Below are 55,905 nucleotides of genomic sequence, written 5' to 3'. Positions count from 1 at the left end.
TCTCGAGGGCGTGCGCATCGACACCACCGGTCAGGACCTTGCCGGAGCTCGGAATGACGGTGTTGTAGGCGCGAGCCAGACGGGTGATGGAGTCGAGCAGGATGACCACGTCCTTCTTGTGCTCGACCAGGCGCTTGGCCTTTTCGATCACCATTTCGGCGACCTGCACGTGACGGGTTGGTGGCTCGTCGAAGGTGGAAGCAACCACTTCGCCGCGCACGGTACGCTGCATTTCGGTGACTTCTTCCGGACGCTCATCGATCAGCAGAACGATCAGATGGACTTCAGGGTTGTTGCGCGTGATGTTCGACGCGATGTTCTGCAGCATGATGGTCTTGCCCGCTTTTGGCGGAGCAACGATCAGACCGCGCTGACCTTTACCGATCGGAGCACACAGATCGATAACGCGACCGGTGAGGTCTTCGGTGGAACCGTTACCGGCTTCCATCTTCATGCGAATGGTCGGGAACAGCGGCGTCAGGTTTTCAAACAGAATCTTGTTCTTCGCGTTTTCCGGACGGTCGAAGTTGATGGTGTCGACCTTGAGCAGTGCGAAGTAACGCTCGCCTTCCTTCGGCGGACGGATCTTGCCGACAATGGTGTCGCCCGTGCGCAGGTTGAAGCGGCGGATCTGGCTCGGCGAGACGTAAATGTCGTCTGGGCCGGCAAGGTAGGAGGCGTCTGCAGAACGGAGGAAGCCGAAGCCATCCTGGAGGATCTCCAGCACGCCGTCACCCGAGATTTCCTCGCCGCTTTTCGCATGCTTCTTCAGCAGGGAGAAAATCACGTCCTGCTTGCGCGAACGGGCCATATTTTCAATACCCATCTGTTCGGCCATTTCGAGCAGATCGGTAATAGGCTTTTGCTTGAGTTCAGTCAGGTTCATATAGGAATGACGTAATCATGTATGGAGGGGGAAATTAAGCTTTTGGCTTAATGAGGCCGCGCCGCAGAGAAGGCGACAGGATCGCGTGCAAATCGAAAGGAGACGGTCGGCGACGGCTAGCAGGGGGCAACGGAGAAGCCGTTGCGGGGCCGAATGTACCACTTGATTTTCTGAGCGTCTAGTACGACGCCCGAAAAAAACCCCGCGATTTGCGGGGCTATATCGTCATCAGATGTTGGCGTCGAGGAACGCCTGCAGCTGCGACTTGGACAGTGCGCCTACCTTGGTCGCCGCGACTTCGCCGTCCTTGAACAGCATCAGGGTCGGGATACCACGAACGCCGTGCTTGGCCGGTGTTTCCTGGTTGTCGTCAATGTTCAGCTTGGCAATGGTCAGCTTGCCTTCGTAAGTGTCGGCGATCTCATCCAGAACCGGGGCAATCATCTTGCATGGGCCACACCATTCAGCCCAGTAATCGACCAGTACAGGGCCTTCGGCCTTGAGGACGTCGGTGTCGAAGCTCTTGTCAGTGACGTGTTTGATCAGGTCGTTACTCATGAGATTTCTCCGAGGTCATAGGCAAAAAAACGTGGGCCATCATAACTGTGTCACGCGGTGACAGGAAGTCGAGGTTCATTGTCTCTAGCTATGACCCGGCGCGGTTGCCTTAATTGCAGATGTTTAGCCGGAAGGTGCGACGAACACGATGCCGGTGCGCAACGCAGCGCCGCGGATGTGCTCCTGCATGGCTTTCTGCGCCGGGCCAGACGCGTTTCGCGCCAGCGACCGCAGGATCTTGCGATGCTCCTGCCAGGTTTCCATGGCCCTGCCCGCGCGAATAAAAGGCAGCTTTTGGCTCTCCAGAAAAATATCGGCGCTGGTGGTGATAATCCCCAGAATCGCCTGATTGCCACTGGCGATGAGGATGCGCCGGTGGAAATCGAAGTCCAGCCGCGCCGCGCAGTCAAAATCCCCTGCCTTGAGTTCAAGGCGCATGGCTTCGACGTTGTCCTCCAGTACATCGCGCTCATCGGCCGTCAGCGTGACCGCTGCAAGCCCGGCGGCAAACCCTTCCAGCGCATAGCGCAGCTGAAAAGTCTCAGCAGGTGATGCGTGCGCTGCATACGGCCAGGAAAATCCGTCCGTGCTCCGTTGTGGTTCAGAAACCGCCTGTACGAATACGCCTTTGCCGGGCTGCACACTGACCAACCCCAAGGCGCTCAATGATGACAGTGCCTCACGCAACGAAGCCCGACTGACGCCCAGCCGAATCGCCAGATCCCGCTGAGACGGCAGGCTGTCGCCGGGCACATAGCCCTGCTCGGCGATCAGTTTGCGTATCGCCTGGAAGGCGGCTTCAGGCACAGCTACAGGGCTCGGATGCATGGCGATCAAGGTGTGGAAACCGTAGGAAAAATCCCTTGTATCCCCATCGGAGGCATCCGGCAAGTGACGCCCAAGCGAGGGGCGCCGGGCCTTTCGAGCGCGCCAAAGCGGGGCGACTCCCTCACTCACTGTTCAGACCAGTTAGACCGGATCAAGCCTGCGGCCCGCATTCCATGGTTGCAAACCATCGGCTGGCATGGGCTGTGCACTGGTGCTTGGCCACGACCCGGGCTTCGCCTGCACATTGATCGATTCGGAGACACCACATGACCCAGCGTTACAGCGCCCTGCTCGCCGCCCTGTTTGCCAGCCTCATGCTCGGCCAGGCCCCCGCCCACGCTAATGGTCTGGATGATGTAACCGCTCGCGGCACGTTGAAAGTCGCGGTTCCGCAAGACTTCCCGCCCTTCGGTTCGGTCGGCCCCGACATGAAGCCGCGCGGCCTGGACATCGACACCGCACAGCTCATCGCCAATCAGTTGAAGGTCAAGCTTGAGCTGACGCCGGTCAACAGCACCAACCGCGTGCCGTACCTGACCACCGGCAAGGTTGACCTGGTCATCTCCAGCCTCGGCAAAAACCCGGACCGCGAAAAGGTCATCGACTTCTCCCGCGCCTATGCTCCCTTCTACCTCGCCGTGTTCGGCCCGCCTGAAGACGCGATCAAAACCGTAGACGACCTGAAAGGCAAAACCATCAGCGTGACCCGTGGCGCCATCGAGGACATCGAGCTGACCGCCGTTGCGCCGAAGGAAGCCACGATCAAACGCTTCGAAGACAACAACTCGACCATCGCGGCTTACCTGGCCAAGCAGACCGACCTGATCGCCAGCGGCAACGTGGTGATGGTCGCCATCAGCGAGAAGAACCCCAAGCGCATTCCGGAGCTGAAAGTGAAGCTCAAGGACTCGCCGGTCTACGTGGGTGTGAACAAAGGTCAGCCCGAGTTGCTCGCCAAAGTGAACGAGATTCTCGAAGCGGCGAAGAAAGACGGCACGCTGGAAAAGAACGCGCAGACCTGGCTCAAGCAGCCATTGCCTGCCGACCTCTGATCATCGACTGCCGAGGCGCTAAAATGGCTTATCAGTTCGACTTTATCCCGGTCCTGCAAAACACTGACCTGCTCCTGCGCGGCGCACTGTTCACGCTGGAGCTGACCGCCATCGGCACGCTGCTCGGTGTCAGCGTCGGCATTGTCGGGGCGATTGTCAGGGCGTGGAAAATCCAGCCGTTCTCGGCCATTTTCGGTGTCTATGTAGAGCTGATCCGCAACACGCCGTTTCTGGTGCAGTTGTTTTTCATCTTCTTCGGGCTGCCGTCACTGGGCCTGCAGATATCGGAGTGGCAGGCCGCCGTGCTGGCGATGGTCATCAACCTTGGCGCCTATTCGACGGAGATCATCCGTGCGGGCGTGCAGGCGATTCCGCGCGGCCAGATCGAGGCGTCGGCCGCGCTGGCGATGACTCGCTTCGAGACGTTTCGCCATGTCGTGCTGGTCCCGGCGCTGGGCAAGGTGTGGCCGGCGCTGAGCAGCCAGATCATCATCGTCATGCTCGGTTCCGCGGTCTGTTCGCAGATCGCCACCGAGGAGCTGAGTTTCGCCGCGAACTTCATTCAGTCGCGCAACTTCCGCTCGTTTGAGACGTACATCATTACCACGCTGATCTACCTGTGCATGGCGCTGCTGGTGCGTCAGTTGCTGGCGTGGATCGGCAGACGCTATATCGCGAGGAGCCGCTGATGGATTTCACCCTTTGGGACGTCGTGCGCAACTTGCTGACCGGCCTGCAGTGGACACTGGCGCTGTCGCTGGTGGCGTTCATCGGCGGCGGCGTGATCGGTTTGCTGGTGATGACCCTGCGCATCTCCGAGAAGGCAATGCCACGCAGGCTCGCGCGCTGCTACATCGAGCTGTTTCAAGGCACGCCATTATTGATGCAGCTGTTCCTGGTGTTCTTCGGCGTGGCGCTGATGGGCATCGACATTTCACCCTGGTTCGCGGCGGCGCTGGCGCTGACGTTGTTCACCAGTGCGTACCTGGCTGAAATCTGGCGTGGCTGCGTGGAGTCGATTTCCAACGGCCAGTGGGAAGCTTCCGCAAGTCTGGCGCTGACCCCGTTCGAGCAACTGCGTTACGTGATTCTGCCTCAGGCGTTACGCATCGCGGTGGCGCCAACGGTGGGGTTCTCCGTGCAGGTGGTCAAAGGCACGGCAGTCACGTCGATCATCGGCTTCACCGAGCTGACCAAAACCGGCGGCATGCTCGCCAACGCCACGTTCCAGCCTTTCATGGTCTACGGCTTCGTTGCCCTGGGCTACTTCATGCTTTGCTATCCGTTGTCGCTCAGCGCGCGCTACCTGGAAAGGAGACTTCATGCCTCTGCTTAGAATTTCCGCCCTGCACAAGTATTACGGCGACCACCATGTGCTCAAGGGCATCGACCTCAGCGTCGAGGAAGGTCAGGTCGTGGCGATCATCGGGCGCAGCGGTTCGGGCAAAAGCACGCTGCTGCGCACCCTGAACGGCCTTGAGTCGATCAATGACGGGGTGATCGAGGTCGACGGCGAATACCTCGATGCCGCGCGGGCTGACCTGCGCAGCCTGAGACAGAAAGTCGGCATGGTCTTCCAGCAGTTCAACCTGTTTCCGCACCTGACGGTGGGCGAGAACGTAATGCTCGCGCCGCAGGTGGTGAAGAAGGTTTCCAAAACCGAAGCGAAAAAGCTGGCGAAGGAGATGCTCGACCGGGTGGGCCTGGGCGAGAAATTCGACGCCTTCCCTGACCGGCTGTCCGGTGGTCAGCAGCAGCGCGTGGCGATCGCGCGTGCGCTGGCGATGTCGCCCAAAGTGCTGCTGTGCGACGAAATCACCTCCGCGCTCGACCCGGAGCTGGTGAACGAAGTACTCGCAGTCGTTCGCGAGCTGGCCAAAGACGGCATGACGCTGATCATGGTGACCCACGAAATGCGCTTCGCCCGCGAGGTGGGCGACAAGCTGGTGTTCATGCATCAGGGCAAGGTGCATGAGGTAGGCGATCCTAAAATACTGATGGCCAACCCGAAAACGCCCGAGCTGGCGAATTTCATTGGGTCAGTTGAGCAGGCTTGAGCCCGAGTGCAGAATCGGCCATGGCTCAAACTGTAGGACCGCCTTTAGCCGGGAAGGCGTCAGGTGCCATGTCGCGAAACTGATGTCGCACACACTGGCCCCTTCCCGGCTGAAGCCGGTCCTACTAAGACACCGCGTGCATCCCGTGGGGGCTGGCTTCGGCTCAAATTGTAGGACCGGCTTTAGCCGGGAAGACGTCAGGTGTCACACCGCAACATTGACGGCGCACACACCGGCCTCTTCCCGGCTGAAGCCGGTCCTACTAATACGGCGCAAATACGTTGCCGGTTTGGCGACGGTGATGGATCGTGGCACGATGGCGGGGTTATCGACCGAGACCTTTTGACCATGCCGCTATCCACAGCCAAAAACCTCTCGCTGATCGCCGCGATCGACCTGGGCTCCAACAGCTTCCATATGGTTGTCGCCAAAGCCAATCAGGGCGAAATTCGCATCCTTGAGCGGCTCGGTGAGAAAGTGCAGCTGGCCGCGGGGATCGATGACGACCGCCGCCTCAGCGAAGAATCCATGCAGCGAGGGCTCGACTGCCTCAAGCGCTTCTCCCAACTGATCAACGGTATGCCGCCCGGCGCCGTGCGCATCGTCGGCACCAACGCCCTGCGCGAAGCCCGCAATCGCAACGAATTCATTCACCGCGCCGAAGAAATCCTCGGCCATCCGGTCGAGGTGATCTCCGGCCGTGAAGAAGCGCGCCTGATCTACCTGGGCGTGTCCCATACCCTGGCCGACACGCCCGGCAAACGCCTGGTCGCCGACATCGGCGGCGGCAGCACCGAGTTCATCATCGGCCAGCGCTTCGAGCCACTGTTGCGCGAAAGCCTGCAGATGGGCTGCGTCAGCTTCACTCAGCGTTATTTCAAGGACGGCAAGATCACCCCGGCGCGCTACGCCCAGGCTTACACTGCAGCGCGGCTGGAAATCATGAGCATCGAGCACGCGCTGCATCGCCTGACGTGGGATGAGGCCATCGGTTCTTCCGGCACCATCCGCGCCATCGGCCTGGCTCTGAAGGCCGGCGGCCACGGCAATGGCGAGGTCAACGCCGAAGGCCTGGCCTGGCTCAAGCGCAAGCTGATGAAGCTGGGCGAAGTGGACAAAATCGATTTCGAAGGCCTCAAGCCTGACCGTCGTGCGATCTTCCCCGCAGGGCTGGCGATTCTCGAAGCGATTTTCGACGCCCTCGACCTCAAACGCATGGATCACTGCGAAGGCGCGCTGCGTGAAGGCGTGCTTTACGACCTGCTTGGCCGTCATCACCACGAAGACGTGCGCGAACGCACCCTCAGCTCGCTGATGGAGCGCTACCACGTCGATCTCGAACAAGCCGCCCGTGTCGAGCGCAAGGCCCTGTCGGCACTGGAGCAAGTGGCGAAGGCGTGGGAGCTTGAGGACAATGCGTATCGCGAGTTACTGAGCTGGGCCGCCAAGGTGCATGAAGTGGGTCTGGACATCGCCCACTACCACTACCACAAGCATGGCGCATACCTGATCGAGCACTCGGACCTCGCCGGTTTCTCACGCGAAGACCAGCAAATGCTCGCGCTGCTGGTGCGCGGTCATCGTCGCAATATCCCCAAGGACAAGTTTGCCGAGTTCGGCAACGAAGGCGTGAAACTGATTCGTCTGTGCGCGCTGCTGCGTTTTGCGATCCTGTTTCACCACATTCGCGGTACTCAGGAAATGCCGCAACCCGTGCTGACCGCCAACGATAACCATCTGGACATCGTGTTCCCGGATGGCTGGCTGGAAAACAACCAGCTGACTCAGGCCGACTTCGCGCTCGAAGCGGAATGGCTGACCCGAGTCGGCATCATCCTCAACGTACGCTAAGGACCGGGTTGCTGAGTTTTTCCAACAGACTCGCCTGCACATTGCGGGCGTTCTGGTTGCCGGTCGGGGTGCTGCGAATGTAGCGCCCGTCCGGCTGCAGCAGCCAGCTATGGGTGTTGTCGGTCAGGTACCCTTCCAGCTCTTTCTTCACGCGCAGGATCAGCTTCTTGCCTTCCACCGGGAAGCAAGTCTCGACGCGTTTGTCGAGGTTGCGCTCCATCCAGTCGGCACTCGACAGGAACATCTGCTCGTCGCCGCCGTTGAGGAAGTAGAACACCCGCGTGTGCTCAAGGAAGCGACCGATGATCGAGCGCACCTGAATGTTGTGGGACACCCCCGGCACGCCAGGACGCAGGCAGCACATGCCGCGCACGACGAGGTCGATCTTGACCCCGGTCTGACTCGCCTTGTACAGCGCGCGAATGATCTTCGGGTCGGTCAGCGAGTTGAACTTGGCGATGATGTGCGCAGGCTTGCCCTCGGACGCGAACTGCGTCTCCCGGGCAATCATGTCCAGCATGCCTTTCTTCAGGGTGAACGGCGCGTGCAGCAGTTTCTTCATGCGCAGCGTCTTACCCATCCCGATCAACTGGCTGAACAGCTTGCCGACGTCTTCACACAAGGCATCGTCCGAGGTGAGCAGGCTGTAATCAGTATACAGACGCGCGTTACCAGCGTGGTAGTTGCCCGTACCCAAATGCGCGTAACGGACGATCTCGCCGGCTTCACGGCGCAGGATGAGCATCATCTTGGCGTGGGTCTTGTAACCGACCACGCCGTAGATCACTACGGCACCGGCCGCTTGCAGGCGGCTCGCCAGTTGAAGGTTCGACTCTTCGTCAAAACGCGCACGCAGCTCGATAACGGCGGTGACTTCCTTGCCGTTGCGCGCGGCATCGACCAGTGCATCGACGATTTCCGAGTTGGCACCGCTGCGGTAGAGCGTCTGACGCACGGCTAGCACGTGAGGGTCTTTCGCCGCCTGGCGCAGCAGATCGACGACCGGGGTGAAGGATTCGAACGGGTGCAACAGCAGGATGTCCTGCTTGCTGATCACGTTGAAAATGTTTTCGCTGTTCTGCAGCAGCTTCGGAATCGCCGGGGTGAACGGCATGTACTGAAGCTCGGGATGACTGTCCAGGCCAGTGATGCTGAACAGCCGCGTCAGGTTTACCGGGCCATTGACCTGATACAGCTCCGTCTCGCTCAGGTTGAACTGCTTGAGCAGGTAGTCCGAGAGCAGTTTCGGGCAGGTATCTGCCACTTCCAGACGCACTGCATCGCCGTAACGACGGGAGAACAGCTCGCCACGCAGCGCGCGGGCAAGGTCTTCCACGTCCTCTGAATCGAGGGCCAGGTCAGCGTTACGGGTCAGACGGAACTGGTAGCAGCCCTTCACCTTCATGCCCTGGAACAGGTCATCGGCGTGGGCGTGGATCATCGACGACAGGAAGACATAGTTGTCCCCCGGGCCACCCACGTCTTCCGGCACCTTGATGATACGCGGCAACAGGCGCGGTGCCGGGATGATCGCCAGACCCGAGTCGCGGCCGAAGGCGTCAATGCCTTCCAGCTCGACGATGAAGTTCAGCGACTTGTTCACCAGCAGCGGGAATGGGTGCGTTGGGTCCAGACCGATCGGCGTGATGATCGGCGCGATCTCGTCACGGAAATAACGGCGCACCCAGGCTTTGATCTTGGCGTTCCAGTTGCGACGGCGGATGAAGCGCACCTGATGCTTTTCCAGCTCCGGCAACAGGATGTCGTTGAGAATGGCGTACTGGCGATCCACGTGGCCGTGCACCAGTTCGCTGATACGGGCCAGCGCCTGATGAGGCTGCAGGCCGTCAGCGCCGGCCTGTTCGCGAGCGAAGGTGATTTGCTTCTTGAGCCCGGCGACGCGGATTTCGAAGAATTCGTCGAGGTTGCTGGAGAAGATCAGCAGGAACTTGAGCCGCTCAAGCAACGGATAGGACTCGTCCAGCGCCTGTTCCAACACGCGAATGTTGAACTGCAGCTGCGACAGCTCGCGATGGATATAAAGACTGCTGTCATCCAGATTGGGCACCGCGATGGCATGCGGGGCCGGATGAGGCGGTTCCAGCGCGGGGACCACTTCAATGGTCGGCTCGACCACCGGAGTGACTTCCTGATTGACGGGCTGAGGGTCAAGCCCGACTGCGGCTTCGGTAGATCCTTCGGTGCTCATGAATAATCCTGTAAGGCAAATGGCCTTGTAACAGTTGGGCCGCGCATACGGCCGATGTCGGAATACCGCTTGCGCCACAACAGTGGTGACGTACAGCGTGGAACAACGGTCACGCCCAGGGGGCAGCGGTTCTGACGATAGTTGCAGCCTGATCGATATCGCGGGGGGTGGCGACCGGCGTCAGGCTCAATGCTGTGAGCGGTTTGACTCTCCACGCTACGGATTTCTCCGTACGGTGCAAGCCCTGAACTGCAAACATTCGCGTGGCGCCCGGTAGAGGGCAACGTGCAAGGAAGGGATCCGCGCCCATCCAGGCGGGCAAGCGTGACATTTATAAGCGGCGATTATGACACTCACGTGACAGGCGTAATTGCGACGTAACGTGTACGACACAAACCCTCTCTCCGCGCGAACAATCGCTCCCGAACGTAGGAAACTTTAACGCGGTGACACATTTGCATACTTTCCTGAATGCCTTGGGCGCGTTAGGCTGCGCGTTCATTTCGCCAGCACCCAAATGATGCTCCAGCATTTTTTACAAGAATTTGGCTACTTCGCCCTTTTCCTCGGGACCTTTTTTGAAGGCGAGACCATTCTGGTGCTTGCCGGCTTTCTTGCGTTCCGCGGATACATGGATATCAATCTGGTCGTGGTGGTTGCCTTCTTCGGCAGCTACGCAGGCGACCAGCTCTGGTATTTCATGGGACGCAAGCATGGCCGCAAGCTTCTGGCGCGCAAGCCTCGCTGGCAGTTAATGGGCGATCGTGCGCTGGAGCATATCCGGCGCCACCCCGACATCTGGGTGCTGAGCTTCCGCTTTGTGTATGGCTTGCGTACGGTCATGCCGGTCGCTATCGGGCTGTCCGGCTATCCACCGGGGCGCTACCTGTTGCTCAACGGCATCGGCGCAGCGGTATGGGCAGCCGCGCTGGGCGCAGCGGCGTACAAGTTCGGCTCCGTGCTCGAAGGCCTGCTGGGCAACGTCAAGAAGTACGAGCTGTGGGTGTTGGGCGCATTGCTGGTGATCGGTGTGCTGCTGTGGATCCGCCGGCGCATCAAAAACGCACGTATCGCTCGCGAAGAAAAGCTGGCCGTCGCGGCCAACGCCCAAGTCCATGTGGACGCCCGGAACACCCCTGACGAGTAAATCCTCGGCGCATGCCTACGGAGCTGGAGACATTCGCTGACGGCGTTGTCCTAGGCTCATGGCTTGCGACAATCAGCGCAATGCTGACCTGCGTAACCGGCTATGGGCCGGAGCGCCCGAGAGAGGAACACGCGAATGACCAAAAAAGTGGCCGTTATTCTTTCTGGCTGTGGCGTTTACGACGGCGCGGAAATCCACGAAAGCGTGCTGACGTTGCTGCGCCTCGATCAGCGCGGCGCCGCAGTGAAGTGCTTTGCACCCAATATCCCTCAGCACCACGTCATCAATCATCTGACCGGCGAAGAGATGCCCGAGTCGCGCAACGTGCTGGTTGAATCAGCCCGCATTGCCCGGGGTGCCATCGAAGACATCCGCGAAGCCGACGTCACTGAATTTGATGCCTTGATCATCCCCGGCGGCTTCGGTGCCGCGAAAAACCTGTCGGATTTCTCTACCCAGGGCGCTGGCTGCAAAGTCCAGGCTGAAGTGCTGGCGATGGCCGAAGCGTTCGCCGCCGCGGGCAAACCCATCGGGCTCATCTGCGTATCGCCGGCGCTGGCCGCCAAAATCTACGGGCCGGGCGTCACCTGCACGATTGGCAACGACGCCGACACTGCTGCAGCGATTACCCGCATGGGCGGCACCCACCAGGAGTGTGAGGTGACGGAAATCGTCGAAGACAAGGACCGCAAACTGGTGAGCACACCCGCTTACATGGTCGCCAAGTCCATTGGTGACGCGGCATCCGGGATCAACAAGCTGGTGGACCGGGTGCTGGAGCTGGTACAGGAAAACGAGGACCGCCTTCCAGACTGATGTTTAAAAAGGGGCCGGAGGCGGAGTGACTGCGCGCCAGCCCTACTGGCTATCGCCTGTGGGCGGCGAGGGATACTCGCGAGCCAGCCGCGTCAGGATACGGTCGAGGCAGTTGGCAAACGCCTGTTTCTCCCGCTCGCCGTAAGCGCCCTGCCCGCCACTGGCCTGGCCTTGCTCCCGCAGATCCGTGAAGAGGTTGCGCATCGCCAGGCGTTGCCCCATGTTCTGCGCATCGAACTCCCTGCCCCGTGGGTCAAGCGCCGCAACACCCTTCTTCACCAGCCGATCCGCCAATGGCACATCGCTGCAGATCACCAGCTCGCCCGGTACGGCGTGCTCGACCAGATAATCATCGGCGGCATCCGGGCCACTGGGCACAACGATCAGCTTCACCAAGGTCAGGCTCGGTTTGATCTGGCTCTGCCCCGCCACCAGCACGACCTCGAACTTGCGCTTAAGGGCAAACTTGACGACGAGGTCCTTGGCAGCCTTGGGGCAGGCGTCAGCATCGATCCAGACGCGCATACGCGACTCCGATTTCAGAAAGTGAATTTAGGCAGCGGCCGCGCGGCGCTTCTCGGCTATCCGGCTGCGGCCATACAGCACCCCAATCGCCAACAGCGCGATGGCTTGTGCGCCAAGGGAATAGGCATCGGCGTGAATGCCCAGCCAGTCGAACTCGAAGAACGGCACCGGACGCGTTCCGAAAATCCCGGCTTCCTGCAACGCCTTGACGCCATGGCCGGCGAACACCACCGACAGCGCGCACAGCAGCGCGGCATTGATACCGAAGAACAGCGTCAGCGGCAGCTTCGCAGAACCCCGCAGAATCACCCACGCCAAGCCGACCAGCAACACCAGCGCCGTGGCGCCCCCGGCCAATACGGCATTGTGGCCAGCGGGGCCTGCCTGCAGCCACAGGGTTTCGTAGAACAGAATGACTTCGAACAGCTCGCGGTAGACCGAGAAGAACGCCAACACCGCGAAACCGAAACGCCCACCGCCACCGACCAGGCTGCTCTTGATGTAGTCCTGCCAGGCGGCGGCATGACGTCGGTCGTGCATCCACACACCCAGCCACAGCACCATGACGCTGGCGAACAGCGCCGTCGCGCCCTCCAGCAGCTCGCGCTGCGAGCCACTGACGTCAATGACGTACGCTGCCAGCGCCCACGTACCCAGACCCGCCAGCAACGCCAGCCCCCAGCCGACGTTGACGCTGCGCACCGCCGATTGCTGCCCGGTGTTGCGCAGGAACGCGAGAATGGCGGCGAGCACGAGAATCGCTTCCAGCCCTTCGCGCAGCAGGATCAGCAGACCGGAGATGAAGCTCAATGAGGTGCTCAGGCCATCGCTGCCGAGCAGATCGGCGGACTCCTTGAGCTTGACCTTGGCATCCGCGAGTTTCTGCGCCGCTTGCGCTGCGGGCAAGCCGTCCTGAAGCGACTGCCGATAGGCCATGAGTGCTTTTTCGGTGTCCTTGCGCACGGTGGCATCGACGTTGTCGAGCGAGCTTTCGACCAGCTCGAAACCCTCCAGATACGCCGCGACCGACAGGTCATACGCTTGCTCGCGATCACCGGCCTGATACGCGGCAAGACTCTTGTCGAGGGTTGCGCTGGTGTAATCGAGGAGCTGAGCCGGGCCGCGTTGAATCTGAGGCGGCTGCGCGCGCTGGGCACGGAAGCTGGCAGCGGCCTGCGGTCCTTCGGCGGCACTGACCTCAGCGGGCGTTTGCCGCGCGAGATCAGCGAGGTTGTAGGGTTTTTCCTGCTTCGCAGAGGAATCCGCGCTGAAGCCTGCAAGGTAAGTGGTAACGTCCCAACGCTGCCGATCATCCAGCTGGTCCGCGAACGCTGGCATTTCAGTGCCGTCAATGCCCAGCCCGAGGGTGTTGTAGAGGTCGTAAAGACTCAGGCGGTCGAGCCGCGCCGGGTCCCGTAGATTGGCGGGTGGCGGCGAAAGACCAATCCCGGCCGGACCGTCGCCGGCGCCCGTATCGCCGTGGCACACCGAACAATACTGTGCATACAAGGGCGCGCCACGTGCAGGATCCGGGGTAATCACTGGCGCCTGGCTGACTTCGTAGGCCACTGCGAGCTTCGCGCCGAGCTGACGTGCCTGACGGGCCACTTGAGCGCCGTCCTGCTTCTGGTTGACCGCATTCAACAGCGCTGAGACACCCTGCTCCAGCGCAGCGCGCTCCGGCCTTGCCGGCAACCCGGCGATCGTGCCCTGCAGCGCCGCGAGAAACTCCACCTGCTCGCGGTATTCGGCGTCATCCACGACCTTGCCGTCCGCAACCGTCGCCGGGTAGTCCGCTCCGACGTAATCGAGCAAATGCAAAGCCTGAGCCGCGTCCTCGGCAGGCGCTGCGCAGGCACCGACGCTGAACAGGCTCAACAGCACGAGGCTCAGGCAGGGCAATAAGCGGGAGCGGAACATGGGGGTGGATCTCAAATAGGAATGCGAAGGGTTGCCATTGTTCATGTTAGGCGCCGAGGACTCAAGCGCTGCATTGATGGCAGTGACTCAACCGCAGGATTGGGTTTTAGCCGGGAAGAGGTCAGGTGTCACACCGCAAAATTGAGGGTGCTGCCAATGGCCTCTTCCCGGCTGAAGCCGGTCCAACAGATACATCGTGTGCATCCAGCGGGGCGGGCTTTTGCCAAATCAGGCCCGATGCAATGTGGCGAGAAATGCCGCGGCGCTGACGAACAACCCGGCAAAGGTGCGGTTCATCCGGCGTTGCTGTTTGGGGGTTTTGAGGGCGCGGAGCACTTTCGAAGCCAGGCCGGTGTAGCCCGCCATGACGATCAGGTCCACGCACACCATGGTCGCGGCAATGATCAGGTATTGCGGCAGCAGCGGCAGATGCGTGTCGATGAACTGCGGCAGGATCGCCAGAATAAACACCAGCGCCTTGGGGTTGCTGATGTTCACAAGAAAGCCTCGGCCCATGAGCACAAGGGGCTTGCCCACCGGGCGCACAGCCGACTCATCCGCCAGATTGCTTGGCAACGCACGCCATTGCCTGATGCCCAGATAGACCAGGTAGGCGACGCCAAACCATTTGATCAGCGTGAACGCCAAGGCTGAAGTGGCCAGCACCGCGCCAAGCCCGGCAGCAACCACGGCGATCTGCACGACGAGCGCGATCTGCAGGCCCAGAGCATTCCAGTAGCCGCGCCAGAACCCGTATTGCAGACCGCTGGACATCGACGCGATGGCGCCCGCGCCCGGAGACAGACTGATAACCCAGCAAGCGGCGAAAAACGCCAACCATGTTTCGAGCGACATCACGCACCTCAGGCAACGAAATCTTCGCCTAACCTAGTGTTTCCGGACCTGCAAAGGCCAGTTATTTCTGACTGTTGCGGCGACTTGGCCGACAGCTGTTCCGGTCGCCTGCGTTATACGACTAACGCAGGCCACACCATCAGGACAACGCTTCCAGCTCGGCCTGCATCGACTCCAGCAATTCCAGTGCTTCCATCCACGCTTCTTCCAGCTCGGATTCACGTGACTTGAGCTTGGCCTGATCCGCCAACAGGTCGCGCAGCTTGTCTTTGTTGGCCGCCTCGTAAATGCCGCTGTCGCCCAGGGCCACTTCGATCTTCGCCAGTTTCTCATGCAGCGTGCCGAGCTCTTTTTCAAGCTTGTCGGCCTCGCGCTTGTGCGGCGCGAGTTGCTGGCGCAATGCGGCGGCCTGCTGTCGCTGCGCTTTCTTGTCGGTCTTGTCGACGTTCACCGGCGTGTTACTGGTCGGCGCATTGCGCAGGCGATAGTCCACCAGCCACCGCGCGTAGTCGTCCAGATCGCCATCGAACTCCTGAACAAGGCCATCGGCGACGAGGAGGAAATTATCCGTCGTGCTCTTGAGCAAATGCCGATCGTGGGAGACCACCAGTACCGCGCCACTGAACTCCTGAAGCGCCATGGTCAAAGCCAGGCGCATTTCCAGATCCAGGTGGTTGGTCGGTTCGTCGAGCAGCAGCAGGTTGGGTTTGTCCCAGGCAATCAGGGCCAAGGCCAGCCGCGCTTTCTCGCCACCGGAGAAATTCAGCACCGGCTCGTCGAGGCGCGCACCGCGGAAGTCGAAACCGCCGAGGAAATCCCGCAAGGACTGTTCGCGCTCGGTGGGCGCGATACGCTGAAGGTGCAGCAGTGGACTGGCCTTGGCGTCCAGGGAGTCGAGCTGATGCTGGGCAAAGTAGCCGACCACCGTGTTTTCGCCACGCACCATGCGCCCGCTCAACGGCTCGAGTTCGCCCGCAAGGTTTTTGATCAGCGTGGATTTACCGGCGCCGTTCGGGCCCAGCAAACCGATGCGTGCGCCCGGCGTCAGTTGCAGCTTCACCTTTTGCAGGATGGCTTTGTCGCCATAGCCCAGTCGCGCGTCAGACAGATCCATCAGCGGGCTGGATATCTTGGTCGATTCGCGGAAGGTGAAGTCGAACGGAGAATCGACGTGGGCCGCCGACAGCTCTTCCATTCGCTCAAGGGCTTTGATCCGGCTCTGGGCCTGTTTGGCCTTGGTGGCCTGGGCCTTGAAGCGCGTGATGAATTTCTCCATGTGCGCGCGCTGGGCCTGTTGCTTGTCGTAGGCCTGCTGTTGCTGGGCCAGGCGCTCGGCACGGGCGCGTTCGAAAGCGCTGTAACCGCCGCGATAGAGCGTGATCTTTTTCTGCTCGACGTGGGCAACGTGATCGACCACCGCGTCCAGAAAATCGCGGTCGTGGGAGATCAGCAGCAGGGTGCCCTGGTAGCTTTTGAGCCAGTCTTCAAGCCAGAGAATGGCATCGAGATCCAAGTGGTTGGTCGGCTCATCGAGCAGCAGCAGGTCCGAAGGACACATCAACGCCTGCGCCAGGTTGAGACGCATCCGCCAGCCACCGGAGAAATCGCTGACCTGGCGCTCCATCTGCTGGTTGGTAAAGCCCAGACCTGCCAGCAGCTTGCGCGCCCGCGCATCGGCCGTGTAGCCATCGGCGCTGTCGAGCTCCGAATGCAGACGTGCTTGCGCGGCGCCGTCCTGAGCGGCCTCGGCAGCCGCGAGGTCATGCTGAACCTGACGCAGTCGCAGATCGCCGTCGAGGACGTATTCCACCGCCAGACGATCGAGGGTGTCGACCTCCTGACGCATGTGGGCGATGCGCCAATCGGCAGGCAGCAGGCAATCGCCATTGTCGGGGGTCAGTTCACCCCGAAGCAGCGCGAACAGGCTGGATTTACCGGCGCCGTTGGCGCCGATCAGACCGGCTTTCTGGCCGGCGTGCAGGGTCAGCTCGGCGTCTTCTAGCAGACGTTGCGGACCACGCTGTAAGGTAAGGCTTTGAAGTCTGATCATAATGGCGGCGGAGTCTACCAGCTTCGCCCAAAACAGGTAGATGACGATGCTCTCGGACCTATGGAGTTTCACCCTCGATTTCTATGCTCGCCCAGGCGTCGAGCAGGCGTGCCTGAAGCTGCAAGCCGATGGCGCCAATGTCTGCGCGCTGCTGTGCGGCGTCTGGATGGACCGGCGTGGTGTGCAGTTCCACCCGGAGCGGGCAGGACAAATCGGACAATTGGCCGACCCGTGGCACGAGAAGGTGGTGGGGCCATTGAGGGATGTTCGGACCCGCTGGAAGGCCGACGCGAAAGAAGACGAAGAGCTGACGGCGTTACGCGACAGACTTAAAACCCTTGAGCTTGACGCCGAGCGTGAGCTACTGGTGCGGCTGCAACGGCTGACCAAAGACTGGCCTGAGCGAGATGCTCAACCTACGGGTGTGTGGCTGGAAGCGCTGGCGGGAGGTGCTGCTCAAGCCAGTCCCGACGCGTTGCAGATTCTGCTTCGCGCCGGGACCGATATCGCTTAGGACGCGCTGTTCGAGGTCGAATCAGCGGCTGGAGCGCCTGGTGCAGGGGACACTGCCGGAGCAGCAGGCGCCGCGGCCGCTGGTTTGGCCGTTGCAGAGACAGCAGGCTTGGCGGACGGTTTTGCAGCAGTCCTCGCAGCGACTGGCTTGGCGCCCGCAGGCTTGGATGATGCTGTGCCGGCCGGTTTGGCAGCTGCTTTGCTGGCGGCAGGCTTGGCGGCGGCACTGGCGGCTGGTTTCGCAGCAGACGCTTTAGCCGGAGCAGGTTTGGCAGCGGCTTTCACGGCAGCCGGCTTGGCAGCGGTGGTCTTGGCGGCCACAGCGGTTTTAGCGGCTGGCTTGCTCGCAGCGCTGGCAGCTGGTTTGGCAGCTGGTGCCTTGGTCGCAGCAGGCTTGGCGGCGACAGTTTTCGCAGTCACCTTGGCAACGGTTTTTTCGGCGACGGCTTTGACGGCGGTTTTAGCAGCAGGCTTTGCCGGGGCCGCTTTGGGTGCAGGTTTTGCTGGCTTTGGAGGCATTTTCACAGGCGGTTTTGGCGCGACAGGCTTGGCATCAGGTCGAGCCGGGTCTCTTGCAGCGCGATCGTTCAGCGCTTTGCCAACGGCTTCCTTCACGCGGCCAATGCCTTGGGCCAGCTTCAGGCTTTCCTGAGCATCACGCTTGAGGTTGAGGATGTAGCTGCGGGTTTCGGTCTGACGATCTTTCAAAGCGTCGAGCAACGACTCGAGCTCGGCCACGCTGTCTTTGGCCTTGCCTTGGGCCTTGGCTTTACCGGCGGCGGCAGCGTCCTGCAGTTTGGTGCGCGACTTGTGCAGTTTTTCCTGCGCCTTGCCACGTTGCTTCTCGAGTTTGGCGAGCAGTTTTTCAGCGTCAGCCAATGCTTGAGAGCAGGCGGTTTCGAGATGTTCGAGCAGGCTGCCCGACAGCTGTTGAAGCAAATGCAACGGAGTGTTTACTGGCTTCTTGGTGGCCGACATGACTTACCTCCTGGCTGATTTGAGTGCGGCCATACTAGACCTCCGCCCGCACCGCCGCTAGGGCATCTTGACACTACAATCCCCGCTCTGTTGCAGGACGCCCAAAAACCCGGCAATACCCGTCACGCTCGGGCCTCAGCGCTGGCATAATCGCTCACTTCCCAGGCCGGAGAGCATTCATGTCGCGCTACCTGTTTATGTCGTTGTTCCTCTTGGTACCCCTTGCTCACGCGACCGATGCTCCGGCGTCCGACAACACCCACGATCTTTCCTACAGCCTCGGCGCAAGCCTGGGTGAGCGCCTGCGCCAGGAAGCACCCGATCTGCAGTTGCCCGCGCTGCTTGAAGGGCTGCAGTCGGCGTATCAGGGCAAGCCGTTGGCGATCAAGCAGGAACGCATGGAGCAGATTCTCAGCGACCACGATGCCGCCCTCGCACAGGCTGAAAACTCCGGCCAGACCGAACCGCAGACTGAAGCGGCATTGAAGGACGAGCGCAAGTTCATGGACGCCGAGAAGGCCAAGCCGGGGGTTCGCCAGCTCGCGGACGGCATCCTGATGACCGAGCTGACGCCGGGCAATGGCCCCAAACCCGACATCAATGGCCGGGTGCAAGTGAAGTACGTGGGCCGTCTGCCCGACGGCACGATCTTCGATCAGAGCCAGCAGCCACAATGGTTTCGTCTGGACAGCGTCATCGCCGGGTGGACCACCGCCCTCGCCGACATGCCAGTGGGTGCCAAATGGCGCCTGGTCATCCCTTCGGCCCAAGCGTATGGCGCAGAAGGCGCTGGCGATCTGATCGATCCTTACACGCCGCTGGTGTTCGAAATAGAGCTGCTGGGGGTGTCGCAGTAACGCCGGCAGTGGCCGAGGCTCGCCGCGACAGACCATAAAAAAAGGGTGCCCATGGCACCCTTTTTTACATCAGCGGCCCTCTCAGACCTCTTCCTCAACCTGTTCCTTGTGCGCGTTGTGCAGCACTTCGATCAGGCAGTCTTCCAGTTCAAAGCGCTCGTGCAGCAAACTGCCCAACTCCTTGAGTTTCTCGGCGACGCATTTGCCTTCGTCACAGAGATCGTTGAAGGCCAGCAGCTTCTCGGTGATGACGTCGAGCCGAGGATAAATCGTGTCAGCCAGGTCGAGGCCTCGCTGATTATTGAACGCCTTGGCTTCGTTGGTCAGCTGCTCGTAGATTTCGAAATGACCGGCCGACACGTAATCGACCAGGGTGCCGCAAAATTCTTGCAGGGGCGCGCGTTTTTCCAAAAACGCTCCCGGCTCTGCACTCAAGGCGTAATAAGCCGTGATCAGCTCGTTGCGCTCCAGCAACCAGCGGTCAATCAGCTTGTGAACCCCACCCCAGCGTTCCTGAGCGTTCTGACAACTTTCCAGCATGATGTTCTCTCTTCCCTTCAGGGGCATGCTGCTTCAGGCGCTTTTGGGGTACGTTCCGGGATTGTCGGAACCGGCCCGCAAAAGTGTCGACAGCAACATTGATCCGATGATGCGTGCGGCCCAGATTATGCCCGCATGACTAGCCCAGCAAGGTACGCAGGACACAAAGTTCATACAAGTGTTTAATCAGGAGTTCCCAGATCCATTGATCTGAATCGGCGGAACTCGATAAAAAGGTAGTACATCGCGAACAGGCACAAGCCAGAGAATGCCAGCAGGCTCCATTCAGGCAAGCTGATGCCGAACAGCGACCAGTTGATCTCGGAGCACCCTGCACTTCCCGCCAGCACCATCGCCATGACCTTCAGGTAGGGCTGTGTTTCCGTCAGGTATTTAAGGTTTTCAATGCATGCGGCCATGTTCTCGGGTGGCGAAGCCTGCAACCAGACCTGACGTGCCGCGACGCTCGCCCCCAAAGCGGAAGACAGTAAAAGAAAGCCGGCGTAGACACGCCAGCCAGATTTGCCCGGCGCGTGCAGCGCGGCGAGCAGGCACACACCCGCCGATATCGCCATGAGCACACGCTGAAGCAGACACATCGGGCACGGCGCCGCATCAACGACAGGGCCGAGATAAACCGTCGCTCCTACAATCGATGCGCAGGCCAGAAACGCCAGAGAGAACAGGGAGCGCGTACGAGCCAGCTGCATGGAAAATCCGTAACAAAAGACGAAGGCGGCTACGGTAGAGGAAAGCGCGAGTCGCTTTCAAGGCACCCAACGGAGGATATTTCTTTGTTGATGTAGGTAAATCCCGACGCCGTGTTTAAGACGTTATACCGGTAGCCCGGAGATCCTCCCAACAAGCCACACCAAGCACAGAAACGTCCTACACAAATCTGCGAATCAGACGCAGAAGAGGCCCGCTATCGGGCCTCTTCACGTTAACGTCTGACTTCAGTCTAAACGCGTGTCAGTGCTGGCAAAGGACGTGCGAGCAAACGCTCGTCCAGCAGACCCAGGCCTTCCTGAAACAGCTGATTGCTGCGATCGGTCTCGCCCAGCTGCGCAAGCAGACGGGCCAGTTCGGCACAGGCTTCAGGGTTTCGCTGCAACCTCAGACTCGACTCGAGATAGTCGCGGGCTTTACCCCACAAACTGCTTTGAAGGCACAGACGGCCCAGGGTCAACAGCAAGCCTGGATCATCAGTATGGCTTTTCAGCCAGCCTTCAGCGGTCTGCAGTTGCTTGCCAGGATCGGCGCCACGCACCAGTCCATACAACCGCGCGAGGTGGGTGTTGTAGTCGCGTTTCATGGCCGTGCGCAAGACTTCCTCAGCCTGCACATCGGCGCCCAGACGACGTAGTTGTTCGGCGTACGCCAATACCAGCGCGGGCTCTTGGCGCTGAGCCGAAGTCAGTTGCTGCCAGGCGTTTTCCAGCGACGGGAGACCCGTGGCGACGTTATCACCGTCGGATTCACGATGGGCCGCCAGCGAGAGATTTTCACCCCAGGCGCGTCGCTCCAATTCAGCCAGTTCTTGCGCCGGAAGCACCTTGTCTTTTCGCAACTCCGGCATCAGCCGAATCAACTCTGCCCACTCACCGCGTTCGCGGTACAGACGCTGCAACTGGCGCAATACCTGCGGGTTATGCGGATGGCGTTCTTGCATAGCCTGCAAGGTCACCAACGCTCCGTCGAGATCACCGCGGTCCACCTGCAGTTGCGCGTGGCTCAAGGCAATGGCGAGCTCGGCAGGCGGCTGACGCTCAAGCGCGCGCTCAAGCAAGTTGTCGCTTTCCTCGTAACGACCCTGCTCGTTCGCTGCCCGAGCGGCGCCGAGGTAATACAGCAGTGGCTGACGCTCCGCCTCGGCGGCACGATGCAAGTTGCGTTGCGCGCTGGCCCAGCGCCCTTCGGCGAGGTCCATCTGACCTTGCTCGATCGCGTTCTGAACGCGACGACTGCGATTGCGACGGGACCAGGGGTTGACCACCCCGCCGGAGGTCGTCAGCAACGTAATGACGACTCGCACCAGCCACAGAATGAACAGGACGGCGACGAGCAACGCCAGCGCTGCCCAGATGCTCGATTCGTAGCGGAAAGTGTCGTAGGAAATAAGCACGTAGCCCGCATGGCGGGAGATCGCGACGCCTATCAGCGCCGCCGCCACAACCAACACGAAGAGGATGACGTAAGCGCGCTTCATGGCTGCTTCCCAGGCTGCGCCTCATCAGTGCGTTTCTCCAGCGCACCGCCAACAGGCGTATGGCGCTGCTCGAGGTAGGCCTGAACCGCAGCCAGACTTTGTGTCAGATCAGGGGTGGCGACTGAAACCGGCTGTTTGCCCAACTCATCCAGACGCTGGCCGAGGGCTTTGCTCTGCTGGTTGTCGCGATTGAAATTGTCGTCCAGGACGCTGCGCGCCTCGGCCATGGCTTTTTCGTAGACCGGGCCCTGACCGTTGAGCGCCGCCCATTGCGCCTGCTCGATCGCCAGGCTCAATGCCAGACGGACTTGGGTCAGGCTCTGACCTGCCAGCAACGGCCGGATATTTTTGTCCGCATGAAAATCGATGCGCACGAACTGGGAGATCTTGTCCCACCACTTGGCCCAGTAGCTGTCCTCGCTGCCATCGGTCAAACCGAACAGCGAGTCGCCCTTGTCCTTGTATTCCGGCGCCAGCTCATTCAGCTGCGCGACTTGCTCACGCACTGCCGCTAGTTGCAGGAACAAACCCGTGCGATCCGGTTGATCGACGCTGCGCAGCGCAGTCAGGCTTTTGGCCAATTGCTCGCGGGCGGCGAATGCGCCGGGATCATCCTGCTCGCGCAGGATCTCGTCAGCGCCCTGCACCAGCGCCGCAGCACTGTTGACGTCTTGCAGCGCAGAGAGCCTCAGGCTCGCCAGGCGCAGCAAATGCTCCGCCTCGGCAAGACGCCAGTCCTTGCGGCTGGCACCGAGTACAGTTTCTACACGCTGGCTCAGGCGCTGCTGATCACCCTGCAACTGCGTGACGAGGCGACGGCGATCTTCCAGCTCTTCAGCCGGTGGCAGTTGTGCCAGGCGTACGGCGATTTGCTGTTCGCTCTGCTTGAGGGCTTGAGTCTGAGAGCCGATGTCCTGCAACTGCCCCAACTGCTCCTGGTGACCGGCCTGCATGGCGCGCAGTTGCCAAACGCTCCAGCCGCCAACGGCAACACCCGCTGCGCCCAGCAACAGCGCCAGTATGGCGAGCCCGTTGCTGCTTCGGCGATTCGACGGTTCTTTGTACGCTGGATCCGGCAGCGGCTCAGGTTTGGCCAGTACCGGTTCAACGTCATCTTTTGGCAAGACTGTTTCGCTCACGTGTCCATCCTTTGCATTTTGGGCGTCGCGTAATCCGACTGATCGACCATTACGCCTGTGAGGCAGGCGCGGTGTATCCGCGCAATGCTGCCAGCAAGGCCGGGGCGCTGGCGCCACGGCAGTCCACTACGTCAAGAGCCCCGGCAGCACGCGCCATTTCAGCGACCCGGGGGCTCGGTACAAACAAAGGCATCTGCGCAAGCGTAGGCCAGGCATCGCCCGCCAGCTCACGCAGATGCTCGAAACCCTGTCCACTGCTGACCACCAGCCCATTCAAGCGTTCCGCTCTAACCGTGTCGGGCAGCACGAAAGCCGGGTATTGCGGCAGGTGGCGACGATACAGCGGCAGGTAATCAACCATCACACCACGCTCCCGCAACCGCTCGGCCAACAGCTCGCGCCCTTCTTCGCCGCGCATGATCAGCACTTTGGGGTCGTAGCCCGAGACAGCTTGTTGAAACTGCGGCAGGTCGAGTAGCGCTTCGCTGTCGTCGCCGTGCTCGGGGAAGAACACGTGCAGACCATAGTCATCGAGGATTTGCGCGGTTGCAGCGCCGACGGTGAACCACTTCTGCATCGGCGGCTGCGGCCAGACTTCGTCAAGCATCGCCAGCCCAAGGCGCGCGGCCGGCTTGCTGACGACGATAACGGCGCAATACGCAGCCAGGTCGTAGATGATTGAACGGTTGGCTTCTGAAACTGGCAGAGGCTCGATCTCGAGCAACGGCAGGCTGGCGCCGTACACGCCGACCTCAGCCAGCGTCTGCGCGAGGGCCTGCGACTCTTCAGCAGGACGCGTGAGCAGCAAACGCCAGGCCTTCACTCGTCGTCTGCCTCGCCATACACAGCTTTGAGAATCTTCGCCGCGCCTTGGTCCAGCAGCGCTTCGGCGACTTGTACGCCCAGCGTCTGGGCATCGACTTGTGGCGCGCGCGCTTCGGCGTGGAGCAGCACTGTGCCGGAGGGATCGCCTACCAGACCGCGCAACCACAGTTGCTCGCCTTCCAGCACGGCATAACAGGCGATCGGCACCTGGCAACCACCGTTGAGGTGCTTGTTGAGCGCGCGCTCGGCGGTGACCCGCACGGCGGTGTCATCATGGTGCAACGGGGCAAGCAAGGCATGCACTTCGATATCGACGCTGCGGCATTCAATGCCCACCGCGCCCTGCCCGCCAGCTGGCAAGCTGTGGTCGATGCTGATGGGGGCCGTAATGCGCTCTTCGAAACCCAGGCGGATCAGGCCAGCAGCGGCAAGGATGATCGCGTCGTACTCACCTGCATCCAGCTTGGCGAGGCGTGTATTGACGTTGCCGCGCAGAAACCGGATTTGCAAGTCAGGCCGACGCGCCAGCAACTGAGCCTGCCGACGCAGGCTCGACGTCCCGACAACGGCGCCGGCGGGCAACTCATCGAGACTGGCATAGGTATTGGAAACGAAGGCGTCGCGCGGGTCTTCGCGTTCGCAGATACAGAACAGCCCGAGCCCTTGGGGGAAGTCCATCGGGACGTCTTTCATCGAGTGAACGGCTATGTCGGCTCTGTGCTCCATCAGGGCTGTTTCCAGTTCCTTGACGAACAAACCCTTGCCGCCGATCTTCGACAGCGGCGAATCCAGTAGCTTGTCGCCGCGACTGACCATCGGCACCAGTGTCACGATCAGGCCGGGATGCGCCTGCTCCAGACGCGCCTTGACGTACTCGGCTTGCCAGAGGGCCAGGGCGCTTTTGCGGGTGGCGATGCGGATTTCGCGAGAAGACATGAACCGGTCCGTACTGAGTGAATGCGGCGAATAATAACAGCTCGGCCAGATCGGGCCGAATGACTGTATTCAATCTGCGCGCATCATGATCTCAATCAACCTGCGTACGCCATGCGACGGCGTGTCGCCCGCATCCCGGCATGCTCCTCGCGGCACACGCTTACAACTGCTGCATCATCTTGCGCACACCGGCAACGTGCCGGCGGCTGACGATCAACGCATCGCCATTGAGCCCTTTCAGGAACAACTGAAAATGGCCCAGCGGCGTGCGCTGCAGGCGCTCAATGCGTTCCCGGGCAACCAGCGCGTTGCGGTGGATGCGTACGAAACGGTCGCCGAATTCGTCTTCCAGGGCTTTAAGCGGTTCATCCAGCAGCACTTCGCCGCCTTCGTGGCGCAGGGTCACGTACTTGTGATCAGCGATGAAATAGATCACCTCGGACAACGGGATCAGCTCAATGCCCTTTCGGGTACGTGCACTGATGTGGCTGCGCGGACCAGTGCCGCTTTCCGCAGCAGGCCGCGTCATCGCTGCCAGTTGCACACGGTTTGGCCGCTCGGCTTTGCGCAGCGCCTCCAGCAAGTGCTCGGGGCGAACCGGTTTGACCAGATACCCCACGGCGCTAACCTGGAAGGCCTCCAGCGCAAATTCATCGTGGGCCGTGCAGAACACGACGGCAGGCGGGGTGTCGCGCTCGCACAATTTTGCCGCCACCTGAAGTCCATCCAGGCCAGGCATGCGGATATCCAGCAACACCACGTCGGGTTTCAAATTTTCAATCAGCTGCAATGCTTCTTCGCCATTTGTGGCGCTGGGTTCCAGAACCTTGTAACCCTCGAGCTCACTTACCATACGGCTCAGGCGGTCTCGGGCTAGGGGTTCGTCATCAACGATCAGGACATTCATATAGCTCTGGCTTCCTGCGTGAGTCTCGCACAAGGATAGCGTAGACAGGTGAAGTGACGACCGTCTCGGCGCTCCACGCTCAGACTGGCGAGGGGGCCGAAAAGTGCCGTGAGTCGAGCGCCGATGTTTGCCAGGGCCTGCTGAGTGCCGCCTGGATTTTGTCGTAAGACGACCTCATCGTAAGGATTACTGACGCGCAATATAAATACTCCCCGTTCGTAGTCCGCCTCAACTCTGACCACGCCGCCTTCAACACGGGGCGCGATGCCGTAAATCAACGCGTTTTCCAATAATGGCTGCAAGGTTAGCTGGGGAATTGGCAAGTCGTCGGGAATTGCACTAACGGCCCAGTCCAACTGTAGACGCTCGCCAAGTCGATATTGCTCAATCGATAAATAGCGTTTCGCCAATTCAAGCTCTTCGCGCCATGTCGTGAGGCTGCCGGGCTTGCCCAGACTGGCCCGAAACAGGTCGGACAGATCAAGCACCGCTTGCTCCGCTTTGACCGGATCGCTGGTGACCAGGCTGGCAATGCTGTTGAGCGTATTAAACAGAAAGTGCGGACGGATACGCGCCTGCAAGGACTCGATCCTGGCCTGAAGCTCGGCCTGCTGCTGTTTGCGCCACTGACTCTGCAGGTAAAAGTACCGCAGCATCAGCGCGGACATGATCAAGGCGATCAAGGCGTAGCGCAGGTACCGTTCGACGACGCCATCGAACGAGGTGGGCGGATTCACCTGGTAGTAGTCAGTCACGGCGGTGCACATCAGCGTCACGGCCACCACCAGCAGACAACCGATGCAGCCGGCCACACCGGCACGCAGGCGCGCCAGCCAGGGCCGCAAGCCACACAGCAGCGCGGCGGACAACAGCACGATCCACTGCACGAAAAGAGAAATCAGCGCCAGCCGTACCCAGTCGAAATCCGGCTGCATGGGTTCGATGAGCACAAGCACGAAGACCAGCAACTCCGCCAGCACGACCAGCATCAGCAACGCCTGGGGCAGACACAGTTCCGGGAGGAAAAACTCTTTGCCGGGCGCACTGCTCTGCCCCGGTTGTTTGCGCTCGTTCTGCATGGCCGCCAGTCTCTTCGCTCATACCGTTGCGGGCAAGCCGCCGGGGATAAATAAACGGCAATGCTGTTATCATCGCCCGCGTCTTTAGAATCGGCCGGCGCCGGTTTTTCATCAGTTTCAGCCACCAGTACAGCAGCGAGCGAATCATGAGCACCGACAAGACCAACCAGTCCTGGGGCGGCCGCTTCAGTGAACCCGTCGACGCCTTCGTCGCACGCTTCACCGCCTCCGTCACCTTCGATCAGCGCCTTTATCGCCACGACATCATGGGCTCGGTTGCCCACGCCACGATGCTGGCCAAGGTCGGTGTGCTCACCGACGCCGAGCGCGACACCATCATCGACGGGCTGAAGAGCATTCAGGGCGAGATCGAAGCCGGCACGTTCGACTGGCGCGTGGACCTCGAAGACGTGCACATGAATATCGAAGCGCGCCTGACCGACCGCATCGGCGTCACCGGTAAAAAACTGCACACCGGGCGCAGCCGCAACGATCAGGTCGCCACTGACATCCGCCTGTGGTTGCGCGATGAAATCGACCTGATTCTGGCCGAGATCACCCGCTTGCAAGAAGGCCTGCTGGGCCTGGCCGAGCGCGAAGCCGAGACCATCATGCCGGGCTTCACTCACCTGCAGACCGCCCAACCGGTGACCTTCGGTCACCACATGCTGGCGTGGTTCGAAATGCTCAGCCGTGATTTCGAGCGTCTGGTGGATTGCCGCAAACGCACCAACCGCATGCCCCTGGGCAGCGCCGCGCTGGCCGGCACCACGTACCCGATCGACCGCGAGCTGACCTGCCAGCTGCTGGGTTTCGAAGCCGTCGGCGGCAACTCGCTGGACAGCGTCTCCGATCGCGACTTCGCCATCGAATTCTGCTCCGCCGCGAGTATCGCGATGATGCACCTGTCGCGCTTCTCCGAAGAGCTGGTGCTGTGGACCAGCGCGCAATTCCAGTTCATCGACCTGCCTGATCGCTTCTGCACCGGCAGCTCGATCATGCCGCAAAAGAAAAACCCGGATGTGCCCGAGCTGGTCCGTGGCAAAAGCGGCCGCGTATTCGGCGCTCTGATGGGCCTGCTGACCTTGATGAAGGGCCAGCCGCTGGCCTACAACAAGGACAATCAGGAAGACAAGGAGCCGCTGTTCGACGCTGCCGACACCTTGCGCGACTCGCTGCGTGCCTTCGCCGACATGATCCCGGCGATCAAGCCGAAGCACGCCATCATGCGCGAGGCCGCGCTGCGTGGCTTCTCCACGGCAACCGACCTGGCCGACTATCTGGTCCGCCGTGGCCTGCCGTTCCGTGATTGCCATGAGATCGTGGGTCACGCGGTAAAGCATGGCGTTGAGACCGGCAAGGATTTGGCCGAGATGACCCTGGACGAGCTGCGTCAGTTCAGCGACCAGATCGAACAGGATGTCTTCGCAGTGCTGACGCTCGAAGGTTCGGTCAATGCCCGCAACCACATCGGCGGCACGGCGCCGGAGCAGGTCAAGGCCGCGGTTGCGCGCGGCCGGCATTTGCTCGCCACCCGCTAAACCCATAAACGGCGTCGCCCGGTGCCGGCGATGCCATTCAATTGGCAGGACATCGAGAACGACATGAGCGACAACATTGAAATCGACGACGAAGAGTTCGCTGAAGCGACGCTGATTGAAGCCATCGAAAATCAGATCGAGAGCGACAACCCCCCGGCGGCCAAAGCCACCTACAACAAGCTGACTCTGGTGGGCATCGAGCGCGAAGAAATTCTGCAGATGATGGCCCACATTCTGGCGCTGGAGATCGACGGGATCCTGGCCGAAGATCGTCCGTTCAATACCGTCTGGTACGAAGCGGCCCTGCGCGCACTGCCCGACATGCCGCCGGGCGTGCGACTGGCGGAAGACGAGTAAAACCCGCCCAACATGCCGGTCGCTCAACCGACCTGACGACCGGCCAGATACTTTCTGCAAAATCCCCAGACCTGACTACACTCCAAAAGCCTCGCTGCCGCATGGCGACGGGGCCGTCACGCCTGCGATTCCGATCGCGGTGTATCCACTGGAAAAAGTCTGGAGCACCTATGTCGTTTACCCCTGAATTGGTTGCCGAGCTGGAAATCCTGTCGCTGTTCAATCTGAGCAACACTAAAGAGGGACTGAAGGTCCACCACCATTCCGCGGCTCCCACAGCCATCGCTGCCGCCCAACGACTCTTCGACAAAGGCCTCACCACGCAACACGACGGAGGCTATTTGACCAGCCTGGGTCTTGATGCCGCCGACCACGCTCAATCGCTGCTGCTCATTCTTGCCACCAGCCAGGAAGCTGCCTGACGTCGTCCTCGCGAGACCTTTGCCTGGACGCATCAAATAAAGGTTTCGCGAATCCTCCATTTCAACGATGCTGCGCCGATAAAATAATGGCGCCATAAAAAAGACGTTCAGTCGAGCCACGCAGGCCCGACGCCTGCGGTCTTGATTATCGCTACACCTTCACTCCATGCAGTGCCGCCCGCCGGCTTCGAGTCGCGATGACGCGTAGTTCCGAAATTCGCCCGGATCTGGATGAGGGCATTGATCGCAAGGTCCTCGCTCAGTTACGCAGCCGCTTCCTGGCCCTGAGCGAGAGTCGACTGGCGCGCGCCTACGAAGGCCTGTCGACGCGCCAGCAAAGCGTGCTTTCGCTGCTGCCGCTGTTTTTCCACGTCAATCATCCTCTGTTGCCAGGCTATGTGTCGGGCTCGACCCCTGCTGGCGTTTCCCATTACGAGCCTGACGCCCAGGCCCTTGCGGAAGCGCAACGGCTGACGCGGTCGTTCTCCTACAAACCACGCCGAGTCAATCCACCGCAGCCGATTCACGGCATCTTCCTGATGGGCAGCCTTGGCACCCTCGCCCAGGCCGACCAGAGCGACATGGACGTGTGGATCTGCCACGACCCGCTGCTGTCTGCAGACGACATGCAGGAACTGCGCAAGAAGTGCCAGTCCCTGGAAAGCTGGGCGGCGAGCATGGGTGCCGAGGCGCATTTCTTTCTCGTCGATCCGGAGCGTTTTGTCGTCGGCGAGCGCGACGCACAGCTGAGTGGCGAAGACTGCGGCACGACGCAGCATTACTTGCTGCTCGACGAGTTTTATCGCACCGCCATCTGGATGGCCGGGCGCACCCCGATGTGGTGGCTGGTGCCGGTCTATGAGGAAACACGCTACGCCGAATACACCCATACCCTGCTGTCGAAACGCTTTATTCGCGCTGACGAGGTGTTGGACCTCGGCAATATGTCGCGCATCCCGCCGGGCGAATTCATCGGCGCAGGGCTGTGGCAGCTGTTCAAAGGCATCGAATCACCCTACAAATCCGTGCTCAAGCTGCTGCTCACCGAGGTTTACGCCAGCGAACACCCGCAGGTGCAGTGCCTGAGCATGCGCTTAAAAAAAGCCGTGTTTGCCAACTGCGCCGATCTCGACGAGCTGGACCCCTACGTGATGGTGTACCGGCGCATCGAGGAATATCTGCTCGCGAGGGGCGAACCCGAGCGGCTGGAGCTGGTGCGCCGCAGTTTGTACCTGAAGGTGAACAAGAAACTTACCGGGTCCACTCGCCACCGCAGCAACAGTTGGCAGCGCCTGCTGCTGGAGCGGCTGGTCAATGAGTGGAAGTGGGACGAGCGCCAGTTGGCGCTGCTCGACAGCCGCAGTCAGTGGAAAGTGCGTCAGGTCGCCAGCGAGCGCCGCGCACTGGTCGGCGAGCTCAACTTCAGTTACCGCTTCCTGACCCAGTTCGCGCGGACGCAAAAGGCCGTCAATTCGATCAACAAGCGCGACTTGAATGTGCTCGGGCGACGCCTGTACGCAGCCTTTGAACGCAAAGCCGGCAAAGTGGAATTTCTCAATCCGGGCATTGCGCCGGATCTGGCGGAAGACACCTTGACGCTGGCGCAACGGCCGAACAAGCGCGAGCCCGGCAGGTATCAATGGTGCCTGTACAACGGAAGTCTGAGCGCCCATGAGTTGGAGACGTTTGCGCCGATCAAGCGCAGCCGCGAGCTGCTGGAGCTCCTTACGTGGTGCCATCGCAACAACGTCATCGACAGCAGTACACGCCTGGCGCTGCACCCTGGCATCAGTGATCTGACCGAATTCGAACTGTTCAATCTGCAAGGCGCGTTACAGCAGAGCATTGCGCTGCCGCTGGCCATGGTCGAGGAAGACGTACTGCTGAGCCCGAGTGTGCCCCGCGAGATCCTGCTGTTGGTCAACGTCGGCGTCGACCCGCTCAGGCACCACAAAGACCTGAACATCCTGATGACCACCGAGCGAACCGACTCGCTGAGCTACGCCGGTGTCCGCGAAAATCTGGTGTTGACCTTCGACCAGATCACCCTCAACAGCTGGAACGAGGTGCTGGTCAATCGCTTCGACGGCCCCCACGCCCTGCTTGACTGCCTGACAGAACTGCTCAACGGCCTGCCGGAAAAGTCCGCCAGGCCTGTCATTCGCGTGCGCTGCTTTTGCCACAACCGCGCGCAGGCCATCGCCCAGCGCGTGGAGGAGCTCATCGGCACCGCGCAACTGCTGCTGGACCGGCGCCTGAATCACCGCTATCTCATCCAGGTCGAGCAGCGGTATCACGTCCTGGAAATGATCCCCGGCCGAGTCAGTCATGTCACGCTGGAACACCTGCCGGCGCTGTTCAGTTATCTGGGGGAAGAGCTTTCCGCCTACAGCCCGATTCATCTGGACCCCCAGGCACTGGACGACTCGGACCTGTCGCTGTTCATCCCGTACGGCCAGCCTGAGTGCATCCAGGTGTTCTACCGGATCAACGAGCCGAACGCCGACCTGTACGTGCTTGATGAGCGCAATGCGTTATGGCATCAGCAGGTGCCTTATCACACTGATTCCAGCCTGCTGGTGCCGCTGCAGCGCTTTTTTCAATCGCTGGTGTACCGGCGCGTGGCGTTGCTGCCACTGGATAACCCCCTGGAGTCAACGCCGCTGGAGGCTTTGTATTACCGCCTAACCCCCGATGGATCAGGCCGAGCCCGCCGCGTTGAGCATCGCCCGACGCCAACGATGCTCAGCGACCCATCGTTTTTTGATGTGCAGGCGATCATCGAGGAAGCGTCCCCCGGTCAAGTCAGCGTCACGCTGTATTGCGACGGGACGGAGTTCTCCGAGCTGGAGCATGGGGACCAGCTATTCAGCGTCGTGGCGCGGCGGATTCTCGAGCAGCGCCGCGAGCCGCAACGTTACCGCTGCTACATCACCGACCTGGACCTGTCCGGGATACTGAGAGACACGCGCGGGCAGACCATCCTGTTCCTGCGCTACAAGGCCGAACTGGAACGGTCACTGAATGCCGCGCTGGATGAGCTGTGATGGCTGCTGGCTCGCTACAGAGGACTCAGCGTGCGACGCAATGGGTACTCCGCCGCTGATCTGCCTGCCGCACGATCTCGCGCCGGCGCTCGTCGGTCGCCGCCCGCCACTCGCGAATGTCTTCGACGTGGCGCTGACACCCCGTGCAGACTTTGTCTTCGTCGAGCCGGCAGATGCTGATGCACGGCGACGGCACAGCCGGGCTGACGTTGCTGAACAGCGGTTTTGGCGGTCTGACCGGCGTTGGGTTAATGGTCACTGGCGGTTGCCATCGTTGCCGTCGAGGGCGTCGAAGTCGATCTCTTCGCCGGCCTGCTGCTTCGCCAGTCGATAGAGCATCTCGCTCAACAGCTCTTCGCTCTTGTCGCAGATCCAATGCTTCGCTTCTTCGTCGTAGTCAAAGTGAAAACCACCCGACGCCGCCGCCAGCCACAGCTGACGCAACGGCTCCTGACGGCTGAAAATGAACTGCGAGCCGTTTTCGAACTTAACGGTCAGCACACCGGCGGAACTCTCGAGGTCCAGATCCAGACCGCTCTCGTCGAAAATGTCCTGGAGCTTTTCTTGGGTGGCATCGACCAGGTCGTGAAAACGGGCTTCGGTCAAACTCATTGCATGAACCTCAAAAGTGTCAGCGGATGGCGCAGCGACGCACGATACGGTCGCTCCCCGGCAAATGCAAAGCCTACCCGCCCAAGTGCCATTGCGGGAGCCGCTTTGGCCGGCAAGGCACCGAACGGGTCGCTTTACCGCAGGCTGCGTCAGAAATCCGTGCGCGCTGCGCAGATTAATTGCGCAGCGGCGTCAAACCCCCGCCGGACGGGAACTCCAGCGCATAGGCAATCTGTCGGGTGGTCGGTATACTCGGGCGCAATTAATGCTTATACAAAGGATTTCGCCATGAAGCGCCTGATTTCCTCCCTGGCCGCACTGCTTGCAGTTGCGTGTCTGGTCTCTGCCTGCGGCCAGAAAGGTCCACTGTATCTGCCCGACGACGACTCGTCCGACGGCACCAGCCAGACCAAGTCGCACTCGCACAAGCATCAGACTTCGACCTACTAGGAATCAGTCATGGACGCCTTCAACTACCGCGACGGTGAGCTGTTCGCGGAGGGAGTGGCGTTGTCTGCCATCGCCGAACGCTTCGGCACGCCGACATACGTCTATTCCCGCGCGCACATCGAGGCGCAGTACCGCGCCTACGCTGATGCCCTGCGCGGCATGCCGCATCTGGTCTGCTTTGCGGTCAAAGCGAACTCCAACCTGGGCGTTCTCAATGTCCTGGCACGCTTGGGCGCCGGTTTCGACATCGTTTCCCGTGGTGAACTGGAACGCGTACTGGCGGCAGGCGGTCAGGCCGACAAGATTGTCTTCTCCGGCGTCGGCAAGACCCGTGATGACATGCGCCGAGCGCTGGAAGTCGGCGTGCACTGCTTCAACGTCGAATCCACCGACGAGCTCGAACGCCTGCAAGTCGTCGCCGCCGAAATGGGCGTGCGCGCTCCGGTTTCGTTGCGCGTCAACCCGGACGTCGACGCCGGCACCCACCCCTACATCTCCACCGGCCTCAAGGAAAACAAATTCGGCATCGCCATCGCGGACGCTGAAGACGTTTACATCCGCGCCGCGCAGCTGCCGAATCTCGACGTTATCGGCGTCGACTGCCACATTGGCTCACAGCTGACCACGCTCTCGCCTTTCGTTGATGCTCTGGATCGCTTGCTCGATCTGGTCGACCGGCTGGGCGATTGCGGCATCCTGCTGAAGCATATCGACCTGGGCGGCGGCCTGGGTGTGCGTTATCGCGACGAAGAGCCGCCCCTTGCGAGCGATTACATCAAGGCCGTTCGTGAACGCCTCGATGGCCGCGATCTGGCGCTGATGTTCGAGCCCGGGCGCTTCATCGTCGCCAATGCCGGCGTGCTGGTGACCCGCGTCGAGTACCTCAAGCACACCGAGCACAAAGACTTCGCCATCGTCGACGCCGCCATGAACGATCTGATCCGTCCGGCGCTGTACCAGGCGTGGATGGACGTAACGGCGGTCAAGCCCCGCGACGGCGCCAAACGCACCTACGACATCGTCGGCCCTATCTGTGAAACCGGGGATTTCCTTGCCAAGGAGCGCGAACTCGCACTGGCTGAAGGCGATCTGCTGGCGGTGCACTCTGCCGGCGCCTATGGCTTCGTGATGAGCTCCAACTACAACACCCGCGGGCGTACGGCCGAGGTGCTTGTGGATGGCGAGCAAGCCTTCGAAGTGCGTCGCCGTGAAACCGTGACTGAGCTGTTTGCCGGCGAAAGCCTGCTGCCGGAGTAATCCCATGCTGCTGCGTTTTACCAAGATGCATGGCCTGGGCAATGATTTCATGGTGCTGGACCTTGTAAGCCAACACGCGCACATTTTGCCCAAGCACGCCAAGCAATGGGGCGATCGCCACACCGGTATCGGTTTCGATCAGCTGCTGCTGGTCGAGGCACCGAACAATCCGGACGTGGACTTCCGCTACCGGATTTTCAATTCCGACGGCTCCGAAGTGGAGCAATGCGGCAACGGTGCGCGCTGCTTCGCCCGGTTCGTGCTGGACAAGCGGCTGACGGCCAAAAAGCAGATCCGCGTCGAAACCAAGAGCGGCATCATCGAGCTGGACATCCGCAACGACGGCCAGATCAGCGTGGATATGGGCGCGCCGCGTCTGGTGCCGGCGGATATCCCGTTCGATGCGCCGGAGCAGGCCGCCTCTTATTCGCTTGATGTCGATAGCGAGACCGTCGAGCTGGCCGCCGTGTCCATGGGCAACCCCCACGCTGTGCTACGCGTCTATGACATCAACAACGCGCCCGTGCATGTGCTGGGTCCGAAGATCGAGAACCATCCGCGCTTTCCGGCCCGGGTGAACGTGGGCTTTCTCCACGTCGTCGATCGTCAGCGCGCGCAACTGCGGGTGTGGGAGCGAGGCGCCGGGGAAACCCAGGCCTGCGGCACCGGGGCCTGCGCGGCAGCGGTCGCAGCCATTACTCAGGGCTGGATGGATTCGCCGATGCTGATCGACCTGCCGGGCGGACGCCTGTCCATCGAGTGGGCAGGCCCCGGCCATCCGGTGATGATGACTGGCCCGGCTGTCCGGGTTTACGAAGGCCAAGTACGTCTATGAGTGAGAATATCCAATGACCGACCAGCCTCAGACTTCAAACGACACGCCCGGCCAGCCCCCTGCCGAGAACGCGGTGCCCGCCCTTGAAGCCGAGGCGGTCGCGGCCTGGTTGCAACAACACCCTGATTTCTTCGCCGAGCACGACGAGCTGCTGGCGATGATGCGCGTTCCGCATCAACGGGGCGATACCGTCTCGCTGGTCGAACGCCAGCTCAAACTGCTGCGCGAGCGCAACATCGAGATGCGTCACCGGCTTTCGCAACTGATGGACGTGGCCCGGGACAACGACCGGCTGTTTGAAAAAACCCGCCGGCTGATTCTCGATCTGATGGACGCCACCAGTCTGGAAGAGATCGTCATTTGCGTGGAAGACAGCCTGCGCCAAGAGTTTCAGGTGCCCTTCGTCAGCCTTATCCTGTTCAGCGACAACCCGATGACCGTCGGCCGCTGGGTCAGCGCCGCCGACGCGCAGAAAGCCATCGGTGGGCTGATGTCCGGCGGCAAGACCCTGTGTGGCGCGCTGCGTGAGCATGAACTCGAGTTTCTGTTCGGCAGCGAGCAAAGCAAGGAAGTGGGCTCAACCGCCCTGGCCGCCCTCAACCACCAGGGCCTGCACGGCGTTCTGGCCATCGGCAGCCGCGACCCGCAGCACTACAAAAGCTCGGTCGGCACGCTGTTTCTCGGTTACATCGCCGACGTGCTCAGCCGCCTGCTGCCACGCTTCACCAATTCGCTGCGGTCGGTTCGCTAGTCATGGAGCGGCAACTGGACGCTTACTGCACGCACCTGCGCAGTGAGCGCCAAGTGTCGAGCCATACGCTTGAAGCCTATCGCCGAGACCTGAACAAGGTCCTGGCGTTCTGCGAAAAGCAGCACATCGACAGCTGGAAAGCGCTGGATATTCAGGCCATGCGCGGCCTTGTCGCTCGCCTTCACCAGCAGGGTCAGTCCTCGCGCAGCCTGGCCAGATTGCTGTCAGCCGTTCGCGGCTTTTATCACTTTCTCAACCGCGAAGGCCTTTGCGATCACGATCCGGCCAATGGCCTGTCACCGCCCAAGGGCGAGCGGCGCTTGCCGAAAACCCTCGACGCCGACCGCGCCCTGCAACTGCTTGAAGGCGGGGTCGAAGACGATTTTCTGGCCCGGCGCGATCAGGCCATCCTTGAGCTGTTCTATTCGTCAGGCCTGCGCCTGTCCGAGTTGACCGGACTGAACTGTGCAGACCTGGATCTGGCGGACGGTCTTGTGCAGGTCCTCGGCAAAGGCAGCAAAACCCGGGTTTTGCCAGTCGGAAGAAAAGCCCGGGAAGCGCTGGAGGAGTGGCTCAAGCAGCGTGCGCTCGCCAATCCGCAGGACGATGCGGTGTTCGTCAGCCAACAAGGCCGCCGTCTGGGGCCGCGTTCGATCCAACTGCGGGTCAAGGCGGCTGGCGAGCGCGAGCTGGGCCAGAACCTGCACCCGCACATGCTTCGCCATTCATTCGCCAGTCACTTGCTGGAGTCGTCCCAGGACCTGCGCGCCGTGCAGGAACTGCTGGGCCACGCCGACATCGCCACCACTCAGATCTACACCCATCTGGATTTCCAGCATCTGGCCACGGTGTACGACAGCGCCCATCCACGGGCCAAGCGCAAAGGTAACGCCGACAATGAGCATTAAGCTGATCACCTTCGATCTGGACGACACGCTGTGGGAAACCGCACCGGCGATTGTCAGTGCCGAAGCCAAGCTGCGTGACTGGCTGGCTGCCAACGCGCCAAAACTCGGGCCGGTTCCGGTCGAGCATCTGTGGGAAATCCGCTCGCGACTCATCGAAGAGGATCCGACGTTCAAACACCGGATCAGTGCGTTACGCCGTACGGTGCTGTTTCACGCCCTTGAAGATGCCGGGTATGGCCATGCCGAAGCCCACGAGCTGGCGGACCAGAGCTTTGAAGTGTTCCTTCACGGGCGGCATCAGTTGGACATCTTCCCTGAAGTGGTGCCGACGCTGGAGATCCTGACCAAGTCTTACACGCTGGGTGTCGTGACCAACGGCAATGCCGACGTCCGCCGCCTCGGCCTGGCTGATTATTTCGCCTTCGCGCTGTGCGCCGAAGATCTGGGCATCGGCAAACCCGACCCTGCGCCTTTCGTTGAAGCGCTGAAACGCGGCAATGCCGAAGCCCGCCAGGCCGTGCACGTCGGCGATCATCCGGGCGACGACATCGCCGGTGCTCAGCAGGCCGGCATGCGGGCGATCTGGTACAACCCCGGCGGCAAAGTATGGGAAGCTGAAAAAGCGCCGGATGGCGAGATCAGTAGCCTGACGCAGTTGCCAGAGGTGCTGGCGCGCTGGGGTTGATTCGCGCTTCCAGCGCGTCAAACCGGCCCTTTGGCCTCAGCGGCCTGAATCGCAGGCAATAAAAAACCCGCAGCGACAGCGGGTTTTTCATCAAGCGCACAACCAGTCCCTTAAATAGGGCGGCTGCCGTACTTGTTGTCGGGCTTCTTGGGCGGATCGGCGACCACGTTGGCCTCCACTTCCACGACCTTGCCACCACGAGCCAGGAACTCCTCCATCGCGCGAGCCAGAGCATCACGCTCTTTGTTCTTGGCTTCCACGCTGGGCAGTTCGTCAACGGAGACGGCGGCCTTGGCCTTGCCTTTGGCCGGAGTCGCAGAGACTTCAGCGCTGTCGTCGACCTCCACTACATCTTCATCGGAAGCCGCTGCAAGCCCCTCACCGTCCTCCCCTTCTTCCAGCTCGTCTTCCAGACCTTCTTCGATGTCGTCGTCGCTCATGTTCTACCTCATGACTTGCGAAAGCAGATTAGTTATAGCCCAGCCGGGCTTGATTTCTTGGACAGCCGGAAAAAATTCAACTACCGCGTATTTTCAGCGGTCGTGCCCCTCACCCTGAAGCGTGACGAGGACTTTACGCGCACCGCCTGCATCACGGTGCTCGCCCAGATAAATACCTTGCCATGTGCCCAGCGCCAGCCGTCCATTTGTAACCGGTAAGGTCAGCTGGCAGCCAAGCAGACTGGCTTTGAAGTGCGCAGGCAGATCGTCGGGCCCTTCGTCGTCATGCTCGTAGCCGTCGCGCCCCTGAGGCACCAGACGGCTGAAAAAACGCTCGAAATCGCGACGTACCGCCGGATCTGCGTTCTCGTTGACGGTCAACGAGGCCGAGGTGTGTTGCAACCAGACATGCAGCAGGCCGATGCGGCATTCGCGTAACTCGCGAAGCCCCGCGACGATCTCGTCCGTCACCAGATGGAAACCACGAGGCCTTGCCCGCAGCGTGATCAAGGTCTGTTGCCACATACCGTTCTCCGCCCTTCGGCGCGCATTCTAACGCGCTGGAAAAAAAAACAAAGTGCGTAATGAGCGACGATTTTCACGAGCGCTGAACAAGGGCATTTATGCCCTCGGAAGCGTCCAGAAACGTCAGGATTGGCCGCACATTGCAGCGGATGTTCCTGCCTGGAAAGCCTGCTCCCTGTGCGGACATCCCTATCGACAAACGCCAGACAAAAAAATGCCCGGAGACCCGGGCATTTTTTCATGGGTGGATTACAAGTTGTAACCACGTTCGTTATGTTGCGCCAGATCCAGGCCGACCGCTTCTTCTTCTTCGGTGACACGCAGGCCCATGACCATGTCGAGCACCTTGAGGATGATGAAGGTCACGATCGCGGTATAGATGACCGTGAAGCCGACGCCTTTACACTGAATCCAGACTTGTGCCGCGATGTCGGTCACGGTGCCGAAGCCGCCCAGCGAAGGGGCTGCAAACACGCCGGTCAGGATCGCGCCGAGGATACCGCCGATACCGTGAACGCCGAAGGCATCCAGGGAGTCGTCGTAGCCCAGTTTGCGTTTCAGGCTGGTGGCGCAGAAGAAGCAGACCACGCCTGCCGCCAGACCGATGATCAGGCCGCCCATCGGGCCGACAGTGCCGGCAGCTGGGGTCACAGCAACCAGACCGGCAACCACACCCGAGGCGATGCCCAGAGCGCTTGGCTTACAGTGGGTCAGCCATTCGGCGAACATCCAGCCCAGCGCTGCAGCAGCGGTAGCGATCTGGGTGACCAGCATGGCCATACCGGCGGTGCCGTTTGCCGCAGCCGCGGAACCTGCGTTGAAGCCGAACCAGCCGACCCAGAGCATGGCCGCGCCTATCAGGGTGTAACCCAGATTGTGCGGAGCCATCGGGGTGGTCGGGAAACCTTTACGCTTGCCGAGCACCAGGCACGCTACCAGGCCAGCCACACCGGCGTTGATGTGAACGACGGTGCCGCCCGCGAAGTCGAGCACGCCCCAGTCCCACAACAGACCACCTACGCCGCTCCAGACCATGTGTGCAATCGGCGCATAAACCAGGGTGAACCAGATGGCCATGAAGATCAGCATCGCGGAGAACTTCATGCGTTCTGCGAAAGCGCCGACGATCAGGGCCGGGGTGATGATGGCGAAGGTCATCTGGAAGGTCACGAAGACGGCTTCCGGGAACAGTGCCGCAGGGCCTGTAATGCTCGCAGGTGTGATGCCTGCCAGGAACGCCTTCGACAGACCGCCGACGAAGGAGTTGAAGTTGACGACGTTGGCTTCCATCCCGGTGGTGTCGAACGCCATGCTGTAGCCGTAGACGACCCACAGGATGCTGATCAGGCCGGTAATGGCGAAGCACTGCATCATCACGGAAAGAATGTTTTTGGAGCGGACCATGCCGCCGTAGAACAGCGCCAGGCCCGGGATGGTCATGAACAGCACCAGCGCGGTGGAGGTCAGCATCCAGGCGGTGTCGCCGGAATTGAGTACGGGGGCTGCCACTTCGTCTGCCGCCATGGCCAAGCCAGGGGTTACGAGGGACAACAGGGCTCCTAGCCCTGCGAATTGACGCAGAGTCATATTGTTTTCTCCTGGGGCGTTGGGGTTTGGCGGCTTAGATTGCGTCGGTATCGGTTTCGCCGGTACGGATGCGGATGGCCTGTTCCAGATTGACCACGAAGATCTTTCCGTCACCGATCTTGCCGGTGTTGGCCGCTTTGGTTATCGCTTCGATAACGCGGTCCAGATCCTTGTCGTCGATCGCAACATCGATCTTCACCTTGGGGAGGAAGTCGACTACATACTCCGCACCGCGATACAGCTCGGTGTGGCCTTTCTGACGTCCGAAGCCTTTGACTTCAGTGACTGTGATGCCCTGCACGCCGATTTCGGACAGCGACTCGCGTACGTCGTCCAGCTTGAACGGCTTGATGATGGCAGTGACTAGCTTCATGAAACTTTCTCCCGAATTGGTGGACTTGCCCCAGGAAAACAAACCCGACTCAAGTCTAAGCGCAGTGTCTGGCTTTGTAACGCGTCGTGTCCGCAAGAGACCTGACCAGCTCCAGAAAACCGCTTCTGACGAAACATTCCCCGCTCCGCCTGCCGCACTGCATTCGTCACAGCGACTGCATCAGTGCATGGGTTACAAGCCACTAAGCAGAAAGCTTGCCATCTCATCGATCGTCTTGAATTTCGGCCCTTCCACCGTTAATTCAGGCTTTAGGGTAGTCGTCGATTGCCATCACCGCACAACAACGGTGCGCACGTGCCCGAGGCGATGCGCGAAAAGCGTGCAGCGCATCCTTTGCCTCAAGGGGCCAAAAGCTGCGTGCTACACTCGCGCCATCTGATTCTGGAATTTCATCATGCTCGCCCCCAAAGCTTTTCTCGACGCCCTGAGCGGCCACGCTTCCCGCCTGTTCAACGGCGAAACCCCGGTTCCACGCAGCGAATTCGAAACCCAGTTCAAGGCGCTGCTCCAGAGCGGCTTCAGCAAGCTGGACCTGGTCAGCCGGGAAGAATTCGACAGCCAGATGATCGTCCTCGCCCGCACCCGCGCCCGACTTGAGGCACTGGAAGCGAAGATGGCGGAGATGGAAGCGCAGCTGGCGACACAGCCGAAAGCATCAGAGGCTGAGCCGCAGGGTTGAGCTTCAGAACCTAAATGTGCTCAGGCGCAGTGCGCAATGCGCTGAACCTGGGCCTTGATAGCCTGCCCTCGCTCGATCTCTGCTTTGCGCAGGTCGTAGGTGAGCTGCAAGTTCAGCCAGAACTCCGGGGTGGTCTCAAAACACGCCGCCAGCCGTAGCGCCATGTCGGCGCTGACGCCCCTGCGCTGCAGGACGATATCGTTGACGGTGGGTGTCGAGACGCTCAGCGCCCGAGCCAGCGCTGCTGAGGCAAGGCCCAAGGGTTCGAGGAACTCTTCTTTGAGAACTTCACCGGGATGTACAGGTCGCATTCCGTTTTTGGTCATAGTTGCCTCAGTGGTAATCGACAATTTCAACATTCTCTGGACCATTAGCGCCCCAGACGAAGCAAATCCGCCACTGGCCGTTGATACGAATGCTGTGCTGCCCGCAGCGATTCCCGATGAGCGCTTCTAGGCGATTGCCCGGTGGAGATTTTAGGTCCACCAAGGAAGAAGCGGCATCCAGCATCGTCAGCTTGCGCTCTACGACCGAAAGAATTGACGACCACACTCGACTTTTGCCTTGTCGAAAAAGGGATTCAGTGTCCTTACATTTGAAGCTTGCAATCATCGCGAACGCTTAACGTTATTCGTTAAGGCGCGAGTCTAGATTCACATTGCCAATAAAGCAACACGCACTTCGACAGCACTGAGACGATTAAGACACAGCCCGTAAAACATGCCCTCGCCCACCCGCCGGGCTAATGACTATCCTTCAGCTCGCCGCAGGAAGCGGTGCTGCCTTCAAGGAAAGACATGTCCCTAGCGATTGTTCTGAGCCGGGCCCAAGTTGGCGTTGAAGCGCCCGCCGTGACCGTTGAAACCCATCTCGCCAACGGGCTGCCCAGCCTGACGCTGGTGGGTCTGCCAGAGGGCGCGGTCAAGGAGAGCAAGGATCGGGTGCGCAGTGCGATCCTCAACTGTCGGCTGGAATTCCCTGCGCGGCGCATCACCTTGAATCTGGCGCCTGCCGATTTGCCCAAGGACGGCGGACGCTTCGATCTTGCCATCGCCCTCGGCTTGCTCGCCGCCAGCGCGCAGGTGCCGACCCTTGCGCTGGAGGGCATTGAGTGTCTGGGGGAGCTGGCGTTGTCGGGGGCGATTCGGCCCGTCCAAGGCGTGCTCCCGGCGGCGCTTGCTGCGCGGGAAGCCGGACACACGCTGATTGTGCCTGCGGTGAATGCCGAGGAGGCGTGCCTGGCGTCAGGCCTGAAGGTGATCGCGGTCAGTCATCTGCTGGAGCTGGTGTCGCACCTGAATGGACACACGGTTATCTCGCCCTATAAATCCAATGGCCTGATCCTGCAGACGCAGCCTTATCCCGACTTGAGTGAGGTGCAAGGCCAGATCGCTGCCAAACGCGCGTTGCTGGTGGCCGCGGCTGGCGCGCATAACCTGCTTTTCAGCGGCCCTCCCGGCACCGGTAAAACGCTGCTCGCGAGCCGTTTGCCCGGGCTATTGCCGCCGCTGGATGAGCTCGAAGCGTTGGAAGTGGCGGCGATTCAATCGGTCGCCAGTCACGCGCCGCTGACCAGTTGGCCCCAGCGCCCCTTCCGCCAGCCTCATCACTCGGCGTCGGGTCCTGCGCTGGTCGGCGGTGGCAGTCGCCCGCAACCTGGCGAAATCACCCTCGCGCACCACGGCGTGCTGTTTCTGGACGAGCTTCCGGAATTTGATCGGCGTGTGCTGGAGGTGCTTCGCGAACCGCTCGAATCGGGCCACATCGTGATTTCCCGCGCGCGGGATCGGGTGCGCTTTCCGGCGCGCTTTCAGCTGGTGGCGGCGATGAACCCCTGCCCGTGCGGTTATCACGGCGAGCCGACCGGGCGCTGTCGCTGCTCAACTGATCAGATTCAGCGTTACCGCAACAAGCTGTCCGGGCCGCTGCTCGACCGGATTGACCTGCATCTGACGGTCGCCCGTGAAACCACGTCTTTAGCGGCAACGCCCGATTGCAAGGGTGAAAGCGCCAGCGCAGCGGAGGTGGTATCCGAAGCCCGACAGCGCCAACAACGACGCCAGGGCTGCGCCAATGCATTCCTTGATCTGCCCGCACTGCGTCAGCACTGCGCGCTGTTGCCGGAAGACGAAGCCTGGCTCGAGAATGCTTGTGAACGTCTGAACCTCTCTCTGCGCGCTGCACACCGATTGCTGAAAGTGGCGCGCACGCTGGCCGATCTGGAGAAGGTGGACGCAATCGCCCGATGCCACATTGCTGAGGCTTTGCAGTATCGGCCTTCGTCGAACTAAAGATCTTCACTTCAATGCTGCATGTGAGGATTGATCCGGCACTTAAAAACCAGGCATCGGAGACCTTGGCCAACTTTGGCCTCACCATTTCCGATGCAGTGCGTATTTTGCTCACTCGAGTAGTCCGCGAAGGCGGTCTACCCGCTGGCCTCGGCGCACACCCGGACGCTTACGATCAGTGGTTCAGGGCCAAGGTGCGTGAAGCCATGGACGACTCGGGGCCGACGCACTCGCATGAGGACGTGATGGCTGCCGCTACCGAATTACTCCAAAGGAAGCGCGGTGCTGACAATTGAATGGAGCAAGTATGCCAAGGCGGGTTTGCTCAAGCGCCTAGGCAGCTCTCCCGCCTCACCGAAACCGATCCACTTCTTTCTGCAAGTCAGACGCGACCGCGTTCAGCTCTTGAGCGGTGATCGCGAGGTTCGACACGACTTCGCGTTGCTCGCTGTTCGCCAGGGCGATGCTTTGCAGGTTGGCGCTGAGCAGCGTTGCGGTGTTGCTCTGCTCCTGGGTCGCCGTGGTGATGGACGTGAATTGCTCACCGGCCGAGCGGCTTTGTTCGTCGATCTGGGCCAGCGCTGCTGCGACTTTGGCGTTGCGCGCGAGACCTTCCTGCATCAGCGCGTTGCCTTGCTGCATAGTGCTGATGGCATTGCTGGTCTCTTGCTGGATGCTGCTGATCATTCCGGAGATTTCATCGGTGGCCTGGCGCGTACGTGATGCCAGGCTGCGAACTTCATCCGCCACTACCGCAAAACCCCGGCCTTGCTCGCCGGCGCGTGCGGCTTCGATCGCGGCGTTAAGGGCCAGAAGGTTGGTCTGCTCGGCGATCGAGGTGATGACGCTGACAATCCCGCCGATCTCTTGCGAGCGCTGGCCCAAGGTATCGATCACCGTCGCGGTGCTGCTCAGCGAGCCTGCAATTTGCTCCAGCGAGGCCGATGCTTCCTCCATGGACGTACGACCGATGCGCGTCTGCTGGGCATTGCCCTGGGCCATGCGTTCGGTGGTGCCCATGTTGTCGGCGATGGTCAGGGCCGTGGCGCTGAACTCCTCCACTGCACCGGCCATGCTGGTGATTTCGCCGGATTGCTGTTCCATTCCGTCATAAGCGCCGCCCGACAAGCCGGACAGTGCGTTGGCGCGGGTGCTGACTTCCTGCGCGGCCGTGCGAATGTGGGACACCATGGTTTCCAGCGCCTGGCCCATCGTGTTGAAGCTGCCTGCCAACTGACCAATTTCGTCATGGCTGGAAATGTTCAGACGTGCACTCAGATCACCTGCGCCGAGGGCTTCTGCCTGACTGACCAGCGCCGACAGCGGCCGTAGCTTGCTGCGCAACAGCCAGATCGCGGCGCCGACAGCGATCAACATCGCCAGAAGGCTGCCAATTGCCAATTGCGTGCCGACGCTCCAGGTCACTGCGCTGATTTCATCCTTGGGCATCGTCGCCAGAACCGTCCACGGGCCGCCGGCAAACTTCTCGCCGACGGTGTAGAAATCTTCACCGGCGTCCTGCCAGAAACGCCCAACGCTCGGCGTCTTGGCGAACTCGGCCAGCGTGGTGCTTGCCTGATCCAGGTCCTTCACGCCCGCAGGCGGCACCAGCCATTTGTTCTGCTCATCAAGCAACGCCAGCGAACCGGTGGAACCGATGCGGAAGTTTTTCAGGTTGTCGAACTGCGCCTTCTGCGCGTCGGTGTAATCGAAGCCGACGAACAACACGGCGATGACCTTTCCGCTGGCGTCACGCACCGGGCTGTACTGCGTCATGTACAAACGGTCGAACAACAGCGCGCGACCGACGTATCCCTGCCCGGCCAGCAGCTTTTCGTAGGCCGGATGCTTGTGATCCAGCGAGGTGCCGAGGGCGCGCGAGCCGTCCTGCTTGCTCAGGGACGTGCTGACGCGCACGAAGTCGTCGCCGCTGCGAACGAAGACCGTCGCCACGCCGGCCGTCATGTTTTTGAAGTCGTCGACTTCAGTGAAGTCGTTGTTCAGCGCGTTGCCGTTGAGCAGTAATGCAGGGGTCTGCACGCCCGCGACCGCAATCTGCTGATCACCCTGCAGGCTCAGGCCGGCCGAAAAACGCTTCTCGAACAGACCGCTCAGACGCAGGGTGCTGTCGCGCAACGTGCTGTGGAAGGTGTTCAACTGGTCGGCGAGCAACCGGGCTTCGCTGCTCATGTGCTCCTCACGGATGACCAGATTTGCCGAGTCCAGTGAGCGCAGGGCAAACAGCGTGCTGCCGCTGATGACGACGGCCAGAATAACGGCCAGGGCAATGCCGAGTTGCGAGGCAATTCGGGCGCGAGGCTGAGGCATGGGTGCTCCTTGCCGAACGACTGGGCCGTCCTGGATCTCAGGAACACCATTCGGACGAATTCTAATAGAGGGAATCGATGAGCCGATTGAGGTGAACCGGCTCTGCAATACACCTTCGGCGGACAAACGAAATACTTGAGTCCTACATCGTTTCAGGACGGAATTAATCCCCTCTTTGGCTGTCCTGCGTCCGCTTTCGATGGCCGAGCGCTTTACGGCTCACTCCAGAATCGTCACGTCCGGCAATTCCATCGCCTGCACCTCGCCCTGCAAAAAGTCACTCAACCGCCGCATACGCTCGCCGCCCGGCCGAGTCTTTGGCCAGACAAGGTAGTAGTTTTCCCCGCTGACCACCGCTGTGCGCCAAGGCAGGCTCAGTCGGCCCTGGGCGACATCCTCCGCCACCATCAGCAGATCGCCCATGGAAACGCCGTAACCCCGGGCCGCCGCAATCATGCCCAGCTCCAGCGTGTCGAAGACCTGCCCTCCCTTGAGCGAGACCCGGTCAGACAAATCCATGTGCTCCAGCCATCGGCGCCAGTCGCGACGGTCGGGCGTGGGATGCAACAGTTCGGCGCCAGCCAGTCGCTCGGCATCCCAAGGCTCATCATCCAGCAGCGTCGGCGCGCCCACGGGAATCAGCAGCTCAGGGAACAGGTAGGTCGCCTCCCACTCCGGCGGGAAGTGCCCATGGCTGAGCAACACCGCGCAATCGAATGGCTCCTGGGTGAAGTCGACGCTGTCGATGTCCATCCAGGCGCTGGTCAGCTGGACTTCGTTGCCCACCTGCAGATGGCGGAAACGACTCAGCCGCGCCAGCAACCAGCGCATGGTCAGGGTCGATGGAGCCTTCATGCGCAAGATGCCCTCCTCCGCCATCAACGCGCTGCAGGCTCGCTCCAAGGCCAAAAAACCTTCCCGTACGCCCGGCAGCAACTCACGCGCGGCCTCGGTAAGCTGCAGATTGCGACCGTTGCGGCGAAACAGACGGCAGGCGAAATGCTCTTCGAGCGTGCGGATATGCCGACTGACCGCGCTTTGGGTGATCGACAGCTCTTCAGCGGCACGCGTGAACGAACTGTGTCGCGCAGCGGCTTCAAACGCGCGCAGGGCATACAGTGGCGGAAGGGTGCGTGACATCGACGGGTATCCCTCAGGCAGTCGGGCAGGTGAGATCACTCTACTAAAGAAATATCAGGATGAGTTTTACTCATGCGAGAGATCGCATTTATCCCTTTGTGCATCCCCGCCTGAATCCCCACAATGACCGGCCTGCCAACACCAGTAACCCGAGCGCAAAGACCATGCACCAGCACGCCTTCAAAGAACTGTGGATCATCCTGCGTCTGGCCGGGCCGCTGATTGCTTCGCAGATGGCGCACATGCTGATGGTGTTCACCGACACCGTAATGATGGGCAAACTGGGCCCGGAATCCCTGGCCGGTGGCGGGCTGGGTGCGGCGAGCTATAACTTCGTGTCGTTCTTCTGCGTGGGTGTCATGGCCGCGGTCGGCACGTTGGCTGCCATCCGCAAGGGCGCGAACGATCACGCAGGCGTCACACGCTTGACCCAGGCCGGCTTGTGGCTGGCATGGGGCATGGCGCTGATTGCCGCGCTGATCCTGTGGAACCTCGAGCCGATTCTGCTGCAGTTTGGTCAAGATGAAGCCAACGTGCACATGGCCAGTGAATTCCTGATCACGCTGCCATTGGCGCTGCCCGGCCTTCTGAGCTTCATGGCCCTGCGCGGATTCACCAGTGCGCTGGGGCGCGCCACACCCGTGATGGTGATCAGCCTGGTGGGCGTGGCGCTCAACTTCGGGCTCAATTACGCCTTTATCCACGGACTGTTCGGCCTGCCGCACTGGGGCCTGATGGGCATTGGCCTGGTCACGGCCATTGTCACCAACGCCATGGCCCTGGCCCTCGCACTTCACATTCGTTATCACAGCGCCTACGCGGCGTACCCCCTTCACAAAGAACTGATGAAACTCTCGCGCAGCTGCCTGAAAGAGCTGTGGCGCCTGGGCCTGCCCATTGGCGGCACGTACGCGGTGGAAGTCGGGCTGTTCACCTTTGCGGCGTTCTGCATGGGGGCCATGGGCAGCACCCAGATGGCCGCGCACCAGATCGCCCTTCAATCGGTGTCGATGGCGTTCATGGTTCCGGTCGGGATTTCCTACGCGGTGACCATGCGCATCGGCTTGCACTACGGGGCGGGAAACCTGCTGCTGGCGCGCACTGCCGGACGCATGGGGATTGGTTTCGGCGGGCTGCTGATGCTGTCGTTTGGCATTCTGTTCTGGGTCGCGCCCCACGCCGTCATCGGGTTGTTCGTGGACGTCAACGATCCGAAATACCAGGGAGTGGTCGAGCTGGCGGTGAAGCTGCTGGCCATCGCCGCCTGGTTCGAGATTCTCGACGGCACGCAGACCATTGCCATGGGTGCCATTCGAGGTTTCAAGGACGCAAAAACCACGTTCCTGATCGGGCTGGCGAGCTACTGGGTGGTCGGCGCGCCGTTGGCGTGGGGCCTTGGGTTTTTGGCGAACCAGGGCGCGGTGGGCGTGTGGTGGGGACTGGCGATCGGCCTGCTCTGCTCAGCGGTCGCACTGACCTGGGCATTCGAGCGCAAGACGGCGCGGCTGCTGCGCAAAGAGGCGACGGGCGTTGTGGTGATGGGGTAGGCGAACTCAGACCTGTAGGGCCGTGCGTGGCTCCTCAAGTCCCCTGCAGTCCCTTTCTCTGCACCTGATGCATCGCCAGATACTCCGTCAGCTCTGGCAACGCAAGCGGGTGGCTGATGAGAAACCCTTGGACCTGATCGCAGTTGAAGCTGCGCAGCAAGGCCAGTTGCTCAGGGGTTTCAACACCTTCGGCCACCACTTCGAGGCTGAGGTTGTGGGCCAGGTTGATCATGGCGTGGACCAGCTTGCGGTTTTCCTCGCGCTGCTCCATTTCACCGACAAAGCTCTTGTCGATCTTCAGCAGCGTGATCGGCAGGCTATTGAGGTGCACGAAGGATGAAAACCCGGTGCCGAAATCGTCCAGCGAGAAGCGCACCCCCAGGCGACCCAGCGCGTCCATGGTCTGCCTGACCAGGTCACTGCGGCGCATGACCGCCGTTTCGGTCAGTTCAAATTCCAGCCATTGCGCGTCAATGCCGCGATCGGCAATCAATCGGCTGAGCGTTGCGAGCAACTGGTTGTCCTGGAATTGACGGAATGAAAGGTTGATCGCCATGTGCAGCGGCGGTACGCCTTTCTCGCGCAACGCCTGCATGTCTCGGAGCGCACGGGCGATGACCCAGTATCCCAGCGGCACGATCAGCCCGCTCTGCTCGGCCAATGGCACGAATTCACTCGGCGGCAACAGCCCACGTTCAGCGTGGCGCCAGCGCACCAGTGCCTCAAGCCCCAGAATGTGCCCGGTGTTCAGGCACAGGCGCGGTTGGTAATGCAGCTCCAGCTCGTCGCGACGCAAGGCGCGGCGCAGCTCGCTTTCCAGGTCGGCGAGGCTTCGGGCATTGCGGTTGATGCGTTCGTTGAAGACGTGAAACGTGCAGCCCTGCGTGCCTTTGGCCTGCTGCATGGCGATATGCGCATGCCACATCAAGGGATCGGCGCCGCCATTGATGCGCGCATAGGCGATGCCCAGGCTGCACCCGATCAACAGGCTTTCGCCATCGACCCAATACGGTTCGGACAAGGCTTCGGTGATGCGCTCGGCAATGGACTCCGCCCGCTCAGGGGCACGTCGAGTGTCGATCAGAAGGGCGAATTCATCGCTGCCCAGTCGTGCCAGTTGATCGCACGCTTCCAGTTGGCCTTTCAGCCGCGCCACGACTTGCAGGATCAGTCGATCGCCTGCCTGATGACCCAACGCGTCATTGGCGCGGCGGAAGTTGTCCAGGTCCAGATGCCCAAGGGCCAGACCTCGACCGTCGAACTCGGCCAGCCGGGCGGCCAACAGGGTCTGAAAGCCCTGGCGGTTGGCGATACCGGTAAGAGGGTCCTGCTCTGCGAGGCGATTGAGCGTGGTTTCCAGCACGCCCCGTTCGCGCACATGACGCAGACAACGGCGCAAGGCCTGCGGAGTGAGCGCATCGCGCACCAGCCAGTCGCTGACGCCGACGGGCTCTTCGTCCGGCTCCGTGTCAAAAAGCAATACGGTGGGCCAGTTGCATTGGCCGGCGGCGGGCTGAAGGGCTTCAGTGGTGAAAAGGATTCCAGGGGCTGCGAGGTCTGTTTGATCGCCAACGGCGTCCCAGCTCGACGCGCAGTCCAGGACGGCGGCGTCTACGAGCGGCGCCAGGCACTCGCGCAACGATGCCGGCCATTCGGGCGTGTCCGCCAGAAGCAGCAAGCGCAAGGGTTCGACAGGCGTAGACAAGCTAACTCCCCACACAAACGTAAAGACCTTGGCGCACCCCCGAATGAGGGTCGTCAAACGCGATAATCATCCGCAGTAGGCAAATGTAACAAAACGGCGAAATATAGATAGCGCGGCGCATCACAGTGTCGGACGGTGGCTGCGAAATCCGCTGACCCTGTTAAAATGCCCGCCCTTTTCAAAGCGACCCCACTTTTCCCCATGTCCCGACTCAATCCCCGGCAACAGGAAGCCGTGAACTACGTCGGCGGCCCTCTTTTGGTGCTCGCCGGCGCTGGCTCCGGCAAGACCAGCGTGATCACACGCAAGATTGCCCACCTCATCCAGAACTGCGGCATCCGTGCCCAGTACATCGTCGCCATGACCTTTACCAACAAGGCGGCGCGGGAGATGAAGGAGCGCGTCGGGACCCTTTTGCGCAGCGGCGAAGGGCGCGGCCTGACCGTTTCGACGTTTCACAACCTGGGCCTGAACATCATCCGCAAGGAACACGCCCGTCTGGGGTACAAGCCCGGGTTCTCGATCTTCGACGAGACCGACGTCAAGGCGCTGATGACCGACATCATGCAGAAGGAATACTCGGGCGACGACGGCGTCGACGAGATCAAGAACATGATCGGCGCCTGGAAAAACGAACTGATTCTGCCGCCCGAAGCCCTCGCCAATTCGCGCAACCCCAAGGAACAGACCGCCGCCATCGTCTACAGCCACTACCAGCGCACGCTCAAGGCGTACAACGCGGTGGATTTCGACGACCTGATTCTGCTGCCGGTGAAGCTGTTCGAAGAGCACGCCGACATTCTGGAAAAGTGGCAACACAAGGTGCGCTACCTCCTCGTCGACGAATACCAGGACACCAACGCCAGCCAGTACCTGCTGGTGAAGATGCTCATCGGCACGCGCTGCCAGTTCACTGTTGTGGGTGACGACGACCAGTCGATCTACGCCTGGCGCGGCGCGCGGCCGGAAAACCTTATGCTGCTCAAGGACGATTACCCGTCGTTGAAAGTGGTGATGCTGGAGCAGAACTACCGCTCTACCAGCCGTATTCTGCGCTGCGCCAACGTGCTGATCGCCAACAACCCCCACGCATTCGAGAAACAGCTGTGGAGCGAGATGGGCCACGGCGATGAAATCCGTGTGATTCGTTGCAAGAACGAAGACGCCGAAGCCGAGCGCGTGGCCATCGAAATTCTCAGCCTGCACCTGCGCACCGACCGGCCGTACAGCGACTTCGCGATCCTCTATCGCGGTAACTATCAGGCCAAGCTGATCGAGCTGAAGCTGCAGCACCATCAGATTCCGTATCGGCTGTCCGGGGGCAACAGCTTCTTCGGACGTCAGGAAGTGAAAGACCTGATGGCTTACTTCCGCCTGCTGGTGAACCCGGATGACGATAACGCCTTCCTGCGCGTGATCAACGTCCCGCGCCGGGAAATCGGCTCGACCACCCTTGAAAAGCTGGGCAACTATTCCACCGAGCGCAAGGTGTCGATGTATGCCGCGACCGACGAGATCGGCCTGGGCGAGCATCTGGACGCCCGCTTCACCGACCGCCTCAGACGCTTCAAACACTGGATGGACGGCGTGCGCCAGCAATGCGCGACGCAGGACCCGATTGCCGCTTTGCGCAGCATGGTCATGGACATCGATTACGAAAACTGGATTCGTCAGAACAGCTCCAGCGACAAGGCCGCCGACTACCGCATGGGCAACGTGTGGTTCCTGATCGAGGCGCTGAAAAACACGCTGGAGAAGGACGAAGAAGGCGGCATGACCATCGAGGAGGCCATCGGCAAGCTGGTCCTGCGCGACATGCTCGAACGTCAGCAGGAAGAGGAAGACGGCGCCGAAGGCGTGCAGATGATGACCCTGCACGCCTCCAAGGGTCTGGAGTTTCCGTACGTGTTCATCATGGGGATGGAAGAGGAAATCCTCCCGCACCGCTCCAGCATCGAAGCCGACACCATCGAAGAAGAGCGCCGTCTGGCCTACGTGGGCATCACCCGCGCGCGGCAGACGCTGGCGTTCACCTTTGCGGCCAAGCGCAAGCAGTACGGCGAAATCATCGATTGCCTCCCGAGCCGGTTCCTCGACGAACTGCCGCCTGACGATCTCGCCTGGGAAGGCAACGATGACACGCCCGTCGAAGTCAAAGCCGTACGCGGCAACACAGCCTTGGCGGACATACGCGCCATGCTGAAAAGATAACGTTTATTTCGCGCACATCGCGCTCTGAGGACCACCCACGTGGAAGCACTGCACAAGAAAATTCGCAACGAAGGCATCGTGCTTTCCGACCAGGTATTGAAGGTCGACGCGTTTCTCAACCATCAGATCGACCCGGTGCTGATGCAGCAGATCGGCGACGAATTCGCCGCGCTGTTCGCCGACTCGGGCATCACCAAAATCGTCACCATCGAGGCGTCGGGCATCGCCCCTGCGGTCATGACCGGTTTGAAGATGGGCGTTCCGGTGATTTTCGCGCGCAAGCATCAGTCGCTGACCCTCACTGAAAACATGTTTTCCGCGTCGGTGTACTCGTTCACCAAGCAGACCGAAAGCACCATCGCCATTTCTACCCGTCACCTGAACAGCAGCGATCGTGTGCTGATCATCGACGACTTCCTGGCCAACGGTAAGGCGTCACAGGCGCTGATCTCGATCATCAAGCAAGCGGGCGCGACGGTCGCCGGCCTGGGTATCGTGATCGAGAAGTCGTTCCAGGGCGGCCGCGCCGAACTGGATGGCCAGGGCTATCGTGTAGAGTCACTGGCGCGCGTACAGTCGTTGAAAGATGGCGTTGTAACGTTCGTTTGATAGCTGCTTCAGCATTCCTGTACCAGCAATAAAGGAGAGCATCATGATCATTGGCGAAAAACTGAGCGTAGAGGCGTTCTTCGATCCGCAGACCTCGACCATCAGTTACCTGGTCATTGACCGCTCTACGCTTCAGGCCGCGCTGATCGACAGCGTGCTGGATTACGACCCTAAATCCGGGCGCACCAGCACGCAATCTGCGGACAAGCTGATCGGCAGGGTCCGCGAGCTGGGCGTGTCGGTGCAGTGGATTCTGGAAACCCACGTCCACGCCGATCACGTCTCGGCGGCGGCCTACCTGAAAGAACAGCTCGGCGGCACGGTCGCCATTGGCAGCCACATCACCCGCGTGCAGAAAGTCTTCGGCACGCTGTTCAACGCCAAAGGCGACTTCGCCCGTGATGGCAGCCAGTTCGACCGGCTGCTGGAAGATGACGCGCATTTTCAGATTGGCACGCTGCGGGCCAGAGCCATGCACACCCCTGGCCACACACCGGCGTGCATGACGTACGTGATTGAAGCTGGCAATGAAGCGGTGGCGTTTGTCGGCGATACCCTGTTCATGCCCGACTACGGCACCGCTCGTTGCGACTTCCCCGGTGCCGATGCGCGCACGCTTTATCGCTCGGTCGGCCGGATCCTCGGCCTGCCGCCGCAGACGCGTCTGTTCATGTGTCACGACTACCTGCCCAACGGCCGAGAGCTGATGTTCATGACCACCGTTGCCGAGCAACGCGCCAGCAATATCCATGTGCGTGAAGGCATCGACGAGGACGCCTTTGTGGAGATGCGCGAGAAGCGCGATGCCACCCTCGACATGCCCGTGCTGATCCTGCCTTCGGTGCAGATCAACATGCGCGGCGGCAATCTGCCGGAAGCGGAGGACAACGGCGTGCGCTACCTGAAAGTCCCGATCAATGCGGTGTAAGTGCTACCAGGCGCGCTGATCCCGCGCGCTCACCGACTGAACACCCACCTCCGGACAGACCCACGGGACTTGCTGACTTAACATGAATGAACACGAACTGATCGGAGCCGGCCTCGGTACGATCATTGGCGCGGTGTTGGGGCTGACAGGCGCGGGTGGCGGGATCCTTGCGGTGCCGCTGCTGGTTTTCGGGCTGGGCCTGACAATGATCGAAGCTGCGCCGGTGGGCCTCCTGGCCGTCGGGCTGGCCTCGGCGGTCGGTGCAGCGCTCGGATTGCGCCAAGGCATCGTCCGTTACCGCGCCGCCATTTTCATCGCAACCATTGGCATCGCGCTGTCGCCGGTAGGCCTGTGGCTGGCGCATCAATTGCCCAATGCGCCGCTGGCGCTGGGGTTTGCACTGATTCTGTTTTATGTGTGCGGGCGGATCTACCGCAAAGCCGCTCACGAACTGCGCCACGGCAAGCCGCCGGATCGGGGCGCGTTCAGGCCCTGCGTGGTCAATCCGCTGGTGGGTCGCTTGCGCTGGACGCTGCCGTGCGCCCGGTCACTGGCGGCAACCGGCGCGCTCGCCGGCCTATTGTCAGGATTGCTCGGCGTGGGCGGCGGCTTTGTCATCGTGCCGGCCTTAACGCGCTACACCGACCTTGAGATGAAAAGCATCGTCGCCACGTCGCTGGCGGTGATCGCACTGGTGTCGACCGGCAGCGTGATCACGGCCAGCGTCAGCGGCGCGATGCACTGGTCAGTGGGCCTGCCGTTCGCCGCCGGGGCTGTCGCTGGACTGATGGCCGGCAGGCAGGTCAGCCGTTACCTCGCCGGCCCGAGGTTGCAGCAGCTGTTCGCTGTTAGCGGCTTCTTCGCCGCCGTGCTGCTGGTGATCAAAACCCTCGGCTGAACGGATGCCACAGTGAAAGTGGGAAACATCAGGCCTAAGCCGTCGCCTGCAACCCCGCCAACACCAACCGCTGATACAGCTCGTCCCGCAACCCCTGTGGATGATCGAGGCCCATGCGCTGCAAGTGCTCCGGATACGCGCTCGCGTCAGGCGCTTCCAGCGTGGCCTTGCCCAGCTCGATGATTTCCGTGAGCTTGAACTTGCTCTTCAGCCAGTTCAGCGCGCGCAGCAGATCGCGCTCTTCTGCCGTGAAGTCGCTACCCAGCGGGTATTCGACGAAGAGCGAAGGGAACTGATGGCGGATGTCCTTCAACCGCTCGGGCGTGTTCTGGCTGAACAACGGATCAAGGCGGAAATCCTTCGGCAGCTTGCCGGCCTTCTGCGCCTGATCGATCAGGCCCGGCTGGAAGCGTGAGTCGCTGATATTAAGCAGTGCCTCGATCACCGCCGAATCGGTCTTGCCGCGCAGATCGGCGATGCCATATTCAGTGACGACGATGTCACGCAGATGCCTCGGGATTGTCGTGTGCGCATAGTCCCAGACGATATTGGAATTCACCTCCCCGCCCGACTCACGCCAGCTGCGCAGAATCAGCACGGAACGCGCGCCTTCCAGCGCATGGCCCTGAGCGACGAAGTTGTACTGCCCGCCGACACCGCTGACCACCCGGCCATCGGCCAACTGATCTGAAACCGCTGCGCCCAGCAACGTGACAGTGAAACAACTGTTGATGAACCGCGCATCCCGCCGCTGCAGACGCTTGAGCGTCTCGTTGCCGTAGAGCTCGTTGATGTAGCTGATCGCGGTCATGTTGATCTGCGCGATCTGCGCCGGGGTGAATTCCCGCAGCCGCTCATAGAAGCTGCGCGGGCCGAGAAAGAAGCCGCCGTGAATCAACACGCCGTCGCCATAACGCGACTCGTCCAGAACCCCGTCGTTGGCCATTTGCTGCAGCTCGATGTCGGCGTACACCTTGCGCCGGATGATCCCCGCGTCCAGCAGCACCAGCAGGCCGTTGAC

Annotated in this window: 56 protein-coding genes (2 of these 56 running past the window's edge); 27 read left to right on the top strand and 29 right to left on the bottom strand. The window is 61.1% G+C overall.

Annotated elements, in window-relative coordinates; all coding sequences use genetic code 11:
- The 3 genes from rho to IFT99_RS05215 all read right to left on the bottom strand — a co-directional run.
- Positions 1 to 886, bottom strand: partial view of a transcription termination factor Rho gene (gene rho, locus IFT99_RS05225; protein ID WP_037016529.1) — the 5' portion only. Its footprint begins 374 nt before the window's first position; 886 of the gene's 1,260 nt are visible here — the first part of the coding sequence; it begins with the start codon at positions 884 to 886; the stop codon falls past the left edge of the window.
- A 228-nt stretch (positions 887 to 1,114) separates the two neighbouring features.
- Positions 1,115 to 1,444: a thioredoxin TrxA gene (gene trxA / locus IFT99_RS05220; RefSeq protein WP_192130694.1), complete on the bottom strand. Its 330-nt coding sequence runs from the start codon at positions 1,442 to 1,444 to the stop codon at positions 1,115 to 1,117.
- A 123-nt stretch (positions 1,445 to 1,567) separates the two neighbouring features.
- Complete coding sequence (locus tag IFT99_RS05215; protein ID WP_192131013.1) at positions 1,568 to 2,272, bottom strand: FadR/GntR family transcriptional regulator; 705 nt, start codon at positions 2,270 to 2,272, stop codon at positions 1,568 to 1,570.
- Between the two features lie 266 nt (positions 2,273 to 2,538).
- Here IFT99_RS05215 and IFT99_RS05210 point away from each other — a divergent pair, with 266 nt between their 5' ends.
- The 5 genes from IFT99_RS05210 to ppx all read left to right on the top strand — a co-directional run bounded on the left by IFT99_RS05210 (position 2,539) and on the right by ppx (position 7,232).
- Complete coding sequence (locus tag IFT99_RS05210) at positions 2,539 to 3,324, top strand: transporter substrate-binding domain-containing protein (protein WP_065987474.1); 786 nt, start codon at positions 2,539 to 2,541, stop codon at positions 3,322 to 3,324.
- Between the two features lie 23 nt (positions 3,325 to 3,347).
- Positions 3,348 to 4,013 carry an amino acid ABC transporter permease gene (locus IFT99_RS05205; protein ID WP_065987475.1) on the top strand — a complete coding sequence of 222 codons (666 nt, stop codon included), beginning with the start codon at positions 3,348 to 3,350 and terminating at the stop codon, positions 4,011 to 4,013.
- Positions 4,010 to 4,660, top strand: a complete 651-nt coding sequence (locus IFT99_RS05200) for an amino acid ABC transporter permease (RefSeq protein ID WP_065987517.1) — start codon at positions 4,010 to 4,012, stop codon at positions 4,658 to 4,660. The genes IFT99_RS05205 and IFT99_RS05200 overlap by 4 nt, the downstream gene beginning before the upstream one ends.
- A complete protein-coding gene (locus IFT99_RS05195) occupies positions 4,647 to 5,381 on the top strand; it encodes an amino acid ABC transporter ATP-binding protein (RefSeq protein ID WP_192130693.1) in 735 nt (244 codons plus the stop codon). Before IFT99_RS05200 ends, IFT99_RS05195 begins: the two co-directional genes overlap by 14 nt.
- 348 nt (positions 5,382 to 5,729) lie before the next feature.
- Complete coding sequence (gene ppx / locus IFT99_RS05190) at positions 5,730 to 7,232, top strand: exopolyphosphatase (protein ID WP_065987477.1); 1,503 nt, start codon at positions 5,730 to 5,732, stop codon at positions 7,230 to 7,232.
- Here ppx and ppk1 read toward each other — a convergent pair.
- Positions 7,219 to 9,441 (bottom strand): polyphosphate kinase 1, encoded by a 2,223-nt coding sequence (ppk1, locus tag IFT99_RS05185; protein ID WP_065987478.1) that lies wholly within the window; start codon positions 9,439 to 9,441, stop codon positions 7,219 to 7,221. The two genes, ppx and ppk1, sit on opposite strands and share 14 nt — an antisense overlap.
- 517 nt (positions 9,442 to 9,958) lie before the next feature.
- Here ppk1 and IFT99_RS05180 point away from each other — a divergent pair.
- Positions 9,959 to 10,588 carry a DedA family protein gene (locus tag IFT99_RS05180; protein ID WP_244160318.1) on the top strand — a complete coding sequence of 210 codons (630 nt, stop codon included), beginning with the start codon at positions 9,959 to 9,961 and terminating at the stop codon, positions 10,586 to 10,588.
- A 135-nt stretch (positions 10,589 to 10,723) separates the two neighbouring features.
- On the top strand, positions 10,724 to 11,404 hold the full coding sequence (elbB, locus tag IFT99_RS05175; RefSeq protein ID WP_065987479.1) for an isoprenoid biosynthesis glyoxalase ElbB: 681 nt from the start codon (positions 10,724 to 10,726) through the stop codon (positions 11,402 to 11,404).
- Positions 11,405 to 11,446: 42 nt separating this feature from the next.
- Here the strand turns inward: elbB and IFT99_RS05170 are convergent, their stop codons facing one another.
- From IFT99_RS05170 to IFT99_RS05155, 4 genes are all read right to left on the bottom strand, one after another.
- Positions 11,447 to 11,929: a YaiI/YqxD family protein gene (locus IFT99_RS05170; RefSeq protein WP_192130692.1), complete on the bottom strand. Its 483-nt coding sequence runs from the start codon at positions 11,927 to 11,929 to the stop codon at positions 11,447 to 11,449.
- 27 nt (positions 11,930 to 11,956) lie between these two features.
- On the bottom strand, positions 11,957 to 13,849 hold the full coding sequence (locus IFT99_RS05165; RefSeq protein ID WP_192130691.1) for a cytochrome c/FTR1 family iron permease: 1,893 nt from the start codon (positions 13,847 to 13,849) through the stop codon (positions 11,957 to 11,959).
- A 228-nt stretch (positions 13,850 to 14,077) separates the two neighbouring features.
- On the bottom strand, positions 14,078 to 14,704 hold the full coding sequence (locus tag IFT99_RS05160; protein WP_065987482.1) for a LysE family transporter: 627 nt from the start codon (positions 14,702 to 14,704) through the stop codon (positions 14,078 to 14,080).
- A 139-nt stretch (positions 14,705 to 14,843) separates the two neighbouring features.
- Positions 14,844 to 16,754, bottom strand: a complete 1,911-nt coding sequence (locus IFT99_RS05155) for an ATP-binding cassette domain-containing protein (RefSeq protein WP_192130690.1) — start codon at positions 16,752 to 16,754, stop codon at positions 14,844 to 14,846.
- Between the two features lie 46 nt (positions 16,755 to 16,800).
- Here IFT99_RS05155 and IFT99_RS05150 point away from each other — a divergent pair, with 46 nt between their 5' ends.
- Positions 16,801 to 17,268: a TIGR02444 family protein gene (locus tag IFT99_RS05150; RefSeq protein ID WP_065987483.1), complete on the top strand. Its 468-nt coding sequence runs from the start codon at positions 16,801 to 16,803 to the stop codon at positions 17,266 to 17,268.
- Here the strand turns inward: IFT99_RS05150 and IFT99_RS05145 are convergent.
- Positions 17,265 to 18,245: an AlgP family protein gene (locus IFT99_RS05145; protein WP_192130689.1), complete on the bottom strand. Its 981-nt coding sequence runs from the start codon at positions 18,243 to 18,245 to the stop codon at positions 17,265 to 17,267. The genes IFT99_RS05150 and IFT99_RS05145 overlap by 4 nt on opposite strands.
- A 179-nt stretch (positions 18,246 to 18,424) precedes the next feature.
- On the opposite strand from IFT99_RS05145, the gene IFT99_RS05140 reads away from it, so the two are divergent.
- The gene (locus IFT99_RS05140; RefSeq protein ID WP_065987485.1) at positions 18,425 to 19,102 is read left to right on the top strand and encodes an FKBP-type peptidyl-prolyl cis-trans isomerase; all 678 of its coding nucleotides are present in this window, start codon (positions 18,425 to 18,427) and stop codon (positions 19,100 to 19,102) included.
- Positions 19,103 to 19,183: 81 nt separating this feature from the next.
- Here the strand turns inward: IFT99_RS05140 and rsd are convergent, their stop codons facing one another.
- The 8 genes from rsd to IFT99_RS05100 all read right to left on the bottom strand — a co-directional run bounded on the left by rsd (position 19,184) and on the right by IFT99_RS05100 (position 26,737).
- On the bottom strand, positions 19,184 to 19,642 hold the full coding sequence (gene rsd / locus IFT99_RS05135) for a sigma D regulator (RefSeq protein WP_192130688.1): 459 nt from the start codon (positions 19,640 to 19,642) through the stop codon (positions 19,184 to 19,186).
- A 182-nt stretch (positions 19,643 to 19,824) separates the two neighbouring features.
- Positions 19,825 to 20,352 (bottom strand): disulfide bond formation protein B, encoded by a 528-nt coding sequence (locus IFT99_RS05130; protein WP_192130687.1) that lies wholly within the window; start codon positions 20,350 to 20,352, stop codon positions 19,825 to 19,827.
- Between the two features lie 251 nt (positions 20,353 to 20,603).
- Entirely contained in the window at positions 20,604 to 21,851 is a 1,248-nt protein-coding gene (locus tag IFT99_RS05125) for a heme biosynthesis protein HemY (protein WP_065987488.1), read from the bottom strand.
- Complete coding sequence (locus IFT99_RS05120; RefSeq protein WP_192130686.1) at positions 21,848 to 22,990, bottom strand: uroporphyrinogen-III C-methyltransferase; 1,143 nt, start codon at positions 22,988 to 22,990, stop codon at positions 21,848 to 21,850. Before IFT99_RS05120 ends, IFT99_RS05125 begins: the two co-directional genes overlap by 4 nt.
- Positions 22,991 to 23,039: 49 nt before the next feature.
- Positions 23,040 to 23,813 (bottom strand): uroporphyrinogen-III synthase, encoded by a 774-nt coding sequence (locus tag IFT99_RS05115; RefSeq protein ID WP_065987490.1) that lies wholly within the window; start codon positions 23,811 to 23,813, stop codon positions 23,040 to 23,042.
- Positions 23,810 to 24,751 (bottom strand): hydroxymethylbilane synthase, encoded by a 942-nt coding sequence (gene hemC, locus IFT99_RS05110; RefSeq protein ID WP_065987491.1) that lies wholly within the window; start codon positions 24,749 to 24,751, stop codon positions 23,810 to 23,812. The genes IFT99_RS05115 and hemC overlap by 4 nt, the downstream gene beginning before the upstream one ends.
- A gap of 160 nt (positions 24,752 to 24,911) precedes the next feature.
- Positions 24,912 to 25,658, bottom strand: coding sequence for a LytR/AlgR family response regulator transcription factor (locus tag IFT99_RS05105; protein ID WP_065987492.1), 747 nt, complete (start codon positions 25,656 to 25,658; stop codon positions 24,912 to 24,914).
- Positions 25,655 to 26,737, bottom strand: coding sequence for a sensor histidine kinase (locus IFT99_RS05100; RefSeq protein ID WP_065987493.1), 1,083 nt, complete (start codon positions 26,735 to 26,737; stop codon positions 25,655 to 25,657). Before IFT99_RS05100 ends, IFT99_RS05105 begins: the two co-directional genes overlap by 4 nt.
- A gap of 146 nt (positions 26,738 to 26,883) precedes the next feature.
- Between IFT99_RS05100 and argH the strand changes: the two genes are divergently transcribed.
- From argH to IFT99_RS05080, 4 genes are all read left to right on the top strand, one after another.
- Entirely contained in the window at positions 26,884 to 28,278 is a 1,395-nt protein-coding gene (gene argH / locus IFT99_RS05095) for an argininosuccinate lyase (protein ID WP_192130685.1), read from the top strand.
- Between the two features lie 63 nt (positions 28,279 to 28,341).
- On the top strand, positions 28,342 to 28,635 hold the full coding sequence (locus IFT99_RS05090; RefSeq protein WP_065987520.1) for a hypothetical protein: 294 nt from the start codon (positions 28,342 to 28,344) through the stop codon (positions 28,633 to 28,635).
- A 170-nt stretch (positions 28,636 to 28,805) separates the two neighbouring features.
- On the top strand, positions 28,806 to 29,057 hold the full coding sequence (locus IFT99_RS05085; RefSeq protein WP_065987495.1) for a TIGR02647 family protein: 252 nt from the start codon (positions 28,806 to 28,808) through the stop codon (positions 29,055 to 29,057).
- A 197-nt stretch (positions 29,058 to 29,254) separates the two neighbouring features.
- Entirely contained in the window at positions 29,255 to 32,104 is a 2,850-nt protein-coding gene (locus IFT99_RS05080; protein ID WP_192130684.1) for a class I adenylate cyclase, read from the top strand.
- A 25-nt stretch (positions 32,105 to 32,129) separates the two neighbouring features.
- Here the strand turns inward: IFT99_RS05080 and IFT99_RS05075 are convergent, their stop codons facing one another.
- Entirely contained in the window at positions 32,130 to 32,357 is a 228-nt protein-coding gene (locus tag IFT99_RS05075) for a DUF1289 domain-containing protein (RefSeq protein WP_192131011.1), read from the bottom strand.
- Positions 32,358 to 32,359: 2 nt separating this feature from the next.
- Positions 32,360 to 32,716 (bottom strand): iron donor protein CyaY, encoded by a 357-nt coding sequence (gene cyaY, locus IFT99_RS05070; RefSeq protein ID WP_065987497.1) that lies wholly within the window; start codon positions 32,714 to 32,716, stop codon positions 32,360 to 32,362.
- 288 nt (positions 32,717 to 33,004) lie between these two features.
- Here cyaY and lptM point away from each other — a divergent pair, with 288 nt between their 5' ends.
- Genes lptM through IFT99_RS05040 form a run of 6 tightly spaced genes read left to right on the top strand, consistent with a single transcriptional unit; the run spans position 33,005 to position 37,602 of the window.
- On the top strand, positions 33,005 to 33,166 hold the full coding sequence (lptM, locus tag IFT99_RS05065; protein ID WP_083233039.1) for an LPS translocon maturation chaperone LptM: 162 nt from the start codon (positions 33,005 to 33,007) through the stop codon (positions 33,164 to 33,166).
- A 9-nt stretch (positions 33,167 to 33,175) separates the two neighbouring features.
- Positions 33,176 to 34,423, top strand: coding sequence for a diaminopimelate decarboxylase (lysA, locus tag IFT99_RS05060; protein WP_192130683.1), 1,248 nt, complete (start codon positions 33,176 to 33,178; stop codon positions 34,421 to 34,423).
- Between the two features lie 4 nt (positions 34,424 to 34,427).
- The gene (gene dapF, locus IFT99_RS05055) at positions 34,428 to 35,258 is read left to right on the top strand and encodes a diaminopimelate epimerase (protein WP_192130682.1); all 831 of its coding nucleotides are present in this window, start codon (positions 34,428 to 34,430) and stop codon (positions 35,256 to 35,258) included.
- 13 nt (positions 35,259 to 35,271) lie between these two features.
- Positions 35,272 to 36,009 (top strand): DUF484 family protein, encoded by a 738-nt coding sequence (locus IFT99_RS05050; RefSeq protein WP_192130681.1) that lies wholly within the window; start codon positions 35,272 to 35,274, stop codon positions 36,007 to 36,009.
- 2 nt (positions 36,010 to 36,011) lie between these two features.
- Positions 36,012 to 36,917 (top strand): tyrosine recombinase XerC, encoded by a 906-nt coding sequence (gene xerC / locus IFT99_RS05045; protein ID WP_065987501.1) that lies wholly within the window; start codon positions 36,012 to 36,014, stop codon positions 36,915 to 36,917.
- Complete coding sequence (locus tag IFT99_RS05040) at positions 36,907 to 37,602, top strand: HAD family hydrolase (protein ID WP_192130680.1); 696 nt, start codon at positions 36,907 to 36,909, stop codon at positions 37,600 to 37,602. The genes xerC and IFT99_RS05040 overlap by 11 nt, the downstream gene beginning before the upstream one ends.
- Before the next feature lie 110 nt (positions 37,603 to 37,712).
- On the opposite strand, the gene IFT99_RS05035 is transcribed toward IFT99_RS05040, so the two are convergent.
- From IFT99_RS05035 to glnK, 4 genes are all read right to left on the bottom strand, one after another.
- Positions 37,713 to 38,042: a hypothetical protein gene (locus tag IFT99_RS05035; RefSeq protein ID WP_065987503.1), complete on the bottom strand. Its 330-nt coding sequence runs from the start codon at positions 38,040 to 38,042 to the stop codon at positions 37,713 to 37,715.
- A gap of 93 nt (positions 38,043 to 38,135) precedes the next feature.
- Complete coding sequence (locus tag IFT99_RS05030; RefSeq protein ID WP_065987504.1) at positions 38,136 to 38,567, bottom strand: secondary thiamine-phosphate synthase enzyme YjbQ; 432 nt, start codon at positions 38,565 to 38,567, stop codon at positions 38,136 to 38,138.
- Between the two features lie 249 nt (positions 38,568 to 38,816).
- Positions 38,817 to 40,154 (bottom strand): ammonium transporter, encoded by a 1,338-nt coding sequence (locus tag IFT99_RS05025; RefSeq protein WP_192130679.1) that lies wholly within the window; start codon positions 40,152 to 40,154, stop codon positions 38,817 to 38,819.
- A 34-nt stretch (positions 40,155 to 40,188) separates the two neighbouring features.
- Positions 40,189 to 40,527, bottom strand: a complete 339-nt coding sequence (glnK, locus tag IFT99_RS05020) for a P-II family nitrogen regulator (RefSeq protein WP_002555808.1) — start codon at positions 40,525 to 40,527, stop codon at positions 40,189 to 40,191.
- A 415-nt stretch (positions 40,528 to 40,942) separates the two neighbouring features.
- On the opposite strand from glnK, the gene IFT99_RS05015 reads away from it, so the two are divergent.
- Complete coding sequence (locus IFT99_RS05015) at positions 40,943 to 41,227, top strand: accessory factor UbiK family protein (RefSeq protein ID WP_192130678.1); 285 nt, start codon at positions 40,943 to 40,945, stop codon at positions 41,225 to 41,227.
- A gap of 20 nt (positions 41,228 to 41,247) precedes the next feature.
- Here IFT99_RS05015 and IFT99_RS05010 read toward each other — a convergent pair whose 3' ends face one another.
- Together IFT99_RS05010 and IFT99_RS05005 are read right to left on the bottom strand one after the other, a co-directional pair.
- Entirely contained in the window at positions 41,248 to 41,553 is a 306-nt protein-coding gene (locus tag IFT99_RS05010) for a HigA family addiction module antitoxin (protein ID WP_192130677.1), read from the bottom strand.
- Positions 41,554 to 41,560: 7 nt separating this feature from the next.
- Complete coding sequence (locus IFT99_RS05005; RefSeq protein WP_192130676.1) at positions 41,561 to 41,839, bottom strand: type II toxin-antitoxin system RelE/ParE family toxin; 279 nt, start codon at positions 41,837 to 41,839, stop codon at positions 41,561 to 41,563.
- A 185-nt stretch (positions 41,840 to 42,024) separates the two neighbouring features.
- Between IFT99_RS05005 and IFT99_RS05000 the strand changes: the two genes are divergently transcribed.
- Both IFT99_RS05000 and IFT99_RS04995 read left to right on the top strand, forming a co-directional pair.
- Complete coding sequence (locus IFT99_RS05000) at positions 42,025 to 43,518, top strand: YifB family Mg chelatase-like AAA ATPase (RefSeq protein ID WP_192130675.1); 1,494 nt, start codon at positions 42,025 to 42,027, stop codon at positions 43,516 to 43,518.
- Between the two features lie 14 nt (positions 43,519 to 43,532).
- Positions 43,533 to 43,814, top strand: a complete 282-nt coding sequence (locus IFT99_RS04995; protein ID WP_192130674.1) for a type II toxin-antitoxin system RelB/DinJ family antitoxin — start codon at positions 43,533 to 43,535, stop codon at positions 43,812 to 43,814.
- A 55-nt stretch (positions 43,815 to 43,869) separates the two neighbouring features.
- Here the strand turns inward: IFT99_RS04995 and IFT99_RS04990 are convergent, their stop codons facing one another.
- Positions 43,870 to 45,846, bottom strand: coding sequence for a methyl-accepting chemotaxis protein (locus IFT99_RS04990; protein ID WP_192130673.1), 1,977 nt, complete (start codon positions 45,844 to 45,846; stop codon positions 43,870 to 43,872).
- A gap of 219 nt (positions 45,847 to 46,065) precedes the next feature.
- On the bottom strand, positions 46,066 to 46,986 hold the full coding sequence (locus IFT99_RS04985) for a LysR substrate-binding domain-containing protein (RefSeq protein ID WP_192130672.1): 921 nt from the start codon (positions 46,984 to 46,986) through the stop codon (positions 46,066 to 46,068).
- Between the two features lie 164 nt (positions 46,987 to 47,150).
- On the opposite strand from IFT99_RS04985, the gene IFT99_RS04980 reads away from it, so the two are divergent.
- The gene (locus IFT99_RS04980; RefSeq protein ID WP_192130671.1) at positions 47,151 to 48,533 is read left to right on the top strand and encodes a NorM family multidrug efflux MATE transporter; all 1,383 of its coding nucleotides are present in this window, start codon (positions 47,151 to 47,153) and stop codon (positions 48,531 to 48,533) included.
- Positions 48,534 to 48,567: 34 nt separating this feature from the next.
- On the opposite strand, the gene IFT99_RS04975 is transcribed toward IFT99_RS04980, so the two are convergent.
- Positions 48,568 to 50,238, bottom strand: a complete 1,671-nt coding sequence (locus IFT99_RS04975; RefSeq protein WP_065988256.1) for a putative bifunctional diguanylate cyclase/phosphodiesterase — start codon at positions 50,236 to 50,238, stop codon at positions 48,568 to 48,570.
- Between the two features lie 201 nt (positions 50,239 to 50,439).
- Between IFT99_RS04975 and rep the strand changes: the two genes are divergently transcribed.
- From rep to IFT99_RS04955, 4 genes are all read left to right on the top strand, one after another.
- A complete protein-coding gene (gene rep, locus IFT99_RS04970) occupies positions 50,440 to 52,449 on the top strand; it encodes a DNA helicase Rep (RefSeq protein WP_074892658.1) in 2,010 nt (669 codons plus the stop codon).
- A 39-nt stretch (positions 52,450 to 52,488) separates the two neighbouring features.
- The gene (locus IFT99_RS04965) at positions 52,489 to 53,058 is read left to right on the top strand and encodes a xanthine phosphoribosyltransferase (protein WP_192130670.1); all 570 of its coding nucleotides are present in this window, start codon (positions 52,489 to 52,491) and stop codon (positions 53,056 to 53,058) included.
- Positions 53,059 to 53,101: 43 nt separating this feature from the next.
- Positions 53,102 to 53,986 carry an MBL fold metallo-hydrolase gene (locus tag IFT99_RS04960; protein ID WP_192130669.1) on the top strand — a complete coding sequence of 295 codons (885 nt, stop codon included), beginning with the start codon at positions 53,102 to 53,104 and terminating at the stop codon, positions 53,984 to 53,986.
- Positions 53,987 to 54,068: 82 nt separating this feature from the next.
- Positions 54,069 to 54,884 carry a sulfite exporter TauE/SafE family protein gene (locus IFT99_RS04955; protein WP_192130668.1) on the top strand — a complete coding sequence of 272 codons (816 nt, stop codon included), beginning with the start codon at positions 54,069 to 54,071 and terminating at the stop codon, positions 54,882 to 54,884.
- Positions 54,885 to 54,918: 34 nt separating this feature from the next.
- On the opposite strand, the gene IFT99_RS04950 is transcribed toward IFT99_RS04955, so the two are convergent.
- Positions 54,919 to 55,905, bottom strand: the 3' portion of a protein-coding gene (locus tag IFT99_RS04950; RefSeq protein ID WP_192130667.1) for an acetyl-CoA hydrolase/transferase family protein. Its footprint extends 936 nt past the window's final position; the window shows 987 of its 1,923 coding nt (coding positions 937-1,923); its start codon lies off the right edge, out of view; the stop codon is at positions 54,919 to 54,921.

The sequence above is a fragment of the Pseudomonas sp. CFBP 8772 genome (genome assembly GCF_014841665.1).
Classification (GTDB): domain Bacteria; phylum Pseudomonadota; class Gammaproteobacteria; order Pseudomonadales; family Pseudomonadaceae; genus Aquipseudomonas; species Aquipseudomonas graminis_B.
The sequence above is the reverse complement of the archived record's forward strand: the minus strand, read 5'-3'. Positions and strand labels throughout refer to the sequence as shown.

Coding starts and splice junctions, on each gene's coding strand:
- argH (WP_192130685.1), top strand. CDS start 26,884: ATGAGCACCGACAAGACCAACCAGTCCTGGGGCGGCCGCTTCAGTGAA.
- IFT99_RS05085 (WP_065987495.1), top strand. CDS start 28,806: ATGTCGTTTACCCCTGAATTGGTTGCCGAGCTGGAAATCCTGTCGCTG.
- dapF (WP_192130682.1), top strand. CDS start 34,428: ATGCTGCTGCGTTTTACCAAGATGCATGGCCTGGGCAATGATTTCATG.
- ppx (WP_065987477.1), top strand. CDS start 5,730: ATGCCGCTATCCACAGCCAAAAACCTCTCGCTGATCGCCGCGATCGAC.
- IFT99_RS05155 (WP_192130690.1), bottom strand. CDS start 16,754: ATGATCAGACTTCAAAGCCTTACCTTACAGCGTGGTCCGCAACGTCTG.
- IFT99_RS05195 (WP_192130693.1), top strand. CDS start 4,647: ATGCCTCTGCTTAGAATTTCCGCCCTGCACAAGTATTACGGCGACCAC.
- IFT99_RS05080 (WP_192130684.1), top strand. CDS start 29,255: ATGACGCGTAGTTCCGAAATTCGCCCGGATCTGGATGAGGGCATTGAT.
- IFT99_RS05050 (WP_192130681.1), top strand. CDS start 35,272: ATGACCGACCAGCCTCAGACTTCAAACGACACGCCCGGCCAGCCCCCT.
- xerC (WP_065987501.1), top strand. CDS start 36,012: ATGGAGCGGCAACTGGACGCTTACTGCACGCACCTGCGCAGTGAGCGC.
- IFT99_RS05145 (WP_192130689.1), bottom strand. CDS start 18,245: ATGTCGGCCACCAAGAAGCCAGTAAACACTCCGTTGCATTTGCTTCAA.
- IFT99_RS05000 (WP_192130675.1), top strand. CDS start 42,025: ATGTCCCTAGCGATTGTTCTGAGCCGGGCCCAAGTTGGCGTTGAAGCG.
- IFT99_RS05180 (WP_244160318.1), top strand. CDS start 9,959: ATGATGCTCCAGCATTTTTTACAAGAATTTGGCTACTTCGCCCTTTTC.
- rep (WP_074892658.1), top strand. CDS start 50,440: ATGTCCCGACTCAATCCCCGGCAACAGGAAGCCGTGAACTACGTCGGC.
- IFT99_RS05040 (WP_192130680.1), top strand. CDS start 36,907: ATGAGCATTAAGCTGATCACCTTCGATCTGGACGACACGCTGTGGGAA.
- IFT99_RS04960 (WP_192130669.1), top strand. CDS start 53,102: ATGATCATTGGCGAAAAACTGAGCGTAGAGGCGTTCTTCGATCCGCAG.
- IFT99_RS04995 (WP_192130674.1), top strand. CDS start 43,533: ATGCTGCATGTGAGGATTGATCCGGCACTTAAAAACCAGGCATCGGAG.
- IFT99_RS05090 (WP_065987520.1), top strand. CDS start 28,342: ATGAGCGACAACATTGAAATCGACGACGAAGAGTTCGCTGAAGCGACG.
- IFT99_RS04955 (WP_192130668.1), top strand. CDS start 54,069: ATGAATGAACACGAACTGATCGGAGCCGGCCTCGGTACGATCATTGGC.
- IFT99_RS05010 (WP_192130677.1), bottom strand. CDS start 41,553: ATGACCAAAAACGGAATGCGACCTGTACATCCCGGTGAAGTTCTCAAA.
- IFT99_RS05005 (WP_192130676.1), bottom strand. CDS start 41,839: ATGATTGCAAGCTTCAAATGTAAGGACACTGAATCCCTTTTTCGACAA.
- IFT99_RS05205 (WP_065987475.1), top strand. CDS start 3,348: ATGGCTTATCAGTTCGACTTTATCCCGGTCCTGCAAAACACTGACCTG.
- IFT99_RS05210 (WP_065987474.1), top strand. CDS start 2,539: ATGACCCAGCGTTACAGCGCCCTGCTCGCCGCCCTGTTTGCCAGCCTC.
- rsd (WP_192130688.1), bottom strand. CDS start 19,642: ATGCTGGAAAGTTGTCAGAACGCTCAGGAACGCTGGGGTGGGGTTCAC.
- IFT99_RS05105 (WP_065987492.1), bottom strand. CDS start 25,658: ATGAATGTCCTGATCGTTGATGACGAACCCCTAGCCCGAGACCGCCTG.
- IFT99_RS05140 (WP_065987485.1), top strand. CDS start 18,425: ATGTCGCGCTACCTGTTTATGTCGTTGTTCCTCTTGGTACCCCTTGCT.
- IFT99_RS05165 (WP_192130691.1), bottom strand. CDS start 13,849: ATGTTCCGCTCCCGCTTATTGCCCTGCCTGAGCCTCGTGCTGTTGAGC.
- IFT99_RS05035 (WP_065987503.1), bottom strand. CDS start 38,042: ATGAGCGACGACGACATCGAAGAAGGTCTGGAAGACGAGCTGGAAGAA.
- cyaY (WP_065987497.1), bottom strand. CDS start 32,716: ATGAGTTTGACCGAAGCCCGTTTTCACGACCTGGTCGATGCCACCCAA.
- IFT99_RS05015 (WP_192130678.1), top strand. CDS start 40,943: ATGCTCGCCCCCAAAGCTTTTCTCGACGCCCTGAGCGGCCACGCTTCC.
- IFT99_RS05125 (WP_065987488.1), bottom strand. CDS start 21,851: ATGAAGCGCGCTTACGTCATCCTCTTCGTGTTGGTTGTGGCGGCGGCG.
- lptM (WP_083233039.1), top strand. CDS start 33,005: ATGAAGCGCCTGATTTCCTCCCTGGCCGCACTGCTTGCAGTTGCGTGT.
- trxA (WP_192130694.1), bottom strand. CDS start 1,444: ATGAGTAACGACCTGATCAAACACGTCACTGACAAGAGCTTCGACACC.
- IFT99_RS05215 (WP_192131013.1), bottom strand. CDS start 2,272: ATGCATCCGAGCCCTGTAGCTGTGCCTGAAGCCGCCTTCCAGGCGATA.
- elbB (WP_065987479.1), top strand. CDS start 10,724: ATGACCAAAAAAGTGGCCGTTATTCTTTCTGGCTGTGGCGTTTACGAC.
- IFT99_RS05025 (WP_192130679.1), bottom strand. CDS start 40,154: ATGACTCTGCGTCAATTCGCAGGGCTAGGAGCCCTGTTGTCCCTCGTA.
- IFT99_RS04990 (WP_192130673.1), bottom strand. CDS start 45,846: ATGCCTCAGCCTCGCGCCCGAATTGCCTCGCAACTCGGCATTGCCCTG.
- IFT99_RS04985 (WP_192130672.1), bottom strand. CDS start 46,986: ATGTCACGCACCCTTCCGCCACTGTATGCCCTGCGCGCGTTTGAAGCC.
- IFT99_RS05170 (WP_192130692.1), bottom strand. CDS start 11,929: ATGCGCGTCTGGATCGATGCTGACGCCTGCCCCAAGGCTGCCAAGGAC.
- IFT99_RS05100 (WP_065987493.1), bottom strand. CDS start 26,737: ATGCAGAACGAGCGCAAACAACCGGGGCAGAGCAGTGCGCCCGGCAAA.
- lysA (WP_192130683.1), top strand. CDS start 33,176: ATGGACGCCTTCAACTACCGCGACGGTGAGCTGTTCGCGGAGGGAGTG.
- IFT99_RS05130 (WP_192130687.1), bottom strand. CDS start 20,352: ATGCAGCTGGCTCGTACGCGCTCCCTGTTCTCTCTGGCGTTTCTGGCC.
- IFT99_RS05030 (WP_065987504.1), bottom strand. CDS start 38,567: ATGTGGCAACAGACCTTGATCACGCTGCGGGCAAGGCCTCGTGGTTTC.
- glnK (WP_002555808.1), bottom strand. CDS start 40,527: ATGAAGCTAGTCACTGCCATCATCAAGCCGTTCAAGCTGGACGACGTA.
- IFT99_RS05150 (WP_065987483.1), top strand. CDS start 16,801: ATGCTCTCGGACCTATGGAGTTTCACCCTCGATTTCTATGCTCGCCCA.
- IFT99_RS05160 (WP_065987482.1), bottom strand. CDS start 14,704: ATGTCGCTCGAAACATGGTTGGCGTTTTTCGCCGCTTGCTGGGTTATC.
- hemC (WP_065987491.1), bottom strand. CDS start 24,751: ATGTCTTCTCGCGAAATCCGCATCGCCACCCGCAAAAGCGCCCTGGCC.
- IFT99_RS04980 (WP_192130671.1), top strand. CDS start 47,151: ATGCACCAGCACGCCTTCAAAGAACTGTGGATCATCCTGCGTCTGGCC.
- ppk1 (WP_065987478.1), bottom strand. CDS start 9,441: ATGAGCACCGAAGGATCTACCGAAGCCGCAGTCGGGCTTGACCCTCAG.